At 67.5% G+C, this 55,793-nt stretch carries 57 protein-coding genes (1 of these 57 running past the window's edge); 25 read left to right on the forward strand and 32 right to left on the reverse strand.

What is annotated here, in order from left to right:
* Positions 1-206 precede the first annotated feature (206 nt).
* Entirely contained in the window at positions 207-950 is a 744-nt protein-coding gene (locus tag ACFPMG_RS06045; RefSeq protein ID WP_376994323.1) for a response regulator transcription factor, read from the reverse strand.
* A 777-nt stretch (positions 951-1,727) separates the two neighbouring features.
* On the opposite strand from ACFPMG_RS06045, the gene ACFPMG_RS06050 reads away from it, so the two are divergent.
* The 5 genes from ACFPMG_RS06050 to der all read left to right on the forward strand — a co-directional run bounded on the left by ACFPMG_RS06050 (position 1,728) and on the right by der (position 6,875).
* On the forward strand, positions 1,728-2,375 hold the full coding sequence (locus tag ACFPMG_RS06050; RefSeq protein WP_114856818.1) for a response regulator transcription factor: 648 nt from the start codon (positions 1,728-1,730) through the stop codon (positions 2,373-2,375).
* A 196-nt stretch (positions 2,376-2,571) separates the two neighbouring features.
* A complete protein-coding gene (locus ACFPMG_RS06055; RefSeq protein ID WP_376994324.1) occupies positions 2,572-3,126 on the forward strand; it encodes a thioredoxin family protein in 555 nt (184 codons plus the stop codon).
* Positions 3,127-3,408: 282 nt separating this feature from the next.
* On the forward strand, positions 3,409-4,053 hold the full coding sequence (locus tag ACFPMG_RS06060; RefSeq protein ID WP_376994325.1) for a hypothetical protein: 645 nt from the start codon (positions 3,409-3,411) through the stop codon (positions 4,051-4,053).
* Positions 4,053-5,435 carry an outer membrane protein assembly factor BamB family protein gene (locus ACFPMG_RS06065; protein WP_376994326.1) on the forward strand — a complete coding sequence of 461 codons (1,383 nt, stop codon included), beginning with the start codon at positions 4,053-4,055 and terminating at the stop codon, positions 5,433-5,435. Before ACFPMG_RS06060 ends, ACFPMG_RS06065 begins: the two co-directional genes overlap by 1 nt.
* A 36-nt stretch (positions 5,436-5,471) precedes the next feature.
* Complete coding sequence (der, locus tag ACFPMG_RS06070; RefSeq protein ID WP_376994327.1) at positions 5,472-6,875, forward strand: ribosome biogenesis GTPase Der; 1,404 nt, start codon at positions 5,472-5,474, stop codon at positions 6,873-6,875.
* Positions 6,876-7,158: 283 nt separating this feature from the next.
* On the opposite strand, the gene ACFPMG_RS06075 is transcribed toward der, so the two are convergent.
* The 5 genes from ACFPMG_RS06075 to radA form a co-directional block, all read right to left on the reverse strand.
* Positions 7,159-7,824 (reverse strand): LysE family translocator, encoded by a 666-nt coding sequence (locus ACFPMG_RS06075; protein WP_417281699.1) that lies wholly within the window; start codon positions 7,822-7,824, stop codon positions 7,159-7,161.
* Between the two features lie 270 nt (positions 7,825-8,094).
* Positions 8,095-8,805 carry an SDR family NAD(P)-dependent oxidoreductase gene (locus tag ACFPMG_RS06080; protein ID WP_114856814.1) on the reverse strand — a complete coding sequence of 237 codons (711 nt, stop codon included), beginning with the start codon at positions 8,803-8,805 and terminating at the stop codon, positions 8,095-8,097.
* 91 nt (positions 8,806-8,896) lie between these two features.
* A complete protein-coding gene (purF, locus tag ACFPMG_RS06085) occupies positions 8,897-10,345 on the reverse strand; it encodes an amidophosphoribosyltransferase (protein WP_376994328.1) in 1,449 nt (482 codons plus the stop codon).
* Between the two features lie 100 nt (positions 10,346-10,445).
* Entirely contained in the window at positions 10,446-11,132 is a 687-nt protein-coding gene (locus ACFPMG_RS06090) for a CvpA family protein (protein ID WP_188259292.1), read from the reverse strand.
* A gap of 56 nt (positions 11,133-11,188) precedes the next feature.
* Complete coding sequence (gene radA / locus ACFPMG_RS06095; protein WP_376994330.1) at positions 11,189-12,589, reverse strand: DNA repair protein RadA; 1,401 nt, start codon at positions 12,587-12,589, stop codon at positions 11,189-11,191.
* 158 nt (positions 12,590-12,747) lie between these two features.
* Here radA and map point away from each other — a divergent pair, with 158 nt between their 5' ends.
* A complete protein-coding gene (gene map / locus ACFPMG_RS06100) occupies positions 12,748-13,575 on the forward strand; it encodes a type I methionyl aminopeptidase (protein WP_376994331.1) in 828 nt (275 codons plus the stop codon).
* The gene (locus tag ACFPMG_RS06105) at positions 13,572-14,162 is read left to right on the forward strand and encodes an NUDIX hydrolase (RefSeq protein ID WP_376994332.1); all 591 of its coding nucleotides are present in this window, start codon (positions 13,572-13,574) and stop codon (positions 14,160-14,162) included. Before map ends, ACFPMG_RS06105 begins: the two co-directional genes overlap by 4 nt.
* A gap of 3 nt (positions 14,163-14,165) precedes the next feature.
* Here the strand turns inward: ACFPMG_RS06105 and ACFPMG_RS06110 are convergent, their stop codons facing one another.
* From ACFPMG_RS06110 to rpsF, 10 genes are all read right to left on the reverse strand, one after another.
* Positions 14,166-14,384, reverse strand: a complete 219-nt coding sequence (locus ACFPMG_RS06110; RefSeq protein WP_035673594.1) for a hypothetical protein — start codon at positions 14,382-14,384, stop codon at positions 14,166-14,168.
* Between the two features lie 103 nt (positions 14,385-14,487).
* Positions 14,488-15,279 (reverse strand): ABC transporter ATP-binding protein, encoded by a 792-nt coding sequence (locus ACFPMG_RS06115; protein WP_376994333.1) that lies wholly within the window; start codon positions 15,277-15,279, stop codon positions 14,488-14,490.
* A gap of 8 nt (positions 15,280-15,287) precedes the next feature.
* Complete coding sequence (locus ACFPMG_RS06120) at positions 15,288-16,064, reverse strand: MlaE family ABC transporter permease (protein ID WP_014240372.1); 777 nt, start codon at positions 16,062-16,064, stop codon at positions 15,288-15,290.
* Positions 16,064-17,200 carry an alanine racemase gene (gene alr / locus ACFPMG_RS06125; RefSeq protein ID WP_376994334.1) on the reverse strand — a complete coding sequence of 379 codons (1,137 nt, stop codon included), beginning with the start codon at positions 17,198-17,200 and terminating at the stop codon, positions 16,064-16,066. The genes ACFPMG_RS06120 and alr overlap by 1 nt, the downstream gene beginning before the upstream one ends.
* Positions 17,178-18,710: a replicative DNA helicase gene (locus ACFPMG_RS06130; protein ID WP_014240374.1), complete on the reverse strand. Its 1,533-nt coding sequence runs from the start codon at positions 18,708-18,710 to the stop codon at positions 17,178-17,180. Before ACFPMG_RS06130 ends, alr begins: the two co-directional genes overlap by 23 nt.
* Positions 18,711-18,892: 182 nt before the next feature.
* Complete coding sequence (locus ACFPMG_RS06135; protein WP_376994335.1) at positions 18,893-20,146, reverse strand: class I SAM-dependent methyltransferase; 1,254 nt, start codon at positions 20,144-20,146, stop codon at positions 18,893-18,895.
* Positions 20,147-20,395: 249 nt separating this feature from the next.
* Entirely contained in the window at positions 20,396-20,962 is a 567-nt protein-coding gene (gene rplI / locus ACFPMG_RS06140) for a 50S ribosomal protein L9 (RefSeq protein WP_014240377.1), read from the reverse strand.
* Positions 20,962-21,918 (reverse strand): DUF2232 domain-containing protein, encoded by a 957-nt coding sequence (locus ACFPMG_RS06145; protein ID WP_376994336.1) that lies wholly within the window; start codon positions 21,916-21,918, stop codon positions 20,962-20,964. Before ACFPMG_RS06145 ends, rplI begins: the two co-directional genes overlap by 1 nt.
* Positions 21,919-21,951: 33 nt before the next feature.
* Positions 21,952-22,224, reverse strand: a complete 273-nt coding sequence (gene rpsR, locus ACFPMG_RS06150) for a 30S ribosomal protein S18 (RefSeq protein ID WP_014240379.1) — start codon at positions 22,222-22,224, stop codon at positions 21,952-21,954.
* Positions 22,225-22,662 carry a 30S ribosomal protein S6 gene (rpsF, locus tag ACFPMG_RS06155; RefSeq protein WP_035673612.1) on the reverse strand — a complete coding sequence of 146 codons (438 nt, stop codon included), beginning with the start codon at positions 22,660-22,662 and terminating at the stop codon, positions 22,225-22,227.
* Between the two features lie 393 nt (positions 22,663-23,055).
* Here rpsF and fabD point away from each other — a divergent pair, with 393 nt between their 5' ends.
* The 5 genes from fabD (at position 23,056) to mltG (ending at position 27,544) form a co-directional block, all read left to right on the forward strand.
* Entirely contained in the window at positions 23,056-24,012 is a 957-nt protein-coding gene (gene fabD / locus ACFPMG_RS06160) for an ACP S-malonyltransferase (protein ID WP_376994337.1), read from the forward strand.
* Between the two features lie 8 nt (positions 24,013-24,020).
* A complete protein-coding gene (fabG, locus tag ACFPMG_RS06165) occupies positions 24,021-24,758 on the forward strand; it encodes a 3-oxoacyl-[acyl-carrier-protein] reductase (RefSeq protein ID WP_014240382.1) in 738 nt (245 codons plus the stop codon).
* A gap of 169 nt (positions 24,759-24,927) precedes the next feature.
* Entirely contained in the window at positions 24,928-25,167 is a 240-nt protein-coding gene (locus ACFPMG_RS06170) for an acyl carrier protein (RefSeq protein ID WP_014240383.1), read from the forward strand.
* A gap of 86 nt (positions 25,168-25,253) precedes the next feature.
* Entirely contained in the window at positions 25,254-26,516 is a 1,263-nt protein-coding gene (fabF, locus tag ACFPMG_RS06175; protein WP_376994338.1) for a beta-ketoacyl-ACP synthase II, read from the forward strand.
* 26 nt (positions 26,517-26,542) lie between these two features.
* Positions 26,543-27,544, forward strand: coding sequence for an endolytic transglycosylase MltG (gene mltG / locus ACFPMG_RS06180; RefSeq protein WP_376994339.1), 1,002 nt, complete (start codon positions 26,543-26,545; stop codon positions 27,542-27,544).
* A 33-nt stretch (positions 27,545-27,577) separates the two neighbouring features.
* Here mltG and ACFPMG_RS06185 read toward each other — a convergent pair whose 3' ends face one another.
* Positions 27,578-27,805 (reverse strand): hypothetical protein, encoded by a 228-nt coding sequence (locus ACFPMG_RS06185; protein ID WP_103039011.1) that lies wholly within the window; start codon positions 27,803-27,805, stop codon positions 27,578-27,580.
* A gap of 263 nt (positions 27,806-28,068) precedes the next feature.
* Positions 28,069-30,045, reverse strand: coding sequence for a lytic transglycosylase domain-containing protein (locus ACFPMG_RS06190; protein ID WP_376994340.1), 1,977 nt, complete (start codon positions 30,043-30,045; stop codon positions 28,069-28,071).
* A gap of 78 nt (positions 30,046-30,123) precedes the next feature.
* Here ACFPMG_RS06190 and dapA point away from each other — a divergent pair, with 78 nt between their 5' ends.
* Genes dapA through ACFPMG_RS06205 form a run of 3 tightly spaced genes read left to right on the forward strand, consistent with a single transcriptional unit; the run spans position 30,124 to position 32,554 of the window.
* A complete protein-coding gene (gene dapA, locus ACFPMG_RS06195) occupies positions 30,124-30,999 on the forward strand; it encodes a 4-hydroxy-tetrahydrodipicolinate synthase (protein WP_376994341.1) in 876 nt (291 codons plus the stop codon).
* Positions 31,000-31,035: 36 nt separating this feature from the next.
* Positions 31,036-31,512 (forward strand): SsrA-binding protein SmpB, encoded by a 477-nt coding sequence (gene smpB, locus ACFPMG_RS06200; RefSeq protein WP_038527736.1) that lies wholly within the window; start codon positions 31,036-31,038, stop codon positions 31,510-31,512.
* A gap of 13 nt (positions 31,513-31,525) precedes the next feature.
* Positions 31,526-32,554, forward strand: coding sequence for a methyltransferase (locus tag ACFPMG_RS06205; RefSeq protein ID WP_376994342.1), 1,029 nt, complete (start codon positions 31,526-31,528; stop codon positions 32,552-32,554).
* Here the strand turns inward: ACFPMG_RS06205 and ACFPMG_RS06210 are convergent, their stop codons facing one another.
* The 5 genes from ACFPMG_RS06210 to ACFPMG_RS06230 form a co-directional block, all read right to left on the reverse strand.
* The gene (locus tag ACFPMG_RS06210; protein WP_376994343.1) at positions 32,555-33,421 is read right to left on the reverse strand and encodes a helix-turn-helix transcriptional regulator; all 867 of its coding nucleotides are present in this window, start codon (positions 33,419-33,421) and stop codon (positions 32,555-32,557) included.
* Between the two features lie 65 nt (positions 33,422-33,486).
* A complete protein-coding gene (locus ACFPMG_RS06215; protein WP_417281700.1) occupies positions 33,487-34,068 on the reverse strand; it encodes a YbhB/YbcL family Raf kinase inhibitor-like protein in 582 nt (193 codons plus the stop codon).
* A 62-nt stretch (positions 34,069-34,130) separates the two neighbouring features.
* Positions 34,131-35,144, reverse strand: coding sequence for a porphobilinogen synthase (hemB, locus tag ACFPMG_RS06220; protein ID WP_014240393.1), 1,014 nt, complete (start codon positions 35,142-35,144; stop codon positions 34,131-34,133).
* 63 nt (positions 35,145-35,207) lie between these two features.
* On the reverse strand, positions 35,208-36,056 hold the full coding sequence (locus tag ACFPMG_RS06225) for a metallophosphoesterase family protein (protein ID WP_094302146.1): 849 nt from the start codon (positions 36,054-36,056) through the stop codon (positions 35,208-35,210).
* 25 nt (positions 36,057-36,081) lie between these two features.
* Entirely contained in the window at positions 36,082-37,050 is a 969-nt protein-coding gene (locus tag ACFPMG_RS06230) for a diacylglycerol/lipid kinase family protein (RefSeq protein WP_376994344.1), read from the reverse strand.
* 167 nt (positions 37,051-37,217) lie between these two features.
* Between ACFPMG_RS06230 and ACFPMG_RS06235 the strand changes: the two genes are divergently transcribed.
* The 8 genes from ACFPMG_RS06235 (at position 37,218) to ACFPMG_RS06270 (ending at position 44,924) form a co-directional block, all read left to right on the forward strand.
* Entirely contained in the window at positions 37,218-38,294 is a 1,077-nt protein-coding gene (locus ACFPMG_RS06235) for an enoyl-CoA hydratase/isomerase family protein (protein WP_376994345.1), read from the forward strand.
* A 409-nt stretch (positions 38,295-38,703) separates the two neighbouring features.
* On the forward strand, positions 38,704-39,177 hold the full coding sequence (locus ACFPMG_RS06240) for a MarR family winged helix-turn-helix transcriptional regulator (RefSeq protein ID WP_014240398.1): 474 nt from the start codon (positions 38,704-38,706) through the stop codon (positions 39,175-39,177).
* A gap of 332 nt (positions 39,178-39,509) precedes the next feature.
* Positions 39,510-40,265: an ABC transporter ATP-binding protein gene (locus ACFPMG_RS06245; protein WP_376994346.1), complete on the forward strand. Its 756-nt coding sequence runs from the start codon at positions 39,510-39,512 to the stop codon at positions 40,263-40,265.
* Positions 40,258-40,980 carry an ABC transporter ATP-binding protein gene (locus tag ACFPMG_RS06250; protein ID WP_376994347.1) on the forward strand — a complete coding sequence of 241 codons (723 nt, stop codon included), beginning with the start codon at positions 40,258-40,260 and terminating at the stop codon, positions 40,978-40,980. The genes ACFPMG_RS06245 and ACFPMG_RS06250 overlap by 8 nt, the downstream gene beginning before the upstream one ends.
* Positions 40,981-41,023: 43 nt before the next feature.
* On the forward strand, positions 41,024-42,238 hold the full coding sequence (locus tag ACFPMG_RS06255) for an ABC transporter substrate-binding protein (RefSeq protein WP_376994348.1): 1,215 nt from the start codon (positions 41,024-41,026) through the stop codon (positions 42,236-42,238).
* Between the two features lie 94 nt (positions 42,239-42,332).
* On the forward strand, positions 42,333-43,220 hold the full coding sequence (locus ACFPMG_RS06260) for a branched-chain amino acid ABC transporter permease (protein WP_376994350.1): 888 nt from the start codon (positions 42,333-42,335) through the stop codon (positions 43,218-43,220).
* Between the two features lie 3 nt (positions 43,221-43,223).
* Positions 43,224-44,207: a branched-chain amino acid ABC transporter permease gene (locus tag ACFPMG_RS06265; protein WP_376994351.1), complete on the forward strand. Its 984-nt coding sequence runs from the start codon at positions 43,224-43,226 to the stop codon at positions 44,205-44,207.
* A gap of 39 nt (positions 44,208-44,246) precedes the next feature.
* Positions 44,247-44,924 (forward strand): L-2-amino-thiazoline-4-carboxylic acid hydrolase, encoded by a 678-nt coding sequence (locus ACFPMG_RS06270; RefSeq protein ID WP_376994352.1) that lies wholly within the window; start codon positions 44,247-44,249, stop codon positions 44,922-44,924.
* 51 nt (positions 44,925-44,975) lie between these two features.
* Here the strand turns inward: ACFPMG_RS06270 and ald are convergent, their stop codons facing one another.
* Complete coding sequence (ald, locus tag ACFPMG_RS06275) at positions 44,976-46,094, reverse strand: alanine dehydrogenase (protein WP_376994353.1); 1,119 nt, start codon at positions 46,092-46,094, stop codon at positions 44,976-44,978.
* Between the two features lie 365 nt (positions 46,095-46,459).
* Between ald and ACFPMG_RS06280 the strand changes: the two genes are divergently transcribed.
* Positions 46,460-47,026, forward strand: coding sequence for a phasin family protein (locus ACFPMG_RS06280; RefSeq protein WP_376994354.1), 567 nt, complete (start codon positions 46,460-46,462; stop codon positions 47,024-47,026).
* A gap of 79 nt (positions 47,027-47,105) precedes the next feature.
* Here the strand turns inward: ACFPMG_RS06280 and ACFPMG_RS06285 are convergent, their stop codons facing one another.
* A complete protein-coding gene (locus ACFPMG_RS06285) occupies positions 47,106-48,641 on the reverse strand; it encodes a bifunctional metallophosphatase/5'-nucleotidase (protein ID WP_376994355.1) in 1,536 nt (511 codons plus the stop codon).
* A gap of 155 nt (positions 48,642-48,796) precedes the next feature.
* On the opposite strand from ACFPMG_RS06285, the gene ACFPMG_RS06290 reads away from it, so the two are divergent.
* Positions 48,797-49,510 carry a type 1 glutamine amidotransferase gene (locus ACFPMG_RS06290; RefSeq protein ID WP_376994356.1) on the forward strand — a complete coding sequence of 238 codons (714 nt, stop codon included), beginning with the start codon at positions 48,797-48,799 and terminating at the stop codon, positions 49,508-49,510.
* A gap of 3 nt (positions 49,511-49,513) precedes the next feature.
* Here the strand turns inward: ACFPMG_RS06290 and ACFPMG_RS06295 are convergent, their stop codons facing one another.
* From ACFPMG_RS06295 to ACFPMG_RS06325, 7 genes are all read right to left on the reverse strand, one after another.
* Positions 49,514-51,124, reverse strand: a complete 1,611-nt coding sequence (locus ACFPMG_RS06295; RefSeq protein WP_376994357.1) for an NTP transferase domain-containing protein — start codon at positions 51,122-51,124, stop codon at positions 49,514-49,516.
* Between the two features lie 15 nt (positions 51,125-51,139).
* Positions 51,140-51,856, reverse strand: a complete 717-nt coding sequence (locus tag ACFPMG_RS06300) for an XdhC family protein (protein ID WP_376994358.1) — start codon at positions 51,854-51,856, stop codon at positions 51,140-51,142.
* Positions 51,853-52,167: an XdhC family protein gene (locus ACFPMG_RS06305; protein ID WP_114859690.1), complete on the reverse strand. Its 315-nt coding sequence runs from the start codon at positions 52,165-52,167 to the stop codon at positions 51,853-51,855. Before ACFPMG_RS06305 ends, ACFPMG_RS06300 begins: the two co-directional genes overlap by 4 nt.
* Positions 52,164-53,363: a vWA domain-containing protein gene (locus ACFPMG_RS06310; protein WP_376994359.1), complete on the reverse strand. Its 1,200-nt coding sequence runs from the start codon at positions 53,361-53,363 to the stop codon at positions 52,164-52,166. The genes ACFPMG_RS06305 and ACFPMG_RS06310 overlap by 4 nt, the downstream gene beginning before the upstream one ends.
* 6 nt (positions 53,364-53,369) lie before the next feature.
* Positions 53,370-54,293: an AAA family ATPase gene (locus ACFPMG_RS06315; protein WP_376994360.1), complete on the reverse strand. Its 924-nt coding sequence runs from the start codon at positions 54,291-54,293 to the stop codon at positions 53,370-53,372.
* A gap of 168 nt (positions 54,294-54,461) precedes the next feature.
* Positions 54,462-55,256 (reverse strand): FAD binding domain-containing protein, encoded by a 795-nt coding sequence (locus ACFPMG_RS06320; protein WP_376994361.1) that lies wholly within the window; start codon positions 55,254-55,256, stop codon positions 54,462-54,464.
* Between the two features lie 15 nt (positions 55,257-55,271).
* A protein-coding gene (locus tag ACFPMG_RS06325; protein ID WP_376994362.1) for a xanthine dehydrogenase family protein molybdopterin-binding subunit crosses the window boundary here: on the reverse strand, positions 55,272-55,793 show its end. 1,869 nt of this gene lie beyond the right edge of the window; only the last 522 of its 2,391 coding nucleotides appear in the window; its start codon lies beyond the right edge, outside the window; the stop codon is at positions 55,272-55,274.

Consider the following 55,793-nt stretch of genomic DNA (forward strand, 5'->3'; position numbering starts at 1 on the left):
CGCCGGACCGGCCCGCCATACCCGTTCGGGGTGGCGGGCCGGTCCGGCGTTTGCGCGTGTGGTTGCTTCCGCGGCAGGCCCGGGGCGGGGTGGTTCGCCTGAACTTGTCGGGATCCGACGGGAAACCATCACACGGACAGAAAATATCCCGGCACGGTGGCCGGGATTCTTTCGGTTGATCAGGGCGAAGCGCGTCCGACGGGACGTCAGGACGTGCCGGTCCGTTGAGCCGGGGCCGCGTGCATGTGCGGCGGCACCATGCCCTCCCGGGCGGACTGCAACGCGCCCTGCTGTCGCGCGGCGAAGACGCCGGCTTCCGTTCTGTTGCGGAAGTGCAGTTTGGACAGAACACTGCGCACCATCGACTTGATGACCGCCTCGGACAGATCAAGCTGATTGGCGATCGTCCGGTTGTTCAATCCCTGGCCGAGCAGGCGCAGGGTTTCGAACTCCGGTTCCGACAGCCGCGGCAGCAGCGTCAGCCGGATCTCGTCGACGCCCAGCCGGGACAGGAACTGCTTGGGCATCAGACAATGCCCCTCCAGCCCCAGGTCCAGCAGTTCGTTGATGCGATCCACGTTGATGTCCTCGAACACCCACGCATCGGCGAAGGCCAGGATGTGTGCGGCGTCCAGCAATTCCCGCGACGACAGCACCACGACGATCCGCGACCGGCGTGACAGCCGCAGATACACCATCGGTTCGTTCTCGCGCAGAGCGGTGAACTGCTGAAGGCCGATCAGGATCGCATCGGGCGTCAGCGTGCTCTGCGTCAGTTCCGATATGTCGTGGAAGACGGTCACACGATGGCGACCGGCCCGGTCGAGCGCCTGCACCACGGTGTCGGTCAGGGAATTGTTGTCGAGAATCAGGCAGACGTGCATGGGGGTCACCGCGTTGCGGGTCGAGTGCGATGCTTTCTCTTGGGCGTACTCATGGTTCATGTGCATGGGTCAGCTCTGTTTGGAGGAGGCATCCACGGCAGGCCCTTATCGGGCATTGTCGCCGCCTGTGTTTTAGGCTTGTCGCGTGCTCTCTATGGGTCAGCGCTCTGTGTCTTCGCTTAGATGGCTTCATTTAAATACTGCATCGAATTTCAGGCATATATCCATCAAACCTGGAAAAAAACTTGACACTGTGATAAACAGTTTATAAATTGGACGTGTAACGCGTAAATCAAACGATAGATGATCACTCAAGATCGTCAAGCGCATCTGAATGGCGACCGGGGTGCTCCAAGCGATAACTCTTTTGTGACTGACTGCGCTGAAAGGCCAGTACAGGTATGTGTCGCAAAGTGGGGCATTCGCTGAGGAGAGTCGCTGGTCATCCGGTCAGAACGGCGCACCGATCGGATAGGTTTTCACGCATTTCGATCATTGGTGCTAATCCTTTGCGCGCATGAGATGTTCTGTGGCCGGCCGTCGCCACGACGCTCATTTTAAACAACCAAACATGGAAAAAATCCCGCTGCCGCTTTCTTTCGTGCAGAAGCATAGATGAAAAGTCATAGTTCCTGTTATGTTCAGTCGGCCTTTGCTGTATAGGTGATTGTTCCGCGCCGCAAATGACCTATGGCCCTTGTCCGGATATTGCCCCTCTTCCGAATGTGGTAGCAGTTCTTCAAGCCACGGGGCGAAAGGGTAGTTGGATCGCCAACGGGGTGGCCCGGTTAGTCCGGGGAGGGCTGATCCGAAGCAACGGGAAAAACGAAGGCGGACGGGGCCATGAAAATTCTGATCGGTGACGACCATCTCCTTTTTCGTGAAGGCCTGCGCCGTCTTCTGGAGCAGCTTCACGGGGACGCGATCTTCGTCGAGGCGGGCACCTTCGACGAGGTTCTTCAGCAATGCCGCGTCGGCGGCGGGTTCGACGTGGTGCTGATGGATCTGCATATGCCGAACTGGCCGGGCTTCGACGGGCTGCGCGAGGTGCAGAGCCTGCAGCCGGGCGTGCCGGTGGTGGTGATCTCCGCCTCCGAGGCGCTCAACGACATCCGCGGCGCGCTCGACCACGGGGCCACCGGCTACATTCCGAAGTCGAGCAGCGTCAAGGTGATGATGGGCGCGCTGAATCTCGTCTTCTCCGGCGGCATCTATGTGCCCCCGGGTGCGCTCACCGCCGCGACCGCGGCGTCCGACGCCGCGCCGCGGCGCGGCCGCCTCGACGGCGCGGACCGCAGCGCCTATGGCCTGACCCAGCGCCAGCGCGAAGTCCTGGATTGCCTGCGGGCGGGAAAATCGAACAAGCAGATCGCCTACGAACTCGGCCTGTCCGAGGGCACGGTGAAGATCCACGTCACGGCGATCTTCAAGTCGCTGGGCGTGAAGAATCGCACGCAGGCTGTCATCGCCGCCGCGGCCATGGCTTCGTAAGAGAGGCGGTCCGAAGGTTACGGGGCAGGGCAGGACACAAGAAAACGGGTTGGAGACCGACAGGGCCGTGAGCAGGCACGAACAAGGTGCCGCCGCGGCCTTTTCGATTCCGGCTTTCGCCTCACCTCATATACTCACGCCTGAACCCGCGCCGCGTCGGCGGCGTGCCTATGGGCCCAGAAGGAGGAAGACAGCGATGGCGGCGGAAACCCCGGTGTGCGACTTCGGCCGGAAGGCGGAGGATTTCAGCCTGAAGGGAACCGATGGAAAGACCTACAGCCTGGCCGACGTCCAGGGACCGAGCGGCACGCTGGTCATGTTCATCTGCAACCATTGCCCCTATGTGAAGGCGGTGATCGGGCGAATCGTCGAGGAGGTCGACGCGTTGCGGGCCCACGGCATCGGCGCCGTCGCCATCATGTCCAACGACACGGACGCCTATCCCGACGACAGCTTCGACAACATGAAGCGCTTCGCGGCGGAGCACGGCTTCACCTTCCCCTACCTGCTCGACGAGACGCAGGAGGTGGCGCGGGCCTACGGTGCCGTCTGCACGCCCGACTTCTTCGGCTTCAACGCCGACCTTTGCCTGCAGTACCGCGGGCGGCTGGACGCCTCCAAACGCGAGCCGATCCCCGACGCCCCGCGCGAGCTGTTCCATGCGATGGTCCGCATCGCCCAGACGGGGCAGGGGCCGACCGACCAGATCCCCAGCATGGGCTGCTCCATCAAATGGCGGAATCCTGCCTGATTCCGCCCGAAGCGTGGCCTCAAGCGAACCGCAGTTCGCATGAGACTCGTATCGCCTCATTCGCCGGCGGGCTGCGGTCGCATGTGCGACCGGGACCGCCGTCGCGGTCCAAAGCGGATTGCAATCCGCTTTAATGCCCGGAAGGGCGCCGTTGCGCCTTGACCGCGTGCGGCGCCCAATGCTATCCGGCCCTTTGAACCATCAGAACCGCCCGCCGCAGCCGCGCGCGGGCGCAATCTCCGCTGTAACGGTTTTCGTGCCGTAGGATGCCGCTGTAGAGCCATGAGCGATATTTTCCGCGAAGTCGACGAGGATCTGCGCCGCGACCGCATGGAGCGCATGTTCAAGCGCTACGGCGGCATCATGCTGGCGGCCGCGCTGGCGGTCGTCGCCGCGACGGGCGGCACGGTCGCCTGGCGCAACTGGCAGCAATCGCAGAAGGAGAGCGGGACGACGGCTCTCGCCGCCGCCCTGTCCCAGGCCGCCCAGGGGCCGGACAAGGGCGTCGAGGCCCTTGCCGCTTTCGCCGCCAAGTCCGATCCCGGCATGGCCGCGCTGGCCCAGCTGAACGCCGCCGCCCTGCTGGCCCGCGAGGGCAAGACGGCCGAGGCCGTGACCGTCTACGACACGCTGTCCAACAACGCAGGCGCCGGCGCGGTCTACCGCGAGCTGGCCGCCCTGCTGTCGGTGATGCACCAGCTCGAGTCCGGCGATCCGGCGCAGCTCCAGGCACGGCTCCAGCCGCTGACGGCGGATGCCAATCCCTGGCGCTTCTCCGCCCGCGAGATGAGCGCCGTGCTCGCCGCCCGCGCCGGGGACAAGGAGCGCGCGCGCACCCTGTTCCAGCAATTGGCCGACGACTCGCAGGCTCCGGCCGGCGTCCGGTCGCGCGCCGCCGATCTCGCCACCCTCTACGGCAAGAGCTGATGACCCGCATTCCCAAGGCCGCCCCGACCGCGCACCCCACCGCGAAGCGCCGCTCCCTGCGCACCGCCCTGCTTTCCGCCCCGCTGCTGGCCGTGCTGCTCAGCGGCTGCGACACCGTCAGCGGGTGGTTCGGCAAGACCCCCGATCCGCCCCTGCCGGGTGAGCGGGTGTCCATCCTGACCCGCGAACGCAAGGTCGAGGTCGACCAGCGGCTGGTCGGCACGCCGGTCGCCCTGCCGACCGCCGTTGCCAACCCGGCCTGGGCGCAGCCCGGCGGCACGTCGGACCACGCCGGCGGCAACCTTGCTTTGTCGGCCACCCCCGCCGAGGCGTGGCGTGGCGACGTCGGCACGGGGGCCAGCAGCTCCCGCTCGCTTCTGGCGACGCCGGTCGTCGCCGATGGGCGCATCTTTGCCATGGACGCCGACTCGCACGTCGCCGCCCTCGACGAGCGCACCGGGCGTCAGCTCTGGCGGATCGACACCAAGCCTGAGAAGGAGCGCGGCGGCGCCAGTGGCGGCGGCGTCGCCTACGCCGATGGGCGCGTCTTCGCGGCCACCGGCTTTGGCGAGGTGGTGGCGCTCGATCCCGCCAACGGTTCGATCGTCTGGCGCAAGCGTGTTCCGGGTCCGGTGCGTGGCGCCCCGACCGTGGAAGGCGGGCGCGTCCTGGTCCTGACGCTGGACAACCAGCTCACCGCCCTTTCGGCCTCCGACGGCGCCGTCCAGTGGTCGCATCAGGGCATCCTGGAGACGGCGGGCCTGCTGGGCGCCGTCAGCCCGGCGGCCTCGCCGACCCTGATCGTCGCCCCGTATTCTTCCGGCGAGCTGTACGGCCTGCGCCCGGAGAACGGGCGCGTGGCGTGGCAGGAGAGCTTGGCGGCCATCCGCCGCAGCGGCGCCCTGAGCAGCCTCGCCGACATCCGTGGCCTGCCGGTCATCGACCGCGGCGTCGTCTACGCGATCGGCCATTCCGGCCGCATGGTCGCCATCGACGAGCGCATCGGCATCCGCCTGTGGGAGGCGGAGATCGGCGGCACCCAGACCCCCTGGCTCGCCGGCGACCACATCTTCGTGATCACCAACGATTCGGAGTTGGTCGCCCTGACCCGTCAGGCCGGTCATGCCCGTTGGGTCACGCAGCTCGCGCCGTTCACCGATCCGGAGGACAAGAAGGGGCCGATCACCTGGTCGGGTCCGGTCCTGGCCGGTGGCAAGCTCTACGTCACCGGGTCGAACGGGCAGATGCTCGCCCTGTCGCCCGCCGACGGGCAGGTGCTGACCCGCTATTCGTTGCCGGCCTCCACCTATTTGCCTCCGGTCGTGGCGAACAACACCCTATATGTCCTGGGCGAGAACGGTACGCTGGTGGCGTACCGCTGATCGCCGCCCCTGGTTCTTTATAAGGCCCCCGGCCCGATGTCCTTCACCGTTGCTCTCGTCGGTCGGCCGAATGTCGGCAAATCGACTCTCTTCAACCGTTTGGCCGGCAAGAAGCTGGCGCTGGTCGACGACACGCCCGGCGTGACGCGCGACTGGCGCTCGGCCCCCGCCCGCGTGGGCGGGCTGTCCTTCACCGTGGTCGACACCGCGGGCCTGGAGGACGTCACCGACGACAGTCTGGAGGCGCGCATGCGCCGCCAGACCGAACGCGCCCTGGAGCGCGCCGACGTGGCGCTGTTCATCGTGGACGCCCGCAGCGGCATCACGCCGCTGGACCGCCATTTCGCGGCCCTGCTGCGCAAGAGCAAGACCCCCGTCATCCTCGTCGCCAACAAGGCGGAAGGCAAGGTGGGGATGACCGGCCTCTACGAGGCCTTCGAACTTGGCCTGGGTGACCCCCTCGCGCTGTCGGCGGAGCATGGCGAGGGCATGGCCGATCTGGTCGAAGCCCTGCTGCCCTACGCCCCGCCGGAGCCGGAGGCGGTCGACAAGGCCGCGGCCCCCGCCAAGGGCGAGGGGGAGGAGGAACTGCCCGTCGGCGACCAGCCGGAAACCGACGAGGAGCGTGCCCGCCCGATCCAGATTGCCATCGTCGGTCGTCCGAACGTCGGCAAGTCGACCCTGCTCAACGCCCTGATCGGTGAAGAGCGCGTGCTGACCGGCCCCGAGGCCGGCATGACGCGCGACGCCATCAGCGTCGATTGGGAGTGGCGCGGTCGCAAGTTCCGGCTGGTCGACACCGCGGGCATGCGCCGGCGCGCCCGCGTCGATGCCAAGGTGGAGAAGCTGGCCGTCGCCGACGCCCTGCGCGTCGTCCGCATGGCCCAGGTCGTCCTTCTCGTGGTCGATGCCAACCAGATTCTGGACAAGCAGGACCTGACCATCGCCCGCACGGTGGTGGAGGAAGGCCGCGCCCTGGTCATCGCGCTGAACAAGTGGGACGCCGTGGACGACCGCGCCATGGCCCTGCGCCAAGTCGAGGACAAGCTCCAGGCCGCCTTGGCCCAGATCAAGGGCGTGGAGGTCGTGACCATCTCCGCCCTGCAGGGCAAGAAGCTGGACACGCTGCTGGATTCGATCCTGTCGACCTACGGGCAGTGGAACCGCCGCATTCCGACCGCCCAGCTCAACCGCTGGATCGAAGGTGTGCTGGATCACCATCCGCCGCCCCTGGTCGAGGGCCGCCGCGTGAAGATCCGCTACGCGACGCAGGTGAAGACGCGCCCGCCGACCGTGGCGCTGTTCGTGAACAAGCCGCTGGATCTGCCGGAAAGCTACCAGCGCTATCTGATCGCGCATCTGCGCGAGACGTTCGACCTGCCGGGCGTGCCGGTGCGGCTGCTCCTGCGCAAGCAGAAGAACCCCTACGCGGACGATTGAGAGGCTCGGCATTGGGGCCCTCCCGGTCTCCCTTTCCGCTTCTGTAACGAATATTCTCGTCATTTACGCGAGGGCGAGAGTTCAGCCCCCTTCAGATGAGCATTCGACCGGACTGATGCGGTTGGAAAATGATCGCATTCATCATTTTCCAACCGTGAAATCCCGGCAGATCAATGCGTTAGCATTGATCGAGAGACTCTTGCCGGCGGCGCCTTCTGGTGCCGACGGCGTGCATTCCGGCCAAGGCGGGAATGACGAGCGAGGAAAGCGGCGGCAGACGCCATCAAGACGCCGTTCGTCGCCACGCTGCGGTCATTACCCCCGCCCCGATAAGCATCGCTCCCCCTGTCCGATTGAAAATCCGTCGGATCGAGGGGCGTTGCACCGCTTGTCCCGCCGCCGAGGCCAGAAGTGCGTACAACGTGGCGTTCAGGGTCGCCAACACCAGGAAGGTGGCTTCCATGATCAGTATTTGTGGCAAAAGCGGCTGAGTGGAATCAACAAACTGCGGTAGAAAGGCAACGAAGAACACGATGCTTTTGGGATTCAGTGCCGTCACGGCATAGGTGTGAAGGGCCATGCGGAAGGGGGGCACGGCGGGAGCCGGCTCGGTTGATGTGGCCTCGACAACCGGGGATCGCCACAACTTGAGGCCGAGATATACGAGGTAGGCCGCCCCAATCCATTTCAATGTGGTGAAGAGCAGGGACGAGGCGGCCAGCACCACGCCCAAACCAAGCATGGATGCGGTCATGGCGGTGAAGTCGCCGAGCGCAACGCCGACGACGGTGGCGAGCCCTGAACGCCGGCCCTGACCGAGCGCATAGGATACCACAAGCAGGATCGTGGGGCCTGGGATGATCAACAACACCGCGGATGCTGCGGTAAAGGCAAGCCAAGCTTCTATCGGCATCATCACCTCCCTCTGGATAGCCGTCGACTGATCCATAAATCTGGCCGGCTTACAACGTCCGATTTCGCGGGAACGGCCTTGTAGACCGGACCAGCGGTGGGAAGGGTGAGGAACGCCTTCGACTTATCGAGGCAGGGGAAAGCCCTTGGTTTTCGCGCCAAGCGGCATCGTGTTCGTGCTGAAGCGGGGCATCCTTTGGATGATGCTGCCGCAGGAGTCGGGCTGCGGCTCGGACACCCAGTCCGGCTTCCTCACGCGCGTCGGCGCGCTGCTCTCCTTCCGCTTTCTGTTAAGACGTCTCCAAGCTTACCCTTGCGCCGACACCACTTCGCCGTGGCGTGTGCAGGACGTTTCCGCCAACGCCAGGAAAGCCTCGGTCACGTCGTCCGGCTGGGCCAGCTTGGTCTGGTCTTCGCCGGGGAAGGCCTGCATGCGCAGCTTGGTCGCCACGATGCCGGGATCGATCAGATTGACGCGCAGGTTCGACGAGGCGATTTCCATCGCGTAGGTCTTCACCATCATCTCCAGCGCCGCCTTGCTGGCCCCGTACGGGCTCCAGTAGGGGTAGGGCGCGTTCGCGGCGCCCGACGTCACGAAGATGGCGCGCCCCGCGTCGGACGCGCGCAGCAGACGGTCGAAGGAGCGGATCAGACGGAAGTTGGCCGTGACGTTGACGTCCATCACGCGCTGCCACAGCTTCGGATCGTAATGGGCGACCGGGCCCAGCGCCTCCAGGACGCCGGCGTTGCTGACCAGGATGTCGAGCTTTCCGAAGCGCTCGAAGATCGAGTAGCCGAGTTGGTCGATCTTGTCGAACTGCCGCAGGTCCAGCGGGACCAGCGTGGCATTGCGGCCCGTGGCCTGGAAGATCGCGTCGTCGGTCTCCTCCAGACCGCCGACGGTGCGGGCGGCGAGGATGACGTGGGCGCCTTCGGCGGCGAAGCGCTTGGCGACGGCGGCACCGATGCCGCGCGAGGCGCCGGTGATGAGGGCCGTGCGGCCGGAAAGACGGGACATGGCGGCGACTCGACGATGTTCGGTAGCGGGATTGGCAAACGGGCCGGTCCGCAGGGGTTGCGGCCGGCCCGTCGCGGCGGTGGTCAGGCGGTCAGGCGCGGATGCGGACGTTCGCCTCGACCGGCGGGTGGTCCAGCGCGTCGGTCAACGCGATGGGGTAATCGCCGGTGAAACAGGCGTCGCAGAAGGTCAGCTTCTGCGGGTCGCGGCGCTCCTCGCCCATGGCCCGGTAGAGGCCGTCCAGGGAGATGAAGGCGAGGCTGTCGGCCTGGATGAAGTCGCGCATCTCCTCCACCGACATGCGGTGGGCAAGCAGCTTGCTCTGCTCCGGGGTGTCGATGCCGTAGAAGCAGGGGTGCGAGGTCGGCGGGCTGGAGATGCGCATGTGCACCTCCTTCGCCCCGGCGGCGCGCACCATCTCGACGATCTTCTTCGAGGTCGTGCCGCGCACGATGCTGTCGTCCACCAGCACCACCCGCTTGCCCTCGATCATGGCGCGGTTGGCGTTGTGCTTCAGCTTCACGCCGAGGTGACGGATCTGGTCGGTCGGCTCGATGAAGGTGCGGCCGACATAATGGTTGCGGATGATGCCCAGCTCGAACGGGACGCCGCTCTGCGTGGCGTAGCCGAGGGCCGCCGGCACGCCGCTGTCGGGAACCGGCACCACCACGTCGGCCTCGATCCCCGATTCGCGGGCCAGCTCGGCGCCGATCCGCTGGCGCGCGTTGTAGACGGAGGACCCCTCCATCACGCTGTCGGGCCGCGCGAAGTAGATGTATTCGAAGATGCAGAAGCGGCGGCCCTGCGGCTGGAAGGGGCGGAGGCTCTGCACGCCCTGCTCGTTCAGCACGACCATCTCGCCCGGCTCGACGTCGCGAACGTAATCGGCGCCGACGATGTCGAGCGCGCAGGTCTCGCTGGTCACGATGTAGGTGTCGCCCAGCTTGCCCAGGACCAGCGGGCGGACGCCCAGCGGGTCACGCACGCCGATCACCTCGTTCGGGGTCAGCGCCACCAGGGAGAAGGCGCCCTCGACCTGCCGCACCGCCTCGATCAACCGGTCCACCGGCGAGCCGCCGCGGGCGATGGCCATCAGATGGACGATGGTCTCGGTGTCGGTGGTGGACTGGAACAGGCAGCCGCGGCGGACGAGCTGGCGGCGCAGCGTGTGCGCGTTGGTCAGGTTGCCGTTGTGGGCCAGCGCGAAGCCGCCGAACTCGAAGTCGGCGTAGAGCGGCTGGACGTTGCGGATCGTCGTGTCGCCCGTGGTCGCGTAGCGGACGTGGCCGATGGCCTGCGGGCCCTTCAGCTTGCCGATGATGGCTTCCGACGAGAAGTGATCGCCGACGAGGCCCAGCGTGTGTTCCAGATGGAAGCGGTCGCCGTCGTGGCTGACGATGCCGCAGGCTTCCTGGCCGCGATGCTGCAGCGCATGCAGGCCGAGCGCGGTGATGGCCCCCGCCTGCGGATGGCTGTGGATGCCGAACACGCCGCACTCCTCGCGCAGCTTGTCGTCGTCGAACGGATGCGTCGTCAGCATCGGAAGATCCTCGTCATACACAGCATCACCAAAGGGCATTGCCCCGGCGGCCTCTTTGCCAGCGGGGCGTTACTCACAGGCACTCTGCACCATGCGGCGTTCAGCGTGCGTTCTGGATCAGTCGCTCAAGGTCGCCGCGGTCCCGGTCCTTATAGCCGGTATCGGATTGCGACGCACCACCGGTCTTCGGCGCGCCGGGCACCGGCGTGGACAGCCGGTCCAGCGCTTCCTTGGCCTCGACCGCCTGTCGCGCACGCTCCCGCGCCATGTCCATCTGGCCCAGCCCGTCCTTGCGCAGCGACTCCGGCATCACCTCGTAGATCATGGCGGCGCCGGACACCAGCATCGGCCGGGTCTTGGCGCTCTGCAGCCACGCCGGATGTTCCGCCGGGTTCGGCACCAGCCAAGCGAAGAAGAGATAGGCGACGGAGGCGAGGATTGCACCCTTCAGCAGTCCGAAGACAAAACCCAGCGAGCGGTCGAGCGCCGAAAGGCCGGAATTCTGCACCCCGCGCGACACGACGCGGCCCAGGATTGTCAAAACCACAAGACTGACGACGAACAGCGCCACCGCCGACGCGGCGTAGGCGGCCATCTCGACGTGGATGTAGGTCTGTGCGATGGGCAGAACGTGGGGTAGGGCGTTCAACGTGATCAGCGCGGCGCCGACCCAGGCGGCGACCGACAGCACCTCGGCCACCATGCCGCGGGTGAAGGCCAGCAGGGCCGACAGCAGAAGCACCACGATGACGGCCAGATCCGCCGGGTTGATCGGGAAGGTGTCCATAACGCCGCTACGCCTCGTGCGCTTTCGCTTCAGATGCTCGTGTCAAATCAGACGCTTCAATCCCGGCCGCGCGGCGGACGGGGTCCCGATCCGGCCTGGAACAGCGGCAGCAATTCGCTGAGCTGCTGCAACTCGACCGATTTCAGGCCGGTGTCGCCGCGCCCCGGCTTCTTGCCGTTCCGTCTAGCCGGAAAGATCGCCGTTGAAAACCCCAGCTTCGCGGCTTCCTTCAGCCGGGCGTCGCTCTGGCCCACGGCGCGCACCTCGCCCGACAGGCCGACCTCGCCGAAGACCACGGCGTCGGCGGGCACCGGCTCCCCGGTCAGCGAGGAGACGAGCGCCGCGGCGACCGCAAGGTCGGCCGCCGGCTCGGTGATGCGCAGCCCGCCGGCCACGTTCAGATAGACGTCGTTGGCGCCGATCTGCACGCCGCAGCGCGCTTCCAGCACCGCCAGGACCATGGCGAGACGCGCCGAGTCCCAGCCGACCACCGCGCGCCGCGGCGTGCCGAGCGGCGAGGGGGCGACCAGCGCCTGGACCTCGACCAGCACGGGGCGGGTGCCCTCCATGCCGGCGAAGACCGCGGCGCCCGACACGTCGCCGCGCCGTTCCGCCAGGAACAGGGCGGAGGGGTTGGCGACCTCGCCCAGCCCGCCGTCGGTCATCTCGAACACGCCGATCTCGTCCGTCGCGCCGAAGCGGTTCTTCACCGCGCGCAGGATGCGGAACTGGTGGCCGCGCTCGCCTTCGAAATAGAGCACCGTGTCCACCATGTGCTCCAGCACGCGGGGACCGGCGATGGTGCCTTCCTTGGTGACGTGGCCGACCAGCAGCAGGACGCAGCCGCGCCGCTTGGCGACGCGGATCAGCTCCTGCGCGGAGGCCCGCACCTGGGCGACGGTGCCGGGGGCGCTGTCCAGATTGTCCACATACATGGTCTGGATCGAGTCGATGACGACCACCTCCGGCCCGTCCGTCCCGTCGAGCGAGGCGACGATGTCGCGCACGCTGGTCGCCGAGGCCAGCTGGACCGGGGCCGCGGCGCAGCCCAGCCGGACGGCGCGCAGCCGCACCTGATCCACCGCCTCCTCGCCGGAGACGTAGGCGCAGCGGTGTTCCTGCGACAGCCGGGCCATGGCCTGGAGAAGCAGGGTCGACTTGCCGATGCCGGGGTCGCCGCCGATCAGAATCGCCGATCCGGGGACGAGGCCGCCGCCGCAGACGCGGTCGAACTCCTCGATCCGGGTCATGCGCCGCGGCGGCGCCTCGCTGGACCCGGCCAGTCCCACGAAGTCCAGCCGGCGCCCGCGCGCCACGCCCAATCCCTTGGGGGCGGCGTCCGGAGCGGCTTCCTCGACGAGGGTGTTCCATTCGCCGCAGGCGTCGCAGCGACCCGCCCATTTCGGGAAGGACGCGCCGCAAGCCTGGCAGACGTAGCGGGTGGTTGGCTTTGCCAAAGGTCTAGCGATTGGTTGGAGCGGCAGCGCCCCACATATAGCAAGCTGACGTTCTAAATCCTATGGCAGAGGTGATAAAAAGCTGGGGCTTTTCTCGGCCGTTCCGGTGTTAGGTTCTGTCCCGGAATCACGATGAACAACGGATGTGAGGTGACGCGGTGGCGGACAAGGACGCGCGGAAGATCCCGCTGCACGGCCCGGAGGAGTTTGAGGCGATTCGCAAGGCCGGGCGGCTGGCCGCGGCGACGCTTGACCACATCACGCCCCAGGTGGTGCCGGGGGTCAGCACGGGCCATCTGAACCGGCTGATCGAAACCTTCATGCGGGACAATGGCGCCATCCCCGCGACCCTCGGCTATCACGGCTATCCGGCGGCGAGCTGCATCTCGCCGAACCATGTGGTGAATCACGGCATTCCGTCCGACGACAAGACGCTGGTCGACGGCGACATCGTGAACGTCGACGTGACGGTGATCCTGGACGGGTGGTACGGCGACACCAGCCGCATGTTCTTCGTCGGCGACAAGATCGGGGTGAAGGCGCGCAAGCTGGTGGACATCACCTACAAGGCGATGATGGCCGGCATTGCGCAGGCCAAGCCGGGCAACCATCTGGGCGACATCGGCCACGCCATCCAGACCCTGGCCGAGTCCCACCGCTACGGCGTGGTGCGCGACTTCGGCGGGCATGGCATCGGGCGGGTGTTCCACGACGCGCCGCATGTCGACCATTTCGGCAAGCGCGGCACCGGGGTTCTGCTGGTCCCGGGCATGGTCTTCACCATCGAGCCGATGCTCAACGCCGGCAAGCCGGACGTGAAGATCCTGTCGGACGGCTGGACCACCGTCACCCGCGACCGCTCCCTGTCCGCCCAGTTCGAGCATCAGGTCGGCATCACCGAAACGGGCTGCGAGATCTTCACCCTGTCGCCGGCGGGCTTCACCCAGCCGCCCTACGGGACCGCTGCCGGGGCCGTCGCGGCATGAGCGGGAACTTGAAGCCCTGGACGGTCCTGGAGCGCCGGACCCTGCTCGATGCCGGGCCTTTCCTGAAGGTGCACGCCGAGACCGTCGAGACGCCGGAAGGACGGCGGGTTGAGAATTTCTATCAGGTCGAGCAGATGGACTTCGTCCAGATGTTCGTCGAGGACGCGGATGGGCGCGCCCTGATGCTGCGCACCTACAAGCATGGCCCGCGCCGCGTCAGCCTGACCTTTCCCGCCGGTGCCCTGAACACCGGCGAGGAGCCGCTGGCCGCGGCGAAGCGGGAATTGCTGGAGGAAACCGGCTACGCCGCGGAGAACTGGACCGCGCTCGGCTCCTACGTGGTGCAGGGCAACCAGCGCGGCTGCGTCTGCCATATGTTCCACGCCCGCAACGCCCGGAAAGTGGCCGAGGCGGATTCCGGTGATCTGGAGGAGATGCGGTTGGAGCTGCTGACCCGTGCCGAGCTGATCGCTGCGGCAGCAGAGGGCGATTACGCCCTGCTGCCGGTCATCGCCATGCTGGGCGCCGTTCTGCTGCCGGAACTGCGCGACAACCTCGCGCGGTCGGCGGCGCGTCCGGCGCCCTGACGGTCACTTCCCGTCGGTCGGACCGGCGAAGAAGTGGGCGAGCGCGTCCGCGGCTTCGAGCGACAGCTGGTTGTCGTTCTTGAGGAGCTGCTCGTGGGCGTTCTTGATGGTCTGCACCGTCTCTTCGTTGGTCAGCAGTCCCTTGGCCTGGAGCGTCTCCAGAATCTTGGCGCTCAGCATGAAGCTCGCGAAGGCCAGTCCGTTCGTGGTGATGTCCGCCATGCTCGTCTCTCCGATGGGACGCCGGCCTGTCGTGGCCGGCGTTCTTTCTGGCCGACCCTACCGGGCGGCAGGTTAATTTTGCACGAACCGGCGCTGCGGCGCTTTACAGCGCCCGCACCTGCATCTTGATCGGTCCTTCGCCCCGGCCATGGACGAATTGGTCCACATAGGGGTTGCCGGAATGGTCAATGTCGTTGGCGTGGCCGGTCCAGATGATCCGGCCCTGGTAGATCATCGCCACGCGGTCGGCGATCTTGCGGGCCGAGGCCATGTCGTGGGTGATGGTCACGGCGGTGGCGCCCAGATCCTTCACGCACTTCACAATCAGCTCGTTGATCACGTCGGCCATGATCGGGTCGAGGCCGGTCGTCGGCTCGTCGAAGAAGATGATCTCCGGCTCGTCGGCGATGGCGCGGGCGAGGCCGACGCGCTTCTGCATGCCGCCCGACAGTTCCGACGGGAACAGTTCCCCGACCTCCGGGCCGAGGCCGACCGCGCCCATCTTGGCGATGGCGATGTCCTTGGCCTTGGCGCGCGGCATGTGCTCGCCCTGGATCAGGCCGAAGGCGACGTTCTCCCAAACCTTCAGGCTGTCGAACAGGGCGGCGCCCTGGAACAGCATGCCGAACTTGTGCAGCAGCTTCTCCCGCTCGCGCGGGCGCAGCCTCGTCGTCTCCTCGCCGTCGACGCGGATGGAGCCGCTGTCCGGCGACAGCAGGCCGAGGATGCACTTCAACATGACCGACTTGCCGGTGCCCGACCCGCCGATGACGACCAGCGATTCGCCGCGCCCGACCTCCAGGTCGATGCCGTTGAGCACGACCTTCTGACCGAACGCCTTGTGCACGTTCTTCAGCGAAATCTTCGGCGGATGAGCGGGGGGAACCTGGGACATGGAGTCGCTCACTTCGTCGAGAAGAAGATGCCGGTGATGAGGTAGTTCCACACCAGGATCAGGATGGAGGCCGAGACCACGGCGTTGGTCGTCGCAGCACCCACGCCCTGGGCGCCGCCGCGCGAGTGGTAGCCGTGGTAGCAGCCCATCAGCGACACCATGAAGCCGAACACCGCCGCCTTGACGAGGCCGGAGATCACGTCGACCGGCTCCAGGAACTCCCAGGTCCGGCCGATGTAGGAGGCCGGGTTGAAGTCCAGACGGTAGACGCCAACCAGGAAGCCGCCGAACACGCCGATGATGTCGGCGACCAGCACCAGCAGCGGCAGCATGGCCAGACCGGCGATCAGGCGCGGCGCCACCAGATACTTGAAGGGGTTGGTCGACAGGGTGGACAGCGCGTCGATCTGCTCGGTCACGCGCATGGTGCCGATTTCGGCGGCCATGGCGGCGCCGATGCGCCCGGCAACCATCAGGCCGCCCAGCACCGGCCCCAGTTCGCGCGTCACCGAGAGGGCGACCACCGTGGCGATGGCGCCCTCCGCCTGGAAGCGGGAAAAGCCGGAATAGCTCTGCAGCGCCAGCACCATGCCGGTGAACAGCGCGGTCAGCCCGACCACCGGCAGCGAGTAGTAGCCGATGTCGATCATCTGGCGCAGGATCTGCCGCGGGTAGAACGGCGGACGCACGCAGTGCGACAGGGCGGCGCCGGTGAACATGGCGAGCTTACCGGTGGCTTCCAGAAAGATCAGGAAGGCCCGTCCGGTGGCGGCAAGGAAACCCATCAAGCGACCTCAGGCGGCGGCGGGTCGCGGTAGACCCTGTGGTAACGCGTGCCCAGCGAGGTCAGGATCTCGTAGCCGATGGTTCCGCCCTCGCTCGCCACGGTGTCCACCGGGCGGTTCGGGCCGATCAGCTCCACCAGCCCGCCGGGCGTCACCGCCTCGTCGGGAAGGTGGCTGACATCCACCGTCACCAGATCCATCGAAACACGCCCAACCACCGGAGCGGCCACGCCGTTGACGAAGACATGGCCGCGCGCGCTGAGCGAGCGCAGATATCCGTCGGCATAACCCACTGCGATGGTTGCGATTTTTCCTCTCGCCGCAACGCGGTGCGTGGCACCGTAGCCAACGGTCATAGGGCTGTCAACGTTGCGCACCTGAAGCAGCCGGGCGTCGAGCCGGATCGTGCCCCGCATCGGGTTCGCCGCGGCGGGCGTCGGATTGACGCCGTAGAGCGCGCAGCCGGGCCGCACGAGGTCGAAATGGAAGGCCGTTCCGTGGAAGATCCCGGAGGAATTGGCGAAACTCGCCTCGGCCGCGGGAAGCCGCCCGATCGCCGAGCGGAAGCGGCCGAGCTGCTGGCTGTTCATCACCGTGTCTTCGTCGGCGCAGGCGAGGTGGGTCATCCACACCCGGACATCCACCCCCTCCAGCCGGGAGAGGTCGCCGGCCAGCGTGTCCAGCTCGTCCGGACCAAGCCCGAGTCGGTTCATGCCGGTGTCGATGTGGACGACGGCGGGGAGGGCCTTTCCCTGCGCCCTGGCGTGGGCCTGCCACGCGGCGATGTCGCCCAGATGGTTCAGCACCGGCAGGATGCGGTGGGCTGTGAAGTCCGGCGCGGTGCCGGCGGGCAGGCCGCCCAGCGACAGAACGCGGGCTTCCGCCGGCGCCACGGCGCGCACGGCCAGCGCCTCCTCGAACTGGGCGACCACGAAGGTCCGGCAGCCGGCGGCGGCCAGCGCCGGAACGACGCGCTGCACCCCCAGGCCATAGGCGTTCGCCTTGACCACGGCGGCGCATTCGGCGGGCGCCACCCGGTCGCGGAGCTGCGTCCAGTTGGCGACGACGGCGCCGAGGTCGATGGTCAGAACGGCGCCGGCGCGGGCCAGCGGATCACTCAGTGGGGCCGAAGTCATGGGTCGTGTCGAGGTCGCCGAATTTCGTGAACTGTCCGTCGAAGAACATGCGGACGCTGCCGATCGGACCGTGGCGCTGCTTGGCGATGATCGCCTCCGCGGTGTTGTGCACCTCGGCGTAGCGCCTCTGCCAGTTGGCGTAGCGGTCGTTGTACTTGTCCTCCGACTCCTCGGGCCGGCGGGCCGGCTCGCCGCGCTCAAGATAGTACTGTTCGCGGTAAACGAACATCACCACGTCGGCGTCCTGCTCGATGGAGCCCGATTCGCGCAGGTCGGCGAGCTGCGGCCGTTTGTCCTCGCGCATTTCCACCGCGCGGCTGAGCTGGGACAGCGCCAGCACCGGCACCTCCAGCTCCTTGGCGATGGCCTTCAGGCCGCGGGTGATCTCCGAGATTTCCTGCACGCGGTTCTCGTTGCCCTTGGTCGAGCTGCCGCGCAGCAGCTGGAGATAGTCCACCACCACCATGCCCAGCCCGTGCGTGCGCTTCAGCCGGCGGCAGCGGGTGCGCACGGCGGCGATGGTCAGGGCCGGGGTGTCGTCCACGAAGAAGGGGACGCGGCTGAGTTCCTGGCTGGCCGCCACGAACTTGGGGAAGTCGCTGTCCTTGATCTCGCCGCGGCGGATCTTGTCGCCCGACACCTCGGCCTCGCCGGCCAGGATACGGGTGGCGAGCTGCTCCGCCGACATTTCCAGCGAGAAGAAGCCGACCGGCGCGCCCTCGCCGCCGTTGGTGCGCATGTGCGCCTTGGCGGCGTTGAAGGCGATGTTGGTGGCCAGCGCCGTCTTGCCCATGGAGGGGCGTCCGGCGAGGATGATGAGGTCCGACGGGTGCAGGCCGCCCAGCTTGCGGTCCATGTCGCGCAGGCCGGTGGTCACGCCGGTGACGTGGCTGGACCGGCGGAAGGCCGTCTCCGCCGTGGCGATGGCCGCCTTCAGCGACTCGGAAAAGGCGATGAAGCCGCCGCGCACGTCGCCGGTCGAGGCGAGGTCGAAGAGCTGCTTCTCCGCCGTCTCGATCTGGTCCATGGCGTCGATGTCGAGGTCGTGCTGGTACGCCTCGTTCACCATGTCCGTGCCGACCTCGATCAACTGCCGGCGCAGGAACAGGTCGTGGATCGTCTTGCCGTAATCGCCCGCGTTGACCACCGTCACGACGTTCGCGGCGAGCTGCGCCAGATAGCCGGCCCCGCCATCCGGCGCCAGCTCGACGTCGTTGTCGAAATAGGCCTTCAGCGTCACCGGATTGGCGATCTGGCCGCGCTCCACCATCTTGGCGATGGCCGAGAAGATGCGCTGGTGCGCCGGATCGTAGAAATGCTCGGCGCGCAGGAACTCGCCGACCTTCTCATACGCCTTGTTGTTCACCAGGATGGCGCCGAGCAGCGCCTGTTCGGCCTCCTCGTTGTGCGGCGGCGTGCGGTATTCCGCCGTCGGCTTCACGGCAGCGGCACGGGACAGCCCGCCGTCGAGGGGGCGCGGCTCGAAAAGCTGGGTGGTCTTGTCATCCATGGCGGCACTTTAGCAAAGGGCGGGACGCAAAGCTGTGCGATCGGGGTAAATCTACCCACATTCCTGTGAGTAACTTTTGCCCACAGCCGGTGAAAGCTGGGGGTAAGGAGGAATTTAAACGTCGTATCAAGAGCTTAGTCCAGAGCAAAACCTGTGGGTCGATGTGGCGCGGACACCTCGGGTCACGCATTGCTGGCGCCGACGTTCCGACCCGTCCGCAAGGGCGGCGGCATGGCCTCGGCCAAGGCCATTTCGGTGCGCTGCATGTAGTCGCGGACGAGCGGGACGGCGCCCAGCGAACGGGCGAGCTGCATCTGGAAAACCATGTGTCCCTGGTAGCGGAAGCTGATCTCAGCCCCCGCCAGGTAGAACTCCCACATCCGGCAGAAGCGCTCGTCATACATCGCGCGGGCGTCCTCCCGCCGGGCCGCGAACCGCGCCCGCCAGTGGCGCAGCGTCTCGGCGTAGTGAAGGCGCAGGATTTCGACGTCGGTGTTCCACAGCCCGGCCTTTTCCACCGCCGGGACCACCTCCGACAGGGCGGGCGAGTAGCCGCCTGGAAAGATGTATTTGCGGAACCATGGGTTGGTGGAGCCCGGCCCATCCGACCGGCCAATCGAATGCAACAGTGCCACCCCATCCTCGGCCAGCAGGTCGCGCAGCTTGGCGAAGAAGGCCGGATAATGGGGCACACCGACATGCTCGAACATGCCGACCGAGACGATGCGGTCGAAGCGTCCCTCCATCTGCCGGTAGTCGCGCAGCTCGAAGCGGACCTGCCCGGCCAGCCCGGCATGGGCCGCCCGCTCCCGCGCCACGGCGAGCTGTTCGCGGGACAGCGTGATTCCGGTGACCTGCGCGCCGGTCATGCGGGCGAGATAGAGCGCCATGCCGCCCCAGCCGCAGCCGATGTCCAACACCCGCATGCCCGGCTGGAGCAGCAGCTTCGACGCGATGTGCCGCTTCTTGGCCTCCTGCGCCTCGTCCAGCCCGGTGTCGGATGTGGGGAAGTAGGCGCAGGAATATTGCAGGTCGCGGTCGAGGAACAGCTCGAAGAAGGACCGCGACAGGTCGTAATGATGGGCCACGTTGCGCCGCGACCGCCGCAGGGGATTGCTCTGCTGGATGAGCCGCAGCGCGGGCGAGACGGTTTCCCGCAAATTGCCCAGGACGCCCTGGACATTATCCGTTCCGGCGCTCAGCAGTGCCAGGAAATCATAGACGGAGCCGCCCTCGATGGTCAGGCGGCCGTCCATGTAGGCTTCGCCGAAGCGCAACCGCGGATTCACCACGAGGTCGCGGTGCAGCGCCTTGTCGTGCAGACGCAGCGTGAGGGACGGCGTGCCGACCCCCACCCGGTGCTTTTGCCCATCGGCACCGACGATGTCCAGAGCACCGGTGGTCAGGGCCGGGCTGAGCAGGCGGGCAAACAGCATCGCGCATCTCCGCATCCGTCGAACACGACTCGGTCCGGTTCCTTCGCTGCGCGCGAATCACCAGGAACGAGAGTCGGAGTTCGGAGCGGGGAGAGGCAACCCGCCGGACGGGGCAGGGGACGGGGCGTCCGGCGCATCCGGATGGGGGAGGGGCCGGGTGATTCGGAGCGCCGAAAGCGGAAAAGCCGCCTCGCCCCTTTCGGGACGGGCGGCTTCCGGACGAGCGGACTGGTCTCGTTGAGCGGGCGGTCAGCCCTCCTCGGAAACCTCGGCCTCGGCGGCCTCGGGGGCCTCTTCGATCTCGTCCTCGTCGTCGCGCAGGTCGGCCGCGGTGACCATGCCGCCGCGGGAGAGCTGCAGCTCAGCCTCTTCCTGCGAACGGGCGACGTTCACCGTGACGGAGATGCTCACCTCGGGGTGCAGGACGACGCGCAGCTTGAACAGGCCCAGCGTCTTGATCGGGGTCTCGATCGACACCTGCTTGCGGTCGACCTTGTAGCCGGCGGCGTCAAGGGCGTCCGCGACGTCGCGCGGCGTCACCGAGCCGTACAGCACGCCGGTCTCGCCGGCCTGACGGATCACGACGACCGTCACGTCGTTCATCTTGGCGGCAACCTGCTCGGCGTCCTTGCGGCGCTCCAGGTTGACGGCCTCCAGGTGGGCCTTCTGCTTCTCGAAGAACGCCATGTTCGCCTTGGTGGCGCGCATGGCCTTCTTCTGCGGCAGCAGATAGTTGCGGGCGAAGCCGGGACGCACCTTCACGACCTGGCCCATCTGGCCGAGCTTCTCGACCCGCTCCAGCAGAATAACTTCCATCACTCGTCCTCCTGATCGGGGCCGGCGGGCCGGAGACGGCGACGCAGCCCAATCCATTGCTCGATCATGCCAAGACCGACCATCAGCACGATCGGCCAACCGAAAAGAAACAGGAACATGTAGAACCCGATGAGGATCGGCAGCTTGGCCGATCGGCGTCGGGCGAACACATGCACCACCGAAAGCCCGGCAAAGGCGAATGGCAGGGACAGGATCAGCGCGGCGTTGACCGCGAGGAACCCGACCGGGTCCGACGCCAGAGAGGCGGCCACCATGGTCAGCAGGAACGCGGTGACGAGCCACCGTGGCAGCTCCACGTCGTCCAGCCGCATGGCGGGGCGCCGGTTGCGACCGAACCGCATCAGGACGCCCTGCGCCAAGGCTCCGTTGACGATCGTCATGACGAGCCATGAGATCACCGCGAAGCCCGGCAACACCTCGGCCATCCAGATGTCCTGCGGGTCCGGAGCCTGCTGGCCCTGCGCGGAGAACATCTGGTCCGCCATGCGGCTCAGCGTTTCCCGCACCGCGCCCTCCAGCCCGCCGGGCTGATCGAGCGTCAGAACCGCGGCACCCAGAAGGCCCGCCAGTCCCATTCCGGTCAGCGCCATCAGGAGCCGGCCCGGAGGATACCATTCAACACTCCCGTCGGGAGCCGCCCGCGCCAGCAGCGCCTGCCGCACCACCAGGATGACCGGGACAGCCGCGGTCACCAGATAGGCGAGAGACACCAGGACGCTGGACGACACCGCCAGGACCGCCACCGTTCCCACCGCACCGGCGAGAAGGGAGGCGGTGGAGCCGAGCCACAGTCCCGCGAGGAACAGCGGCAGCGGCGCCAGATAGCCCAGGATCAGCGCCCCGAACCCGCCGAACAGGACGGCGAGGTAGAAGAAAGCGCTGACCACGCCGACACCGATGGCAGCCGCCAGAGGGGCGGCCAGGGGCGAGGCCATGGGATTGCCTTTGCCTGTTGTCCGCTTCGGTCCTTACTTCACCACGTAGGGAAGCAGGGCCAGGAAGCGGGCGCGCTTGATGGCGCGGGCGAGTTCGCGCTGCTTCTTCGCGGAAACCGCGGTGATGCGGCTCGGCACGATCTTGCCACGCTCGGAGATGAAGCGGGACAGGAGCTTGACGTCCTTGTAGTCGATCGCCGGGGCGTTCGCGCCCGAGAACGGGCAGGTCTTGCGGCGGCGGAAGAACGGACGGCGGGGACCGCCACCGGTGCGGGCCGGAGCGCCCGAGGTCTGCTTGTCGGACATTTAGGCGTTCTCCCCTTCGGCAACGGTGGGCTCCTGGCGGCGCGGCGGGCGCGGGCCACGATCGTCGAAGCGGCGCGGGCCACGGTCACCGCGGTCGCCGCGGTCACCACGCTCGCCGCGGCTCTGCATCATCACCGACGGGTTGGCGTCCAGCGCATCGACGCGGACGGTCATGAAGCGCAGCACGTCCTCGTTGATGCCCATGTTGCGCTCCATCTCGAGGACGGCGGCGGCGGGGGCGTCAAGGTTGAACAGGGTGTAGTGACCCTTGCGGTTCTTCTTGATCTTGTAGGTGAGCGTCTTCAGACCCCAGTATTCGGTCTTGGCGACCTGGCCGCCGTTGTCGCGAATGATCTGGGCGAACTGCTCGCCGAGCTGCTCGGCCTGGGCGGCCGAGATGTCCTGGCGCGCGATTAGCACGCACTCGTAAAGAGCCATCGTACTCCCCATGGCTGTTCATGGTCCGGCGCTGCGCCCCATCCCCTATGGACAGGATCAGCCGCCCGGGCCTAGCCGACGGCACGCGGGCCACCGGCAAGGAGTTATGAAGCGGCGCAGTATGCACAAAAGCCCTATCCCGACAAGCGGAAACACGAGCCGGCGGGCGATTCCGCCGTCATCGCCTTCGAAAGGCCATGGAAAGGCCCTTTTCTCCCTTCGTCTTTGCATCGCAGCAATGAAAAAATGCCGGAAAAGCAACATAAAGGCGCCAATTCCAGCCCTTCAACGTTGAGCATCGCTTGACTTGCCCGAAAGGCCGGGTATGACTGTCGCCGAATTCAACGGCGGCGCCGCGGGTGGCGCGCCTTTTTACTAGGGTTCCCAGACAGCATGACCAGGGCGTTCGTCTTTCCGGGCCAGGGCAGCCAAGCCGTCGGCATGGGCCGTGAGCTGGCCGAGGCGTTCGAGGTCGCTCGGCTCACCTTTGAAGAGGTGGACGACGCGCTGAACCAGCGCCTGTCCCGCCTGATGTTCGAAGGCCCCGAGGCCGACCTGACGCTGACCGAGAACGCCCAGCCGGCCCTGATGGCCGTCAGCGTCGCCGTTCTGCGGGTGCTGAAGGACCAGGGCGGGCTCGACCTGACCAGGCACGCGGCCTTCGTCGCCGGCCATTCGCTCGGCGAATATTCGGCCCTGTGCGCCGCCGGCGCCTTCACGCTGGCCGACACCGCGCGCCTGCTGAAGCTGCGCGGCCAAGCCATGCAGAAGGCCGTGCCGGTCGGGCAGGGCGCCATGGCCGCCCTGCTGGGCGCGGAGCTGGAGCAGGCCCAGGCCATCGCCGACGCCGCCGCCAAGACTCCCACGGGCCAGACCGAGGTCTGCACCGTCGCCAACGACAACTCGTCGGGGCAGGTGGTGATCTCCGGCCACGCCGAGGCCATCGACCGTGCCATCGTGATCGCGGCGGAGCGCGGGCTGAAGCGCACCGTGCGCCTGCCGGTCAGCGCGCCCTTCCATTGCCCGCTGATGCAGCCCGCCGCCGACGCCATGGCCGAGGCCCTGGCCAACGTGACGATCGGCGCGCCGGCGGTTCCGGTGGTCGCCAACGTGACCGCGTCGGCCGTGTCGGACCCCAATGAGATCCGCCGCCTTCTGGTCGAGCAGGTGACCGGCATGGTTCGCTGGCGCGAGAGCGTGCTCTATATGAAGGAGCAGGGCGTCGACACGCTGGTCGAACTCGGCTCCGGCAAGGTGCTGTCGGGTCTCGCCAAGCGCATCGACAAGGAATTGGCCGGCACCTCCGTCCAGGGCCCGGCCGACGTCGAATCGTTCCTGAAGACCCTGTGAGGCATTCCATGTTCGACCTGACCGGAAAGAAGGCGCTGGTCACCGGCGCCTCGGGTGGCATCGGGGCGCAGATCGCCCGCGCGCTGCACGCGCAGGGCGCCACCGTCGCCCTGTCCGGCACCCGCGTCGCCCCGCTGGAGGCGCTCGCCGCCGAACTGGGCGAGCGCGCCCTGGTGGTGCCCGGCAACCTCGCCGACGCCGCCGGAACCGAGCAGCTCGCCAAGGACGCGGAGGCCGCCCTCGGCCAGATCGACATCCTGGTGAACAACGCCGGACTGACCCGCGACCAGCTGGCCATGCGCATGAAGGACGACGACTGGCAGTCGGTGCTGGACGTCAACCTGACCGCCGCCTTCCGCCTGTCGCGCGCGGTGCTGCGCGGCATGATGAAGCGCCGCTGGGGCCGCATCATCGGCATCACCTCGATCGTCGGCGTCACCGGCAACCCCGGCCAAGCCAACTACGCCGCCTCCAAGGCCGGCATGATCGGCATGTCGAAGTCGCTGGCCGCGGAGGTCGCGTCGCGCGGCATCACCGTGAACTGCGTCGCGCCGGGTTTCATCACCACGGCGATGACCGACGCTTTGAATTCCGAGCAGAAGGACAAGCTGCTCACCGCCATTCCTTCCGGCCGCATGGGCGAGCCGGGGGAAATCGCCGCCGGAGTCGTGTACCTGGCGAGCGATGAGGCCGCCTATGTCACCGGCCAGACGCTGCACATCAACGGCGGCATGGCCATGATCTGAGGCGGATTCGCTGCCTGAACCACAGGTTCGGACCGGCTCCCGCGGGCGCTGGTCAAGGCTGTAAAAATGTGTTATCGGACGGGGCTTTTTGTGGCAGGAAGGCACGCAGCCGCGTGTTGAGCCGGCCGAATTCGCCCGAGCGGTCTCAAGGATTGGAAGGTCTTAAAAAATGAGCGATGTCGCCGAGCGCGTTAAGAAGATCGTTGTGGACCACCTCGGGGTCGAGGAGTCGAAGGTGACGGAGAACGCCTCCTTCATCGACGATCTCGGCGCCGACAGCCTCGACACGGTCGAGCTGGTTATGGCTTTCGAGGAGGAGTTCGGCTGCGAGATTCCGGACGACGCCGCCGAGAAGATTCTGACGGTGAAGGACGCCATCGACTTCATCAAGGCGAACGCCGCCGCCTGATCAGGCGCTGGCGTGAGAGGCCAGGCAGCTTCCCGAAGTGGCCTGGCCGTCGCTGAGTTTTCCGAGGAAAGGTCAAGGAATACCCCATGAGACGTGTCGTCGTTACCGGCCTTGGTCTGGTCACGCCGCTCGGTGTCGGCCATAAGCTCAACTGGGAGCGTCTGACCGCCGGCCAATCGGGCATCCGCGCCATCACGGGTTTTGACGCCTCTGATCTGGCCTCGAAAGTTGCCGGGCAGGTTCCGCGCGGGAACGGCGACGGGTTGTTCAACCCCGATGCCTTCGTTCCGCCGAAGGACCAGCGGAAGATGGATGATTTCATCATCTTCGCCATCGCCGCCGCCCACGAAGCGATCAAGGATTCCGGCTGGGTTCCCCAGACCGAGGAAGAGCGCGAACTCACCGGCGTCATGGTGGGCTCGGGCATCGGCGGTCTGCCGGGCATCGCCGAGGGTGCGGTCACCCTGGCCGAAAAGGGTCCGCGCCGCATCTCCCCCTTCTTCATTCCGGCCTGCCTCATCAATCTGGCCTCCGGTCACATCTCCATCCAGCACGGCTTCAAGGGCCCGAACCACGCGGTGGTCACGGCCTGCTCGACCGGCGCGCACGCCATCGGCGATGCCTCGCGCCTGATCATGCTGGGTGACGCGGACGTGATGGTCGCCGGCGGCACGGAGGCGGCGGTCAGCCGCCTGGGCGTCGGCGGTTTCGCCGCCATGCGCGCCCTGTCGACGAATTTCAACGACACGCCGGAAAAGGCGTCGCGCCCTTACGACAAGGACCGCGACGGCTTCGTGATCGGCGAGGGCGCCGGCGTCGTCGTCCTTGAAGAGCTGGAGCACGCCAAGAAGCGCGGCGCCCACATCTACGCCGAAGTGATCGGCTACGGCATGTCCGGCGACGCCTACCACATCTCCGCCCCGGCGGAGGATGGCAACGGTGGGTTCCGCGCCATGCGCAACGCGCTGAAGCGGGCCGGACTGGAGCCGTCGGACATCGATTATGTCAACGCGCACGGCACCTCGACGCCGCTGGGCGACGAGATCGAGCTGGGCGCGGTGAAGCGTCTGTTCGGTGGGGCGATGGACAAGCTCGCCATGTCCTCCACCAAGTCGGCCATCGGCCACCTGCTGGGTGCCGCCGGCGCGGTCGAGGCGATCTACTCGATCAAGGCGATCAACCACAGCCTGGTTCCGCCGACGCTGAACCTTGAGAACCCGTCGGAGAGCTGCCTCGGCGTCAACCTCGTTCCGAAGGTTGCGCAGGAGCGCCGCGTGCGGGCCGCGCTGTCGAACTCCTTCGGCTTCGGCGGCACCAACGCCTCGCTGATCTTCAAGGAATTCGCCTGAGCGGCGAAGCATCGCGGAGACCGCCGATGGGTTGGGGCCTCCGAATCGCGGCGGGGGCGTTGACCGTCCTCACCGCGGGCAGCGGTTTGGTGTTCTGGGGGGCCCTCCGCGTGATGGCCCCCGGACCGCTTGAGCATGCCGAGACGGTGGTCATCCCGCGCGGCAGCGGGCTGGAAGCGATCGCGCTGACCTTGGAGGATGCGGGGGTCGTCGATTCTCCGATCCTCTTCCTGTTCGCCGCGAAGCTCCAGGGTCCGCTGAAGGCGGGCGAGTATGCGTTCCCGGCGGGAATCAGCGTCGACGGCGTGCTGGAGATGCTGCACCAGGGCAAGACCGTGGTCCGCCGCTTCACGGTGCCGGAGGGGCTCACATCCGCCCAGGTGGCGGCCCTGCTCGACGCCGAGCCGGCGCTGAACGGCGAGTTGAAGGCGCTTCCGAAGGACGGAACGCTCCTGCCTGAAACCTATCACTATTCCTACGGCGATTCGCGCTCGGCCCTGGTCGAGCGGATGCAGCACGCCATGACCCAGGCTTTGAACGAGGCCTGGAAAAACCGCGGTCCGGACCTGCCTTACGAAACTCCGCAGCAGGCGCTGACCATGGCGTCCATCGTGGAGAAGGAAACCGGCGTCGCGGCTGAGCGCGCCAAGGTCGCAGGCGTCTTCGTCAACCGCCTGGAGACGGGCATGAAGCTCCAGTCGGACCCGACGGTGATCTACGCGCTGACCGACGGCAGCGGGGAGTTGGGGCGGGCCTTGACCCGCAACGACTGGAAATTCGAGTCGCCCTACAACACATACGTCGCGGCAGGGCTTCCGCCGGGGCCGATCGCCAACCCGGGACGGGCGTCCATCCAGGCGGCTTTGCACCCGGAAAAGCACGACTTCCTGTATTTCGTCGCCGATGGCACCGGCGGGCATGTCTTCGCGAAGACTTTGCCGGATCACAACCGGAACGTCGCCAAGTGGCGCGAGGTGCAGCGTCGGCAGTCGGGTGGTGCGGGCAACGGGGACACGCCGCAGGATTAGCGGTCCCCTGTTCCCGAACGGAAAGCCCGTTGGTCAGGCGGCGTTCGACGCCACCACGTCCAGGGCGACGACACCGCCCAGAGCGCCGTAGCTCTTGCGGGCGGCCCGCATCTTCTCCAGCGATTCCATGAGGCTTTCCTCGGCGAAACCAGGGGCGAGCTGCGCCACTTCCTGTTCCGTCAAGGCGATGAAGGCGTCTAAAAGGCGCGCGTGGATGCGGCACGCCTGGCGGACTTCATCGGCGACCATCGGTGCTGGCATGGTAGGCTCCCAATCACGGAATAAAGAGAAACACGGTCCGTCCGTGCGTGGGAATTCTGTCGGGTTGTGGTTAATAGAGCATTAAATGCAATTCATCTTCCGGGCAGGAAGAAGAGTTACCACTTCAGACGAAAACGTCAAAAATTGGACGATTTCGATTTTGGTATGTGACAGAGATAAGCCGGCATTTGTGACTTTCGAATATTCGTCTTTGATCGATCCGACGGTCCCTTGCCCGATGTGGGCGAGGGACCGTCGGGAAGTCATCGCCGAATGTCCTTGTCCAGATTCAGCTCGGCCTTGGCGCCCTGGATGCGTGCCCGGTAGACCAGCATGGCCTCCATGACTCGTTGGACGTAGTTGCGGGTCTCGTAGATCGGAATCAGTTCCAGCCAGTCCACGGCGTCGATGGCTTCGCCGCGCGGGTCGCCGTAGGTGTCGATCCATTGACGCACGCGGGTCGGGCCGGCGTTGTAGGCGGCGATGGCCATGATGTAGGAGCCGTTGAAGCGGTCGATCATGTCCGCCAGATAGGTCGAGCCGAGCCGCACATTGTAGTCCGGGTCGCTGATCAGCTTGGCGGTGTCGTGCTTGACCCCCAGCTTGCCGGCGACCAGCTGCGCCGTTCCGGGCATGAGCTGCATCAGGCCGCGCGCCCCGGCCGACGACACCACGCGGGTGTTGAAGGTGCTCTCCTGCCGGATGATGGCGTGCACCAGGGCGATTTCCGGAGCGGACGGCCGGCTCTCGATCATCGGGTAGCCGGCTTCGACCAGGAACACGTCGTTCTGCGCGGCGTCCTTCGCGGCGGCGACGGCGAGGTCGCGGCGCCCGACCTCGCGGGCCAGCTTGGCCGCCAGCACGTAATCCGCCGGCTCCTTGGCGTCGAGGCTGATGCGGCGCAGGAAGGCGGTCACCCGCTCGTCGGTGTTGCCCTCGATCTCGGCCAGCAGCTTGGTCACGCGCACCACCTCCCGCCGCTCGAAGGCGGTGGCGTCGGCATTGGACACGCGCGGTTCGGCGGGCAGGGTGATGCGTCCGTTCCCGGCGTGGCGGGCGGCGAGCTGGCCGTAGAAGGTCGTCCCATACTGGGCGGCCTTGGCGTACCAGTCCTTGGCCTGCGCCGTCTGGCCCAGCGCCTCCGCCGCGCGCCCGCACCAATAGGCGCCGCGCGCCTTGCTGATCGGCGCGCCGACCGAGCGGTAGAGCTTGTGGAAGTGGTTGAAGGCGCTCGACGGATCGTCGAGGAAGCGCAGCGCCAGGAAGCCGGCGAGGAACTCCGCCTCCGCAGCACCGCTGCCCTCGGTCTGCCCATGCGCCGTGACCAGCCGGTAGGCGAGGTTGTGGTCGCCGTTCACCATGGCGCGGCGAGCCAGGATGTGGCGCTCGGTCCACCAGGCCTGCGGACGGCCCATGTCCTTGGGCGCCTGGGCGATGATCTCCAGCGCCCCCGCGTCGTCGCCCTTGCGGCGGCGGTAGCGGGCGCGGTCGAACAGCAGGCCGGGGTCGTTGCGCAGGGAGGCGGGGACACGGGCGAGGGCCGCGTCGGCGTTCTTGGCGTCGCCGTCCAGCGCGATCCGCGCCTCGATCAGCAGGTCGTAGGCTTCGTCGAAGAAGGGCAGCATGCGGCGCACCGCGGCTTCCTGCCGCTCCCACAGCAGGCGGTCGATGCGCGCCTTGTGCTCCTGCGGACGCAGGTGGGAGCGGTAGCGGGCAAGGAACTGCTCCTCGTCCGCGGAGGTGAAGTTCGCCTCCACCCAGCGGTCGCGCACCATCCGCACCGCCCGCTCGGCGTTGCCGGTCGCCAGCAGGGTGTCGGCGTGGCGCATGAAGCCTTCGTTGGACAGGGGCGGGTACTGCTTGAACCAAGCGAGCACCCGGTCCTCGTCCAGGTCGATGGGCATCGCTTTTTCCGCCTGACGGCGAAGCTGCGCCTGGTTGGGCCAGTCGCCGTTCTCGCGGATGAAGGCGGCGATCTCGTCGAAGCTGCCGCCGCCGGGAGTCGCCAGGGCCATCCAGCGGATCACCTTGGCCGGCAGCTTGTTGGACGCCTGGGCGGCGAGGCGCAGCGCCTCGTCGTGCCGGTCGTTGTCGGCGGCCTTGAAGGCCTGCCGATAGACGGCGAGGTCCTGCGCCGTCAGGCTGGCCGCCCCGGCGGGCTGGGCCAGCACGATCAGCCCCAGCAGGGCGGCGGCAATGGCGGAATGGGTGGCGGAACGGGTGGCATGTCGGATGATCATCCGGGCGCTCTTGCTCGGGGGAACGGGTGCGGCTAAGGTGCGCGACACTTTTCTTGAAGTCCGTCGGAGGTGGCAGGCATGTTGTACGGTTCCATCGTCGCTCTTTTGACCCCGTTTAAAAACGGGAAAGTGGACGAGGCCGCCTTCCAGTCCTTCGTCGAGTGGCAGGTTGCGCAGGGCACCCACGGTCTCGTTCCGTGCGGCACCACGGGCGAGTCGCCCACCCTCTCCCACGAGGAGCACAACCGGGTCGTCGAGCTGTGCATCGAGGCCGCGGGCGGGAAGGTTCCGGTCGTCGCCGGCACCGGATCGAACTCCACCGAGGAGGCGATCTCGCTGACCCAGCACGCCAAGAAGGCCGGCGCCACCGCGGCGCTGGTCGTCACGCCCTATTACAACAAGCCGACGCAAGAAGGTCTGTACCAGCATTTCAAAGCGATCCATGACGCGGCGGATTTGCCGATCGTTATCTACAACATTCCCGGCCGCAGTGTCGTGGATATGTCGGTGGCAACGATGGCCCGCCTCGCCAAGCTGCCGAACATCATCGGCGTGAAGGACGCCACGGCGGATCTGGCCCGCCCGGTCCGCCTGCTGCAGGAGGTCGGTCCCGACTTCATCCAGCTCTCGGGCGAGGACGCGACGGCGCTGGCCTTCAACGCGCAGGGCGGCGTCGGCTGCATCTCGGTGACGGCGAACATCGCGCCGGCCCAGTGCGCCGCGATGCAGGACGCCTGGCGGAAGGGCGATCTCGCCACCGCCTACACGTACCGCGACCTGCTGACCCCGCTGCACGATTCCATGTTCGTGGAGACGAGCCCGGCCCCGGTGAAATACGCCGCCAGCCTGCTCGGCAAGTCCTCGGACGAGGTTCGCCTGCCGCTGGTCGCCGCGTCGGAGAGCACGCGGACCACGGTCCGCGACGCGATGAAGAAGGCCGGGCTGCTGTCCTAAGGGACGGCAGCACCCCGCCCCAGGGAAGGAGGATCCGTGGCCGCCCGCGAGCCCGAACCAAGGCGCATCGCGGCACAGAACCGCCGCGCACGCTTCGACTATTTCATCGAAGACACCATGGAGGCCGGTCTGATCCTGACCGGCACCGAGGTGAAGTCGTTGCGCGGCGGCCGTGCCAGCATCAACGAGGCGTACGCCGGCCTCAAGAACGGGGAGCTGTACCTGTTCAACGCCTACATCCCGGAATACGGGCAGGCGGGACGCTGGCTTCAGCACGAGACCAAGCGGCCGCGCAAGCTGCTGGTGCACCGCCGCGAGCTGAGCAAGCTCATGGGCGCCATCAAGCAGAAGGGGATCACGCTGATCCCCATGTCCGTCTATTTCAACGACCGCGGCATCGCCAAGGTCGAAGTGGGCTTGGCCGCCGGCAAGAAGAAGCACGACAAGCGCGAGTCCGAGAAGGAACGGACGTGGCAGCGCGACAAGGCGCGCCTGATGCGCGACCGGGGATAAAAGGAAGAAACCTGTGAGCCGACTGTCCAACCGCGCGACCGACCGCGATTCCACCGTGGCCGGCGTCGCCGCGGAGGCCCTGGCCGAGCGCCGCCCGCAGGGCCGCATCCTGGTGGCCGGCGACACCGACGGCGCCATGGAAGAGGCCCTGGCCGAGGGCGGGGCGGAGGTCGTCTCCTGGCACCGGCTGGCGCTGGACGGCAAGCCGGCCACGCCCTGGCCGGCGGATGGTGCCTTCGACGGTGCGGTCCTGCGCCTGCCGCGCGGCTGGGCCGCCTTCGAGATGGCGCTGCACGCCCTGGCCGCCCGCCTGCCGGCGGGGGCGCCGCTGTGGATCGCCGGCAGCAACGACGAGGGCATCACCTCCGCGCCGAAGCGGTTCGACGGGCTGGCGGAAGGCGTGGAGACGCTGACCATCAAGCGCCGCGCGCGCCTGCTGGAAACCCGCCGGACCAACGATTCGGCCAGGGGCAATCTGGAGGATTGGCGGGAGACCGTCGCTCTGCCGCTGCCGGGGCGTGACGGGGCGCTCGATCTGGTGTCCTACCCCGGCCTGTTCGCCCATGGCCGTCTCGACACCGGCACGGAATGCCTCCTCCAGGTCCTGCCGGAGATCGCGGCGGGCACCGCCGTTCTGGATTTCGGCTGCGGCGCCGGGGTGATCGCTCGGGCGGTGCGGGAAAGCACGCCGGACGCCCGGCTGACCCTGCTGGACATCGACGCGGTGGCCCTGCACGCCGCCCGCCAGAATGTGCCGGACGCCGAATGCGTGCTGAGCGATGGGCTGGCCGGGCTCGGCGCGCGGGAACGTTTCGGGCTGATCGTCTCGAACCCGCCGCTTCACCGCGGCAAGGACGAGGATTTCGGGATGCTGGAGGCGCTGGTCGCCGGCACCAAACAGTATCTGAAGCTGCGCGGCTCGCTGGTCGCGGTGACCCAGAGGACGGCGGGGGTGGGCAAGCTGTTCAAGACGGCCTTCGGCCACGCCGACCTGCTGCTGGAAACGCCGCAGTTCCAGGTGTGGAAGGGCACGCCGAAGTAATCAGCGACCATCGCCACGCAGGTCCGACGGGTTCGCGCCCGTGACGGCCCGAACCCGTCGGGCGAAGTGGGAGCGGGAGGTGTAGCCAACCGCCTCCGCGGCTTCCTGCACGGACAGGCCGTCGCTTTCCAGCAACCGACGGGCGTGAGCGACACGCTCCTCCGTCAGGATGCGCCGTACGGAGGCGTCTTCATCGGCAAGGCGTCGGCGCAAGGTCCCCGTGCTGAGCCCCATCTCGACAGCGACGCTCCTGGCTGTCCAAGGCTGGTCGGGATAGGCGCGGACCAATTGGCGGACCGCGTCGGCCGTGCCACCGGGCATTCCGTGCCCGAGCCACCACACACAGTCGTCCAGAAGGGCCAGCAGGACTTCCATGCAGCGGTGCTCGACGAGGCGTGGGCTGAGCGTGGCACCCACGGCCAAGCCGGCGGCGGCATGCTCCACCGCGCTGGCCAAGGCGGGCGTCAGGGCCACGCGGAAGTCGCGCGGATGCTGCCGGGTTCCGACCCGTGCGGTGGGATGGGCGTCGAGAAGCCGCCGGACCATGTCCCCCGGAAATTCCAGGATCAGGGCGCGGTAATGCCCGGTCGCCTCGCTCGGGGCGTTCACCACCGTGCCGATCCAGCCGGGCGGCAGCAGCATCGCCGAACCCTTCGAAAAATGGTGGGTGCCGCGGGTGTCGATGACCTCCTTGGCTCCGTCGATCACCACGATCAAGGCCGTGCGTTCTATGCGGACGTCCGTGATGCGTTCGCGGTTGCGGGCCACGAACGCCCACAATTCGGGACGGTGCGGGCGATCGCCGGAGCCCGGTCGGAGGTCGCGGGCGGCGTAGCGGGACAATGCGGGAAGGAGGTCCGGTGTCATGGCGGCGTCCAGTCTAGGAGGCGCCGGGACGCGCGGGCAAGGTCCGCTGCGCCCCATCGGCACGCTCATCGACCGTATCGCGCGGTCAGCGTGGCCTTTTCCAGGCGGTTCGCGTTCAGTAGAAAGCCGACCATGGCGCCCGACGCGTTCGCGTCGAGCGGAAGGCTGTCCGTTTTCAATGCGTGGACGGTGAAGACGTAGCGGTGTGGTGTGTCGCCGACCGGCGGACAGGCACCGCCGTAGCCCGGCGTGCCGAAGTCGGTGCGGCTTTGCAACGCTCCGGCCGGAAGCAATCCCGTGTCCGGATTTCCAGCCCCGGCCGAAAGCCGCAGGGTGGCGGCGGGAAGGTTAAAGACGATCCAATGCCACCAGCCGCTGCCTGTCGGCGCATCGGGGTCGTAGGCGGTGACCGCGAAGCTGCGCGTGCCGGCCGGTGCGTCCTTCCAGGCCAACGCTGGCGAGAGATTTTCCCCTGTGCAGCCGAAGCCGGCGAAGACATGCCGCTCGCCCAGAGGCGCCCCGTCCTTGATGTCGGGGCTGGTCAGCTCAAAAGCGGTGGCCGGGGCGGCGCCCATGGCAAGGATGGAGGCGAGCAGGAGAGCGGAACGATTGTGCATGGGGAAACTCCATCGGTCGGCGATGGCCACATGCTACAAAAAGCGTCCGCACACCCGTGCGCCCGAACGGCTCAAAGACGAGCCCGAACGGCTCAGCCCTCCTGCAGCCGCCGCGCCGCATCGACGGCGCCGTAGGTCAGGATGGCGTCGCAGCCGGCGCGCTTGAAGCCGGTCAGGGTCTCCAGCAGCGCCTTGTCGTAATCAAGCCAGCCGTTCTGCGCGGCGGCGCGCAGCATCGCGTATTCGCCGGAGACGTGATAGGCGAAGGTCGGAACCGCGAAGGTGTCCTTTACCCGGCGGATGACGTCCAGATAGGGCAGGCCGGGCTTCACCATCACCATGTCCGCACCCTCCTGAAGGTCGAGGGCGACCTCGTGCAGGGCCTCGTCGGTGTTGGCGGGGTTCATCTGGTAGGTCTTCTTGTCGCCCTTCAGGAAGCCGCCGGAATTCACCGCGTCGCGGAACGGGCCGTAGAAGGCCGAGGCGTATTTGGCGGCGTAGGAGCACAGCCGCACCAGCTCATGCCCATGGCTGTCCAGCCGGTCGCGGATCAGGCCGATGCGCCCGTCCATCATGTCCGACGGGGCAACGATGTCCACGCCGGCGTCGGCCTGCGACAGCGCCTGCCGGGCCAGCACCTCGACCGTCTCGTCGTTCTGGATGTAGCCGTCGCGCATCAGCCCGTCGTGGCCGTGGGTGGTGTAGGGGTCCAGCGCCACATCGCCCAGGATGCCGACGTGCGGCACCGCGGCCTTCAGCGCGCGGATGGCGCGGTTCATCAGGTTGTCGGGGCGGTAGGCCTCCGCCGCGTCCTCCGACTTGCCCTCGGCGCCGACCACCGGGAACAGGGCGACGCAGGGGATGCCGAGGTCGCCGGCCGCGGCCACCGCCTCGGTCAGCAGGTCGATGGTCAGCCGCTCCACGCCGGGCATGGAGGCCACGGGCACCCGCTGGTTCTGCCCCTCGATGACGAAGACCGGCCAGATCAGGTCGTCCACGGTCAGGCGGTTCTCGGCGACGAGGCGGCGGGTCCAGGCGTCGGCGCGGTTGCGGCGCAGCCGGGTGCGCGGGAAGGACGCCGGGGACCGGAAATGCGAAGCGGACATGCGGGGGACCTGATGTGCTCTTAAAACTTGCGGCGCGATCCTACGCCGCATGGCCGCCGCGACTCAAGCCGCACCGCTCACAGGTCTGAATCCCGAGTCCTGCATCTCCATGACCCAGCGGTGCCCGTCCTTGCGCCATTGCGAGACGAGCCCGCCGGTGAAGGCCGCTCCTTCCCAGGACCGCACCTCGAAGGTGACGCGCGGCGGCTCGATGGCGATGAGGTTGTAGGCGTTGGCCTCGTTGCGCAGCCGCGTGGAGGTCGCGGTGGAGGCCTGGGCGACCAGGATGGAGCGGGCAACCTGGGTGTGGTGGGTCATGATGTCGCCGGAATAGGCACGGTGCAGGTGCCCGGCCAGCAGCAGGTCCACCCCGCAGCTTTCCAGCGCCGGCAGGGCCAGCTTGTGCCGCCCGACCAGCTTCGTCTTCGGCGCGTCGGGCGGCGGCAGGAAGGGGTGGTGGGTGAACAGCACCTTGAAGACGGTGTCCGGCACCTCGCAGAAGACCTCGCGCACGCGCTTGATCTGGGCCTTGTTCATGCGCCCTTCGGAAAAATCCGTGATGACGGAGCGCGCCGTGTTGATCCCCAGAACGGCGATTTCCGAATCGATGTGGAAAGGGCTGAGGTCGGTGGTGATGTAGCGCTTGTAGTTGCCGAACGGGTCGAGGAAGCGGCGCACCACATTGTAGACCGGGATGTCGTGATTGCCCGGCACGACCAGGTAGGGGAAGGGCAGCTTTTCCAGGAAGGCCCGCGCCTCCAGGAAATGGCGGGCCTTGGCGCGCTGGACCAGATCGCCGGAGATGACGATCAGGTCGGGCTGCGCCGCCGTCAGGTCGGCCAGCAGGCCGTCGACCACCAGCGGGTCGATCCGCCCGAAATGCAGGTCCGAGATATGGGCGAGCTTCTTCACGACACCTCCCCGGCAGTCATTCCCGTCACGCGCCGTCCCCTTCGGGGACCGCCTTGGGCAGCAGGATCTTCAGCGCCTTGTGACGGATGCGGTAGTTCAGCGGCGGCTCCATCTGCAGGATTTCACCATCGTTGACCATCTTCAGCCGCCGCCGCCGGCTGTGCACCGTCAGTTGCGTGGCCGTCAGCGTCTCCAACTCCTCATCCTGCTGCCAGGTTCCGAGCACGGTGCGCCCCATCAGCCGCAGCAGGCCCCAAGGGTCGCGCTGCCGCGCCACATAGACGCCGAGCTTGCCGGAATCGAGCCGGTCGCGGCGCAGGAGCATGCTGCCCGCCGTGCCGTCGAAGGGGTTGTTGGAGACCACCAGAATCGGGGTGCGTACGCGGCGTGGCCCGTCGCCCCAGTCGATCCGCACGTCCAGCAGGGGCAGGCGGCGGATGGTGCGGACCATGGCGAGCGCCATCGCCGGCCATTTCAGCAAGCGGTGCCGCTTGCGCTTCTCCTCGCGCTCCTGCACCACCTGCGGGTAGAAGCCGAGGACCGAGCTGTTCAGGTAGACCTCGCCGTTCACCTCCGCCACGTCGATGCTGCTCACCTCGCCGGCGGCCAGGGCCTCGTAAGCCTCGTCGAGGTCCAGCGGCGTCTTCAGGTCGCGCGCCAGCAGATTCATGGTGCCGAGCGGCAGGATGCCCAGGATCTTGCCGGTGGGCAGGATCATGTTGACCGCGGTGTGGATGGTCCCGTCGCCGCCGCCGACGATGACCAGTTCCGCGTCGGAGTCGATGGCCTTGCGGATTTCCGACGCGCAATCGGCCGGCTCCACCGCGGTCAGCGACACCTCCGCCCCGTGCCGCTCGAAGGCGCTGCGGATCGCCGCCACCGTGCCGTCGATCGGCTGTCCGGCCAGCGTCCCCGCGGACCGGTTGAGGATGATGGCCGTCTTGCGGCCCGGCCCCTCCTGACGTGACGCTTGCGCTGCTGAGGCTGCCATCATGGAACTGTCCCGCTCATGACTGTGGGTGCGGCAACGGCTGAGGCCGGGGCGGTGTTCCGCGACGCTGCGCTGCGAAACCGCGGTTTGACACGCCGCCCGCCACCCGTATCATCGCCCGAAACCGATCAATTCGCCCCACAAACGAACAAATGGAAACGACCGGAACCATGAGCGACCCCGCCGAGACTCAGTTCGCCGAGATCCAGTTCGAACGCCGCGGCTCCATCGGGCTGGTGACGCTGAACCGCCCGAAGGCGCTGAACGCCCTGACGCTGGGCATGATTCGCCTGTTCGATCCGCAGCTGCGTGCGTGGATCGCCGATCCCGAGGTCAAGGCCATCGTCGTGCAGGGCGCGGGGGAAAAGGCCTTCTGCGCCGGCGGCGACGTGGTGAACCTGTACGAGACGGGCAAGGCCGCCAAGGCGGGGCAGGACGACGGCGCGTCCATCCGCGCCTTCTTCAGCGAGGAGTATGTCCTCAACCGCCTGATCCACACCTGCCCGAAGCCCTATGTCGCGCTGATCGACGGCATCAGCATGGGCGGCGGCGTCGGCCTGTCGGTGCACGGCTCCCACCGGATCGTGACCGAGCGGACGATGTTCGCCATGCCGGAGACGGGAATCGGGCTCTATCCGGACGTCGGCGGCACCTATTTCCTGCCGCGCCTGCCCGGACAGGTCGGCATCTGGCTGGGCCTGACCGGCGACCGTCTGAAGGCGGCCGACATGATCGAGGTCGGCGCCGCCGACGCCTTCGTGCCCAGCGCCAGGCTGGAGTCCCTGATCGCCGAGCTGGCCGATGGCGTGCCGGCCGACGAGGCGGTTGCCCGCCATCGCGAGGAAGCCGGCGAACCGCCGGTCGCCGCCAACCGCGCGGCCATCGACCGCTGCTACGCCCACAATGCGGTGGAGGCCATCGTCGCCGCCCTGGAGGCCGAGGGCACGGAGTGGGCCGCCGGCCAGCTCGCCACGCTGAAGCGAGTGTCGCCGACCAGCCTGAAGGTCACGCTGGAGGCGCTGCGCCGCGGCGCCAAGCTGGACTTCGACGGCTGCATGATCCAGGAGCTTCGCCTCAGCCTCGCCTTCCTCGCCCGCCATGATGTCTACGAGGGCATCCGCGCGGCGCTGGTCGACAAGGACCGGAATCCCCGCTGGTCGCCGGCCACTCTCGCCGACGTGACGGCTGAAGAGGTCGCCGGTTACTTCGCCGAACCCGTTGGCGGGGATTTGCACTTTACCGAATGAAGAGGCCCGCTCCCCTTTATTGCACTCTGAACGTGCACGGATGCAGGCACATTCCGCGCGTTTCTGCGTTAGTATCGGGGAAATCCTTGCGGGACTTGTCTCAAACCTGACCGTTGTTGGTGCCTGACGGTTGTTGTCGGGGGTCGGATGGGACGGGTCGGCTTGCCGCCCGGTTCGCCGGGCGGGAACGCCGCCGGGGTGCCTGGATTCCTGGCATCTCCTGGCACGCGACGGGGCTTGGCGCGGCAGGACGGGGATATTCCGCAGGGCCAGGCTGTTCTACAACCCGGCCTGTGCTTTTGGGGCATTATTGAGGTGATTGCCGGACAATGATCGGTTAATCTCCCCTTAAGGACCCCGGAAAGGCCACAGGTCGGCCCATGTCCGGTACGAGCCAAAGGAGACCGCGGTGCGCAAACCCTATTATGAAAGCATCCTCTTGATCGAACGGCTTCACCGCCACTTTCTCGAGGTGCTGAAGACCGAGCTTGACCGGCTCGGTATCCAGGACATCAACAACGTCCAGAGCCTGATCCTCTACAACATCGGCGAAGACGAGATGACCGTCGGTGAGCTGACGGCGCGCGGCTACTATCTCGGCTCCAACGTGTCCTACAACGTGAAGAAGATGGTCGAGAACGGCTATCTCGGGCAGGAGCGCTCGCCGCACGACCGCCGGTCGGTGCGCGTCCGCCTGTCGGAGAAGGGCCTCGATCTCCGCGAGAAGATCAGCCGCATGTTCGAGCGCCACCTGACGGCGCTGGAAAAGGCCGGCTTCAGCGACGAGGAGCTGGTCAAGGCGAACGAGACCCTGCGCAAGCTCGAACGCTTCTGGTCCGCATCGCTCGACTACAGCGGCTTTCCGCTGACCTCGGCGGCCTGATCCGCGGCCGCCTGAGTCGTATCGGTACCGCGGTTTCCGGCTCCTGCGTCGAAAGAGAAAGGCACGCCTCCCGGCTTTTGAACCGGGGGCGTGCCGCGAGTCGGTGTGCGGCCCTGCGTGGCCGCTTTTTTCATGCCCGCGTTCCGGCCTTCCACAGGCCCTTTTTGCCTGCGGCTCTGCCGTCCGGCCGTGCTTTGTCACGCCTTCGATGCTTCCGGATGGACGGGATTAAGTTCTTTCCGTAAGCTGTACGTGTGACAGATTGCTGATAACCTGAACCAAACAACAGGCGGTCTCGCGGAAGGCTGCTGAAAACAGGGAATGGGGAGGATATGGCAAGTGACGTCATTCTGGAAACGCGCGGACTGACCAAGGAATTCCGGGGCTTCGTCGCCGTCCGCGATGTCAGCCTGCGGGTGAAACGGGGGTCCATCCATGCGCTGATCGGTCCCAACGGGGCCGGAAAAACGACCGTTTTCAATCTGCTCACCAAGTTCCTTCAGCCCAGCAACGGAAACATCCTGTTCAACGGGCGCGACATCACCGCGGTGAAGCCGGCGGACGTGGCGCGCCTGGGCATCATCCGCTCCTTTCAGATTTCCGCGGTGTTCCCGCATCTGACGGTGCTGGAGAATGTGCGCGTCGGCCTGCAACGGCCGCTCGGCAACTCCTTCCAGTTCTGGAAATCGGAATCGGTGCTCGACCGGCTGAACGGGCGGGCGATGGAACTGCTGGAGGATGTCGGGCTGGCCGGCTACGCCCACCGGCCGGCGGCGGAGCTTCCCTATGGCCGCAAGCGGGCGCTGGAGATCGCCACGACGCTGGCCCTGGAACCGGAAATGCTGCTGCTGGACGAGCCGATGGCCGGCATGGGGCACGAGGACATCGACCGCATCGCGGCGCTGATCAAACGGGTCTCGGCCAACCGCACGATCCTGATGGTGGAGCACAACCTGTCCGTGGTCTCCAACCTGTCGGACTGGATCACCGTCCTGGCCCGCGGCGAGGTGCTGGCCGAGGGGCCCTACGCCGAGGTGTCACGCCACCCGAAGGTCCGGGAAGCCTACATGGGGAGCGGTCATGCCTGACGGCGCAACGGTGAAGACCGCGATGCTGGAGGTTTCCGATCTCCAGGCCTTCTACGGCGAAAGCCACGTCCTGCACGGGGTGACCCTGGAGGTCCGCCAGGGCGAGGTGGTGACGCTGCTGGGCCGCAACGGCGCCGGCAAGACGACCACCATGCGTTCCATCATGGGCATCGTCGGCAAGCGCACCGGCTCCATCCGATTCCAGGGTCAGGAGCTGATCGGCATGGCGCCGCACAAGATCCCCCGCCTCGGCATCGGCTATGTCCCGGAGGAGCGCGGGATTTTCGCCTCGCTCAACGTCGACGAGAACCTGACCCTGCCGCCCGTCGTGAAGAACGGCGGCATGACGGTCCAGCAGATCCACGAGCTGTTCCCCAACCTTCAGGGCCGGGGTTCGACCCAGGGCACGCGCCTGTCGGGCGGCGAGCAGCAGATGCTGGCCATCGCGCGCATCCTGCGCACCGGCGCCACCATGATCCTTCTCGACGAGCCGACGGAGGGTCTGGCTCCGGTGATCATCGAGCAGATCGGGGTAGCCGTCCGCAAATTGAAGCAGCGCGGCTTCACCGTCCTGCTGGTGGAGCAGAACTTCCGCTTCGCCGCCACCATCGCCGACCGCCATTACATGATGGAGGAAGGTCACGTGGTGGACATGATCCCGAATAACCAGCTCGCCGCCAACATGGAGAAGCTGCACACGTACCTGGGTGTCTGAATCAACAAGCAGAAACGTTCGAATTCGAACCGGGAGGAATGGAATGATTGCACGTCTGCTTGCCGGAGCGGCGCTCGCCGCGCTGGCCGTCGGTTCTGCGCAGGCCCAGCAGGGCAAGGTTTCGGGCGACGTCGTAAAGATCGGCGTCCTCAACGACCGCTCCGGCCTCTACGCCGACCTCGGCGGCGAGGGCTCGGCGGTCGCCGTCCGCATGGCGGTCGAGGAGGTGGGCGGCAAGATCCTGGGCAAGCCCATCGAGGTCGTCGCGGCCGACCACCAGAACAAACCGGACATCGGCTCAAACCTGTCCCGCGAATGGATCGACCGCGACGGGGTGGACGTCATCGTCGACGTGCCGAACTCCGGCGTCGCTCTGGCGGTGCAGGAGGTGACGCGCGAGAAGAAGAAGATTTTCCTGATGCAGGGGCCGGCGACCTCGCGCCTGACCGGCGACGCCTGCTCGCCCACCGGCTTCCACTGGGCCTACGACACCCGCGCGCTGGCCGTCGGCACCGGTCAGGCCATCGTGAAGGAGGGCGGCAAAAGCTGGTTCTTCCTGACCGCCGACTACGCCTTCGGCCACCAGCTTGAAACCGACACGGCGGCGCAGGTGAAGAAGGCCGGCGGCACGGTCGTGGGCGCGGTGCGCGCGCCGCTGAACACGGCGGACTTCTCCTCCTTCCTGCTGCAGGCGCAGTCGTCGGGCGCGCAGGTCATCGGCCTCGCCAACGCCGGCGGCGACACCATCACCTCGATCAAGCAGGCGTCGGAGTTCGGCCTGACGCAGAGCGGGCAGCAGAAGCTGGCCGGGCTGCTGATCTTCCTCTCGGACGTGCACGCTCTGGGGCTCCAGGTCGCCCAGGACCTCGTCCTGACCACCGGCTTCTACTGGGACATGGACGACGAGAAGCGCGCCTGGTCGGAGAAGTACAAGGCGAAGACCGGCAAGATGCCGACCATGGTGCAGGCCGGCAGCTACTCCTCGGTGAAGCACTACCTGAAGGCCATTGAGGCGGCGGGGACCGACGACGGGCCGACCGTCTCCGCCAAGATGAAGGAGATGCCGGTCAACGACATGTTCGCCAAGAACGGCAAGATCCTGCCGAACGGGCGCATGGTCCACGACATGTATCTGGCCCGCGTGAAGAAGCCCAGCGAGTCCAAGGGGCCGTGGGATTATTACGAGATCATCCGCACCATCCCCGGTGACGAAGCCTTCGCCACCATGGCGGAAAGCGGCTGCAAGCTGCCGGGCTGATCCCCGCCCGCCCCGGCGTTCCGTCCGTCGCCGCGTGCGGGGACGGGCGCCGGGGCGGTCACCCGCCGCGCAGAACGGCCGGAGGCGAACCACCATGTCCACCATCTTCGGCATCCCGCCGCAGGCTCTGTTCGGGCAGCTTCTGCTGGGGCTGATCAACGGGTCCTTCTACGCGCTGCTCAGCCTCGGGCTGGCGGTCATCTTCGGCATGCTCAACGTCATCAACTTCGCCCACGGCGCGCTCTACATGCTGGGGGCCTTCGTGGCGTGGCTGCTGCTGACCACGGCGGGGATCGGCTATTGGTGGGCGCTGCTGCTGGCGCCGCTGGTCGTCGGCGCCTTCGGCGTCCTTCTGGAGAAGACGCTGCTCAGCCGCCTCTACAAGCTCGACCATCTCTACGGGCTGCTGCTGACCTTTGGTCTCGCGCTGATCGTGGAGGGGGTGTTCCGCCATTTCTACGGCGTGTCGGGCCAGCCCTATCCCATTCCCGACCTGCTGCGCGGCGGGCAGAATCTCGGCTTCATGTTCCTGCCCAACTACCGCGGCTGGGTCGTCGTCGCCTCGCTGGTCGTCTGTCTCGCTACTTGGTACGCCATCGAGCGGACGAAGCTCGGCGCCTACCTGCGCGCCGCCACCGAGAATCCGGTTCTGGTCCAGGCCTTCGGCATCAATGTGCCGCTGATGATCACGGCCACCTATGGGTTCGGCGTGGCGCTGGCCGGGCTGGCCGGCGTGCTGGCCGCCCCGATCTATCAGGTGTCGCCGCTGATGGGCTCCAACCTGATCATCGTCGTCTTCGCCGTGGTGGTGATCGGCGGCATGGGGTCGATTCTGGGGGCGGTGCTGACCGGATACGGCCTGGGGCTGTTGGAAGGTTTGACGAAGGTGTTCTATCCGGAGGCGTCCAACATCGTCGTCTTCGTCATCATGGCCGTGGTGCTGCTGATCAAGCCCGCCGGCCTGTTCGGGCGGGAGAGGTGACCCATGGCGACCGAGATCCACGCCGTCCGCCGCGACACCGCGGCTCCCGCCACCGGCAGACCGGCCATGCCGGGCCTGCTGGCGCTCGCCGTGCTGCTGCTGGTCCTGATCGCGGCGCCGTATGTGCTGTATCCCGTCTTCGTGATGAAGGTGCTGTGCTTCGCGCTGTTCGCCTGCGCCTTCAACCTGCTGATCGGCTTTGCCGGCCTGCTCAGCTTCGGGCATGCCGCCTTCTTCGGCGGGGCCGCCTACATCACCGCCCACACGGTGAAGGTCTGGGGCTTGCCGCCGGAACTCGGCATCCTGCTGGGAATGGCCTTTTCCGCGACGCTCGGGCTGGCCTTCGGGGCGCTGGCGATCCGGCGGCAGGGCATCTACTTCGCCATGATCACGCTGGCGCTGTCGCAGATGGTCTTCTTCATGGCGCTCCAGTTCAAGTTCACGGGCGGCGAGGACGGCATCCAGGCGGTGCCGCGCGGGCATCTGTTCGGCGTGATCGACCTCAGCCAGCCGATGGCGATGTACTACACGGTGCTGGCGGTCTTCCTGTTCGGCTTTCTGGTGATCTGGCGCACCGTCCATTCGCCCTTCGGGCAGGTCCTCAAGGCGATCCGCGAGAACGAGCCGCGTGCCATCTCGCTCGGCTACCGCACCGACCATTACAAGCTGATGGCCTTCGTCCTGTCCGCCACGCTAGCCGGTCTGGCGGGGGGGACCAAGGCCATCGTCTTCCAGCTCGCCACCCTGACCGACGTGCAGTGGCAGATGTCCGGTGCGGTGGTGCTGATGACCCTGCTCGGCGGCATCGGAACGCTGTTCGGTCCGGTGGTCGGGGCGGCGCTGGTGGTGACGCTGGAGAATTATCTGGCGGCGAGCAACCTGCCGGTGCCGGTGGTGATCGGCGTGATCTTCGTCGCCTGCGTGCTGCTGTTCCGCCGCGGCATCGTCGGAGAGATCGCTGCCCGGTTCGGCGGAAAACGCCCGTGAGCCAGGAGAGGATTGCAATTATTCATTTTGGAGCACTGAATGGTTGAGACCATCCATCCCTTTTACGAGGATCATCGCAGCGCGATGGAGGCCGCCATGTGCCATCGCCTTGATCTTGCCGAAGCGATGTTGGGCGAGCACGTTCCCCCATCCAGCGTTGATGGAATCAAGCGGGAGGTGATGGACGAGTTCGCCATCGTGCTCACGCAAATGCCCTACGTCGGCGGTGCGGACAGTCGCATGAGCGACTTCTTCATGCGGCTCCTGGGCTTCATGGCCATCAGCCGGGTGCTCCGGCGGCACGGCGTGCCGTTGTCCGTGATCGGCGACATCGAGCGGGACACCTACAAGGCCCAATTGCTCACCGTGCCCGAAGCGGAGCGTCTCGCCTCGGGGCGTCAATTCATGTCACCAGAGAATCAGGCGTTTCTGCGTGAGCAGGCGGCGAAAAGCCATCAGGAGCAGTTTCCCGAGGATTTCGTCTACGACTTCGTCGAGCCGGGTCCAGGGGACGATTTCGAGTTCGGCATCAACTACAAAGCCTGCGGCTTCTGCAAATTCGCGGCCCGCCATGGCGACAAGGACATTCTGCCGAACATCTGCGGTCTCGATTTCGACGCCTACGCGACACGCGGCATCCATCTGGAACGAACGCAAACCCTGGCCGGTGGCGCCAGCCACTGCGACTTCCGCTTCTCGCGGCTCCGGTCGGCCTGAGCGCCGGTTTCCGGAGGGGGCGGTCGCCGTCGCCCCCTCCGGGAACGGAATTCAAAGCCGCAGCGCCTCCTCCGCCGGCTGGTAACCCAGCTCCTGCGCGTCGGCGACCGCTTTGCAGGTGACGGCGCCGGCGTGGATGTTCAGCCCGGCCCGCAGATGCGGGTCGCGCGCCAGCGCCGCGCGGTACCCGCGGTCGGCGAGCGCCAGCGTGAAGGGCAGGGTGGCGTTGTTCAGCGCGAAGGTCGAGGTGCGCGCGACCGCCCCCGGCATGTTGGCGACGCAATAATGGACCACCCCGTCCACCAGATAGGTCGGCTCGGCGTGGGTGGTGGGGTGCGAGGTCTCGAAGCAGCCGCCCTGGTCGATGGCGACGTCCACCACCACGGCGCCCCGCCGCATCCGCTCCACCATCGCCTTGGTCACCAGCTTCGGCGCCTCCGCTCCCGGCACCAGAACCGCGCCGATGACGAGGTCGGCATCAAGCACATGCTCCTCGATCGTGTCGACCGTCGAATAGAGCGTCTGCAGCTTGGCGCCGAACTGCAGGTCCAATTCCTTCAGACGGGGCAAGGATTTGTCGATGACGACCACCTTCGCCTCCAGCCCCATGGCCATGCGGGCGGCGTTGGTGCCGACCACGCCGCCGCCCAGCACCACCACCTTGGCCGCCGGAACGCCGGGCACGCCGCCGAGCAGGACGCCCCGGCCACCCTGGGCCTTCTCCAGGCAATGGGCGCCGGCCTGCACCGACATGCGGCCCGCCACCTCGCTCATCGGCGCCAGGAGCGGCAGCCCGCCGCGGGAATCGGTCACCGTCTCATAGGCGATGGCGACGGCGCCCGAGTCCAGCAACAGCCTAGTCTGCTTCGGATCGGGGGCGAGGTGCAGATAGGTGAACAGGATCTGCCCCCGGCGCAGCATCGCGCATTCCTGCGGCTGGGGCTCCTTCACCTTCACGACCATCTCCGCACGGGCGAAGACGGTTGCGGCGTCCGGCACGATCTTCGCCCCGGCGGCTTCATAGTGCTCGTCGTCCAGCCCGATGGCGGCGCCGGCTCCCGCCTGCACCAGCACGCCGTGACCGTGATGCGTCAGTTCACGGACCGAGGCCGGGGTCAGCCCGACGCGGTATTCATGGTTTTTGATTTCCGTCGGCACGCCGATGAGCATGGGCATCCTCCGCGGGTGGGCCGGTGCCGGACCAGGACGGGCAGCGCGCCGGCTCAGGGTTGCTTACCTCAGAATTTGGGGTGTGCTCAGGCCATCCGCATCTCTCTTGCGGCACTGCTTGGTGATTTTCTTTTGATCAATTAAAACACTTCATGAAATTTGATGCAAAACTCTCTGTAATAAATCCTGATGGAGACTTCCCTGTTCCCGCAAAAAAGTAGGTAAGGTTAGTTTTTAGAGTTGTGGAACTATTCTTTGCCACCATGGTATATGGATTCTTGTGTCGCACTGCACAAAAATCGCGGCACTCAAGAAAAGTGGGGGGAGCGTCCAATTCGGACGGAACGAAACCAGGAGCGAGGCAGATGGCTTCAGAGAAGGACGCGCAGACCATGGCGCGCGACACCGCCGCCAAAGGCCGGAATGTTGCCGAGGACACCACCCGCCGCATGGCGGAAACCGCCGCGGAGACGACTCAACGCGGCGCTGACACGGCCAGCGACATGATGGGAAAGGCGACCCAAGTGGCTGGCCAGGTCGCCGGCCAGACCACCGATCAACTCAACCGCATGATGGGCCTGTCCGCGGAGGCTCAGGGCGAGGTCGCCCAGCAGGCCCGCGAGAACATGGACGTCATGACCCAGTGCGGGTCCGTGCTGATGGACGGCATGCAGTCGATCATGCGCGAATGGATGGGCTTCGCCCAGGAGGCCATGGCCCGCAACGCGGAAGGCATCAACGCGATGATGCGCAGCCGGTCGGTTCAGGACCTCTACGCCGCGCAGAGCAGCATGGTCAAAGACGAGATGGAACTTCTGCTGAACCGCAGCGTCAAGGTGTCGGAGCTGTCGGCGAAAACCGCGAACGACGCGGTGCGGCGGCTGAACGCGCGGGCCGAAGGGGCCGCGCGCCACGTGCGCCGCAGCGCCTGACGCTTCACCAACGATCCATCCTGGCCTTGCGCCCCCGGACCAGCCGGTCCAGGGGCGTTCTTTTTTGCGCGCGCTCCGGTCACTTCGCGACGATGCGGCCTTCGATCTTCGGGGCGACCGTCTTCTTCGCCTCCACGTAATCCATGACCATCGTCGCCATCAGCACGGCGCCGGAGGCGTCCACCACGGTCCGGCCGCGGGTCAGCGCGGCGTAGCCGTCGCCGCCCTTCAGCATATAGTCGTTGGTCGCCACGCGGTAGGTCCGGACGGGGTCGAGCGGCTGGCCGTTCACCGTCACGCCGGTCACGCGGGTTCCCGACGGCAGCTTCGGGTCATAGGTGAAGGTCAGGCCCGACACCTGGGGGAAACGTCCGGCCTTGTCCTCCACCTTCGACACGCCATGCTCCAGCGCGGCCAGCACGTCGGCGCCGGACAGCAGCGTCAGCACGGCGACGTTGCCGAAGGGCATCTCCGCGAAGATGTCCTTGCGGGTCAGCGAACTGCCCGCCGGGTGCAGCGTGTCGGCGCGGATGCCGCCGCCGTTGGTGATGGCGACATCGGCCTTCAGCCCGTCGCGCAGCGCGTCGGCGATCAGGTTGCCCATTGTCGTCTCCTGCGAGCGGACGACGTCCTTGCGGCTGTCCAGGTCGGTCTCCGTCCGCCCGATCACCCCGGCCAGCGTGGTGTCGAGCTGGTCGGTGTAGCGCTTGACCAAAGCCCCGACCTCGGCGTCCGGAGCCACCCCGGCGGTGGTGACGAAGCGCCAGCCGGCGGGGATTACGGTGGTCGCCGGTCCCTTGTCGGTGGGTTTGGTGCTGACCGCCAGATCAATGACGCCGAGATAATGGCCGTCCGCCCCAGCCTTCAGGATCAGGGTCGATCCCTCGTAGAAGCTGATCGGGTCGTGGTCGTGGCCGCCCAGCAGGAGGTCGATGCCCTTCACCTTGACGGCCAGATCACGGTCCTCCGTGATGGTCTGGTGGGTCAGCGCCACGATGACGTTCGCCCCCTCGTCGCGCAACGCCTTCACCGCCAGGGCTGCGGCGGCCTGCACGTTGGTGAAGGTCGCCTCTGCCCCGCCGCTGGACAACTGCGCGGTTTCCGGGGTCAGGACGCCGAGAAATCCGACCTTGACGTCGCCGACCATCTTCGTCCAGGTGGCGACCGAACCGGGAAGCGGCTTGCCGTCCGGCCCGGCGATGTTGGTGCCGACCCAAGGGAATTTCGATTCGGCGATGCGGGCCTTCAGCACCTCCGTCCCGAAGTCGAACTCGTGATTTCCGAATCCGACGACGTCCACGCCCATGGCGTTGAACAAATCGGGCATCTGCGCGCCCCGCGTCGTTCCGGAGAGCAGGGAGGGGGACAGGAAATCGCCGCCCACCGTCGTCAGCGCTCCGGCGCTGCGCTCCCGTTCCGCCTTCAGCACCGTCATCAGGGGGGCGAAGCCGCCGCGGCCCTTCACCGGGGAAATCTCGTAGATGTCGTTGAAGTGCAGGAAGGTCACCGTGCCGTTCTGCGCGGCGGCGGCGGTCGGGAACAGCAGGGTCGCGGGGAACAGCAGGGTGCCGGCAAGGGCGGCGGCCCCCGCCAGCTTGCGAATCCGGGTCAGCATCGATCTCGTCTCCCTGGGGAAGTTGAAAGGCTTCCTTCGCGTCCTCGCACTGTACGCCGTCCCGCGGCGCGGCGCATAGCCGCCTTGCACCGCTTGATTTCACCGCCTCCGCCGCTCATGAACGGGGCATCCGCTTTCACCGACGTGGCCCCTCCATGCGCATCCTGGTCGTTCAGAACAACCGAAACGCTCCCGCCGGACTCATCGGGGACGCGCTGGCCGAGTTCGGCGCGACGCTGGTCACCGTCGCCGCGGACGAAGGGGAGGCGCTGCCCACCACGCCGGAGGGCTATCACGGGCTTCTGGTTCTGGGCGGACCGCAGGACGCCTGGAACGACGGTCAGGGGCCGCACTTTCCGCAGGTCATGGAACTGATCCGCGCCTTTGCGGCGGAAGAGCGCCCGGTGATGGGCATCTGCCTGGGGGCGCAGTTGGCCGCCCGCGCCTTCGGCGCCCGCGTCTACCGCCATTCGGTGGCGGAGATCGGCGTGGGCGCGGTGCGGCTGTTCAACGCCGCTTCGGACGATCCGCTGCTCGGCGGGCTGGCACCGGAGCTGCACATGGTGCAGTGGCACTACGACACCTTCGAATTTCCCGAGGGTGCCGTGCCGCTGGCCTGGAGCGAAGCCTGCATGCGTCAGGCCTTCCGGCTCGGCCGCAACCTCTACGCCTTCCAGTTTCACCCGGAGGCCGACGCCGCCATCGTCCGCGGCTGGGCGGAGAAGTTCGGCGTCGACTCGCGGGAGCGCAACCGGGCCGTCCTCGACGGGCTGGACGAAGCGCTGGAGCGGCACCTGCCCGCCGCCGGGACGGTCGCCCGGACGATCTCCCGCCGCTGGCTGGATCTGGTGATCGAACGGGCCGCCTGAACGTTAGCCGCGAAGCTCCGCCAGCAGTTCCGGCGTGTCCACGTCGTAGAGGATGCCGCCGTCCTCCACCGGCACCTCGACCACCTGATCGGCGTGGGTGGCCAGCAGGGTCTTGGCCCCGGCGTCGCCGCTCAGCTTCGCCATCTCCGCGAAGAAGCCGCGGTCCCACAGGACGGGGTTGCCGCGCTTGCCCTGGACGGTCGGAACGCAGACGGTCCGGCCCTCCAGCGGGTTGTAGGCGGCGATCAGCCGGTCGATGGCCTGCGGCGTGACCCGCGGCATGTCGCCGAGGCACACCACCACCCCGTCGACGTCTGCCGGCAGGGCGGCCAGACCGGCGCGCAGCGAGGCGCTGAGCCCGTCGGCGAAGGACGGGTTGTGGACGATGGTCAGCGGCCGCCCGGCCAGCGGCGCGGACACCGCCTCCGCCATGTGGCCGGTCACCACCACCACCGGCCTGGCCTGCGAGGCCAGCACCGCTTCGACCGTGCGGACGACCAGCGGCTCACCCCCGACATCGGCGAGCAGCTTGTTGTTTCCGCCCATCCGGCTCGACCGCCCGGCGGCCAAGACCAGCGCGGCAATGCGCGGCGCGCGCGGCGGCTCCGCCGCGACGGTGCCGGCCCGGGGCAGGGGCCGACTGGGGATCTCGGCCAGCAGGCCGCCGACGCCCATCCGCATCACGTCGGCCCGCGTCACCGGAATGCCCGCGGCGATGCGCTGGAGCACCCAGTCGAAGCCGTTCAGCTTGGGCGACCGCGCGCAGCCGGGCAGGCCGAGCACCGGCGTCTCCCCGATATGCGCGATCAGCAGCAGATTGCCGGGGTCGACCGGCATGCCGAAATGCTCGATCACGCCGCCCGCCCGCTCGATGCCCGCGGGCAGCACGTCGCGCCGGTCGGTGATGGCCGAGGCCCCGGCGATCAGCAGCAGGTCGACTCGCCCCGCCGCCGCGATGGCGTCGGCCAGAGCCGCCTCGCCGTGATAGCAGCGCGAATCGCGGACCAGCCGCCCGCCCATCGCCTCCAGCCGTTGCCGCGTCACGGCCACGGTCTTGTCGAGGACGCTGTCCTTCACGCCGGGCAGGCGGGTCTGGATCAGCGCTGCGGTCAGCGGACGGAAGGGGGCGACGCGCAGCGCCGGAATCCCGGCGGACGCCTCGACCTCCGCCCCCTCCACAGCGCCGCGGGGAGCTGCGAAGGGGATGATCTTGACCGTGGCGACCATCTGGCCGAGCTCGACCGGCGCGAAAGCGGGCAGGGTGGCGACCGTTACGCTTTCGTCGATGAGGTTCAGCGCATTGATCCGTTCGACATCCGGAACGAACAGGCCGCGCGATTCCGCGAACAGGTTGACGCGGCCGGTGAAGGCGGCGCCGACGGTGATTTCCTGCCCCTTCAGGGCGGCGGCGATGCGGGCAGCGGCGGCGTCCTCGCCCACATCGTCAGGACCGGGCTTGGCGACGGTCACCGTGGTGAGGCCGGCGTCGCGCAGCGCCGTCACGTCCTCGGCGCTGAGGACGCGGCCCTTCTTGAAGCTGACGGAGCCGCGGCGGACCGAATGCGCCAGAATGGCGCCCTCCAGCTCCCGCAAGGGCAGCGGGCCGAAAAACATGGTGATGAACTCCTGTCAGGCCGCGCCGGCCTTGCGCCGCACGGCGGTGATCTGGGCCATGACCGACAGGGCGATTTCCGCCGGGGTCACGGCGCCGATGTCCAGCCCGACCGGGGCGTGGATGCGCGCCAGCTCCGCGTCGGTCACGCCCTGCTCCTTCAGCCGCTCCAGCCGTTTGGCGTGGGTACGCTTGCTGCCGAGCGACCCGACGTAGAAGGCCGGGGAGCGCAGCGCCACCAGCAGCGCCGGGTCGTCCAGCTTGGGGTCGTGGGTCAGGGTCACCACGGCGGTGCGGTTGTCGATCGTCAGGGCGGACAGCGCCTCATCCGGCCAGGAATCATGCAGGGAAACGCCGGGAAAGCGCGATTCCGTGGCGAAGGACCCGCGCGGGTCGATCACCGTGACGGCGTAGCCGGTCAGCGCGGCGAGGGGGGCCAACGCCTGGGCGATGTGCACGGCGCCGACCACCAGCAGCCGCAGCGGCGGGTTGTGGGTCTGGACGAACAGCTGGACGCCGTCCTCATCCTCCTCCGGATCGCTGACGAGGCCGGAACGATCCTGGCGCAACCGCTCCCGCACCTCCTCCAGAAGGTCGTCCTCCAGCCCGAAACCGCCGTGGATGGCGTCCTCGTAGACCAGCGTCTGCAGACCGGTGCCGAGATCGGTGACCAGGGCCACGGGACGCCCGGCCTTGCGGGCGGCGAGCAGCCGTTCGGTGATGTCGCGCTTCATTCCACGGCCTCGACATAGACCTGCACCCGGCCGCCGCAGGCCAGCCCGACCTCCCAGGCCATTTCGTTGCTGACCCCGAAGGAGATCATCCGGGGCTCGCCATCCTCCATGGTCTTGCGCGCCTCGTGCACCACGGCCCCCTCGATGCAGCCACCGGAGACCGAGCCGATCATCGAACCGGCGTCGTCCACCGCCATCTGGCTGCCCACCGGTCGGGGGGAGGACCCCCAGGTGGCGACCACCGTCGCCAGGGCCACCTTGCGGCCCTCCGCGCGCCAGCCCGCGGCCTGCTCCAGAATATCGTCCCTCATGCGGCCTCCTTCAGCCACTTGCGCAGGCTTTCGGCCCGTCGCGGCCCGTCGCGGTTCAACGCGTCGGCGAGCCCGGCCAGACTGTTCAGGTTGTGGACCGGGCGAAAGTCGTCCACATGCGGCAACAAGGCCCGGATACCGCTGGATTTTGGTGCGAACCCCTCCCACCGCAAGAGCGGGTTCAGCCAGACCAGTCGGCGGCAGCTCTTGTGCAGCCGTTCGGCCTCCACCGCAAGCCCCTCGCCGGCATCCCGGTCCAGCCCGTCGGTGATGAGCAGAACCACCGCCCCTTGGCCGAGGACCCGGCGCGCCCAGGTCCGGTTGAAGGCGTGCAGCGCCGTGCCAATGCGCGTTCCTCCCGACCAGTCCGCCACCGCCGCCGACACGGCGTCCAGCGCTACATCGACGTCCTTGTGCCGCAGATGGCGGGTGATGTTGGTCAGGCGGGTGCCGAAGACGAAGCTGTGCACCCGGTCGCGGTCGTTGCTGAGCGCGTGCATGAAGTGCAGCAGCATCCGCGAATAGCGTGTCATGGAGCCGGAGATGTCGCACAGCACGACCAGCGGCGGCGGCCGCGTGCGGCGGCTGCGCCTCGCCAGATCGGCGAGATCGCCGCCGGAGCGCAGCATCCGCCGCAGCGTCGCCCGCGGATCCACGCGCGGCCCCCGCGGGTCGGGACGGTGGCGGCGGGTCGTCACCTCGGCGACCGGCAGGGCGATGCGGGCGAGCATGCGCTTGGCCTCGGCCATTTCTGCCACCGACATTTTCTCGAAATCCTTCTCCTGCAACCGTTCCTGGGCCGAAACGGTGAAGGAAGCGTCCACCTCGATCTCCGACCTTTCCGGTCCCTCGGCCTCCGGCGCGGTGCCGCGCAACGCGTCGGCGACGCGGCGGGACAGCGGGTCCTGGGCGTCCGGGGACTCCGTGCGGATGGTCGGCAGCATCAGCCCCATCATCCGCTTCAGGATGTCCGGGTTGCGCCAGAAGACGTGGAAGGCTTGGTCGAAAACCTCGCGCTGGTCGCGCCGGTTCACGAAGACGGCGTGCAGCGCCCAGTAGAAGTCCGCCCGGTTGCCGATCCCCACCGCCTCGACGGCTTCAACGGCCTGGAGCAGCTTGCCCGGCCCGACCGGCAACCCCGCCGCCCGCAGCGCGCGGGCGAAATGCATCAGGTTGATGGCGAGGCCGCCTTGCATGGCCGCTCACCGCGCCGTGCTGGCGGCGAGTTCCGTCTTGACCTGGGCCAGGATGCGCGCGGCCTCGCTGCCCTGGATGCGGGCGATGTCGTCCTGGTACTTCAGCAGCGTGCCCAGCGTGTCGTTGATGACCGAAGGCTCCAGCTCCAGCTGGTTCAGTTCCACCAGCGCCTGCGCCCAATCCAGCGTCTCGGCCACGCCCGGCGCCTTGTAGAGGTCCATCCCGCGCAGGCTCTGCACGACGCCGACGATCTGAGCGGCCAGCCGCGCGTCGGCCTCCGGCGCCTTCACCGCCAGGATGGCGCGCTCACGCTCGGCGTTGGGGTAATCGACCCAGTGGTAGAAGCAGCGCCGCTTCAGCGCGTCGTGAATCTCGCGGGTGCGGTTGGAGGTCAGGATGACGATCGGCGGCTCCGGCGCCGTGACCGTGCCGAACTCCGGAATCGAGACCTGGAAGTCGGAGAGGATTTCGAGCAGGTAAGCTTCGAACGGCTCGTCGGTGCGGTCCAGCTCATCGATCAGCAGGACGGGCGCCCCGGCCGGATCGGGCTCCAGCGCTTGGAGCAGCGGGCGCTTGATGAGGAAGCGTTCGGTAAAGAGGTCGGCGGCGAGCGCGTCCCGGTCGCGGTCGCCCGACGCCTCGGCCAGCCGGATCTCCATCATCTGCCGGGCGTAGTTCCACTCGTAGACCGCCGCAGCGACGTCCAACCCCTCGTAGCATTGCAGCCGCAGCAGCCGCCGGCTCAGCGTGGCGGACAGCACCTTGGCGATCTCGGTCTTGCCGACCCCGGCCTCGCCCTCCAGGAACAGCGGGCGGCGCAGCTTCAGCGCGAGGTACAGCGCGGTCGCCAGCGAGCGGTCGGCGACGTAGTTCCCCCGCCGCAGCAGGTCCAGCGTGTCATCGACGGAAGCGGGGAGGGTGTTGGGCATGACAATCCGTCATCCATCGGGAAATCTCCCTCTCCCGCCCCGGGAGAGGGAAGGGGCCCACGCAGTGGGAAGGGTGAGGGTGCCGACAAGCGTACGGCACCGATCTTCGACGGTACCCTCACCCGGCGCTTCGCGCCACCCTCTCCCGGGGCGGGAGAGGGAAGACGATCACCCACACGCCTCCACCGCGCGCCGCGCCATCACCCGCACCAGATGGGCGCGGTAGTCAGCGCTGGCGTGGATGTCGGCGTTCAGCCCGTCCGCCGACACCGACGCGCCGTTCAGGGCGTCGGCGCGGAAGTCCTGGGCCAGCGCCGCCTCCATGTCGTCGGCCCGGAAGACCGACGGGCCGGCGCCAGTCACTGCGACACGCACCTCGCTGCCGAACACGGCCACGAAGACGCCGACGATGGCGTAGCGGCTGGCCGGGTTGCGGAACTTGGCGTAGGCGGCCTTGTCCGGCTTTTGAAAACGCACGGCGGTGACGATCTCGCCGGGCTCCAGCGCCGTCTCGAACATGCCGGTGAAGAAGTCGTCGCCGGCGATCTCCCGACGGTCGGTCCGCACCGTGGCCTTCAGCGCCACGACCGCGGCGGGGTAGTCGGCGGAGGGATCGGCGTTGCAGATCGACCCGCCGAGCGTGCCCATGTTGCGCACCTGCCGGTCGCCGATGCCCTCGGCGAGGTTGGCCAGCGCCGGGATGACCCGTTGCACCGTCTCGGAATGGGCGACCTCCGCGTGGCGGGTGAAGGCGCCGACGGTCAGGCCGCCGGCCTCCTCCCGGATGCCCTGAAGCTCCGGGATTTGGCCGAGGTCGATCAGGTCACTCGGCCGGGCGAGGCGCTGCTTGAGCGTCGGCAGGAGCGTCTGCCCGCCGCCCAGCAGCTTCGGGTCTTCGAATTGGCCGAGCAGGGCGACGGCGTCGGCGACGCTCTTGGGGCGGTGATAGGTGAAGGCGTACATGTTGTCTCCTCCCTCTTATTCGGCCGCCTGGGCGGGGGTGTGGCGCCGGATCGCCTGCCAGACCCGCTCCGGGGTCGCCGGCATGTCGAGATGCGTGACGCCGTACTCGGACAGGGCGTGCACCACCGCGTTCATCACGGCGGCCGACGCGCCGATGGTCCCGGCCTCGCCGCAACCCTTCACGCCCAGCGGATTGTGCGTGCAGGGCTGGTCCTCGTGGTAGCGCACCGTGAAGGACGGCACGTCGTCCGCCCGCGGCATGCAGTAGTCCATGTAGGAGCCGGTGATGAGCTGGCCCGAGTCCTCGTCGTAGACGCAGTTCTCGTAGAGCGCCTGCCCGATGCCCTGGACCAGCCCGCCATGCACCTGCCCCTCGACGATCAGCGGGTTGATCACGCGCCCGAAATCGTCCACCGCGGCGAAGCTGATCACCTGGACCACGCCGGTGTCGGGGTCGATCTCCACCTCGCAGACGTGGCAGCCGTTGGGGTAGGTGAAGTTCTTCGGGTCGTAGAAGGCCTGCTCGTCCAGCCCCGG

The organism is Azospirillum himalayense (assembly GCF_042657465.1).
GTDB lineage: Bacteria > Pseudomonadota > Alphaproteobacteria > Azospirillales > Azospirillaceae > Azospirillum > Azospirillum himalayense.

Coding starts and splice junctions, on each gene's coding strand:
- fabD (WP_376994337.1), top strand. CDS start 23,056: ATGACCAGGGCGTTCGTCTTTCCGGGCCAGGGCAGCCAAGCCGTCGGC.
- ACFPMG_RS06290 (WP_376994356.1), top strand. CDS start 48,797: ATGCGCATCCTGGTCGTTCAGAACAACCGAAACGCTCCCGCCGGACTC.
- ACFPMG_RS06050 (WP_114856818.1), top strand. CDS start 1,728: ATGAAAATTCTGATCGGTGACGACCATCTCCTTTTTCGTGAAGGCCTG.
- ACFPMG_RS06090 (WP_188259292.1), bottom strand. CDS start 11,132: ATGGACACCTTCCCGATCAACCCGGCGGATCTGGCCGTCATCGTGGTG.
- ACFPMG_RS06120 (WP_014240372.1), bottom strand. CDS start 16,064: ATGGGTTTCCTTGCCGCCACCGGACGGGCCTTCCTGATCTTTCTGGAA.
- mltG (WP_376994339.1), top strand. CDS start 26,543: ATGGGTTGGGGCCTCCGAATCGCGGCGGGGGCGTTGACCGTCCTCACC.
- fabF (WP_376994338.1), top strand. CDS start 25,254: ATGAGACGTGTCGTCGTTACCGGCCTTGGTCTGGTCACGCCGCTCGGT.
- ACFPMG_RS06185 (WP_103039011.1), bottom strand. CDS start 27,805: ATGCCAGCACCGATGGTCGCCGATGAAGTCCGCCAGGCGTGCCGCATC.
- ACFPMG_RS06285 (WP_376994355.1), bottom strand. CDS start 48,641: ATGCTGACCCGGATTCGCAAGCTGGCGGGGGCCGCCGCCCTTGCCGGC.
- purF (WP_376994328.1), bottom strand. CDS start 10,345: ATGCTGACGACGCATCCGTTCGACGACGACAAGCTGCGCGAGGAGTGC.
- rpsR (WP_014240379.1), bottom strand. CDS start 22,224: ATGTCCGACAAGCAGACCTCGGGCGCTCCGGCCCGCACCGGTGGCGGT.
- ACFPMG_RS06265 (WP_376994351.1), top strand. CDS start 43,224: ATGGCGACCGAGATCCACGCCGTCCGCCGCGACACCGCGGCTCCCGCC.
- dapA (WP_376994341.1), top strand. CDS start 30,124: ATGTTGTACGGTTCCATCGTCGCTCTTTTGACCCCGTTTAAAAACGGG.
- ACFPMG_RS06250 (WP_376994347.1), top strand. CDS start 40,258: ATGCCTGACGGCGCAACGGTGAAGACCGCGATGCTGGAGGTTTCCGAT.
- ACFPMG_RS06305 (WP_114859690.1), bottom strand. CDS start 52,167: ATGAGGGACGATATTCTGGAGCAGGCCGCGGGCTGGCGCGCGGAGGGC.
- ACFPMG_RS06145 (WP_376994336.1), bottom strand. CDS start 21,918: ATGGCCTCGCCCCTGGCCGCCCCTCTGGCGGCTGCCATCGGTGTCGGC.
- ACFPMG_RS06130 (WP_014240374.1), bottom strand. CDS start 18,710: ATGGATGACAAGACCACCCAGCTTTTCGAGCCGCGCCCCCTCGACGGC.
- ACFPMG_RS06255 (WP_376994348.1), top strand. CDS start 41,024: ATGATTGCACGTCTGCTTGCCGGAGCGGCGCTCGCCGCGCTGGCCGTC.
- ACFPMG_RS06235 (WP_376994345.1), top strand. CDS start 37,218: ATGAGCGACCCCGCCGAGACTCAGTTCGCCGAGATCCAGTTCGAACGC.
- rplI (WP_014240377.1), bottom strand. CDS start 20,962: ATGGAAGTTATTCTGCTGGAGCGGGTCGAGAAGCTCGGCCAGATGGGC.
- ACFPMG_RS06105 (WP_376994332.1), top strand. CDS start 13,572: ATGAGCGGGAACTTGAAGCCCTGGACGGTCCTGGAGCGCCGGACCCTG.
- ald (WP_376994353.1), bottom strand. CDS start 46,094: ATGCTCATCGGCGTGCCGACGGAAATCAAAAACCATGAATACCGCGTC.
- ACFPMG_RS06210 (WP_376994343.1), bottom strand. CDS start 33,421: ATGACACCGGACCTCCTTCCCGCATTGTCCCGCTACGCCGCCCGCGAC.
- ACFPMG_RS06320 (WP_376994361.1), bottom strand. CDS start 55,256: ATGTACGCCTTCACCTATCACCGCCCCAAGAGCGTCGCCGACGCCGTC.
- fabG (WP_014240382.1), top strand. CDS start 24,021: ATGTTCGACCTGACCGGAAAGAAGGCGCTGGTCACCGGCGCCTCGGGT.
- ACFPMG_RS06170 (WP_014240383.1), top strand. CDS start 24,928: ATGAGCGATGTCGCCGAGCGCGTTAAGAAGATCGTTGTGGACCACCTC.
- ACFPMG_RS06110 (WP_035673594.1), bottom strand. CDS start 14,384: ATGGCGGACATCACCACGAACGGACTGGCCTTCGCGAGCTTCATGCTG.
- ACFPMG_RS06080 (WP_114856814.1), bottom strand. CDS start 8,805: ATGTCCCGTCTTTCCGGCCGCACGGCCCTCATCACCGGCGCCTCGCGC.
- ACFPMG_RS06045 (WP_376994323.1), bottom strand. CDS start 950: ATGCACATGAACCATGAGTACGCCCAAGAGAAAGCATCGCACTCGACC.
- ACFPMG_RS06260 (WP_376994350.1), top strand. CDS start 42,333: ATGTCCACCATCTTCGGCATCCCGCCGCAGGCTCTGTTCGGGCAGCTT.
- ACFPMG_RS06135 (WP_376994335.1), bottom strand. CDS start 20,146: ATGCTGTTTGCCCGCCTGCTCAGCCCGGCCCTGACCACCGGTGCTCTG.
- ACFPMG_RS06075 (WP_417281699.1), bottom strand. CDS start 7,824: ATGGATCAGTCGACGGCTATCCAGAGGGAGGTGATGATGCCGATAGAA.
- ACFPMG_RS06300 (WP_376994358.1), bottom strand. CDS start 51,856: ATGAAGCGCGACATCACCGAACGGCTGCTCGCCGCCCGCAAGGCCGGG.
- der (WP_376994327.1), top strand. CDS start 5,472: ATGTCCTTCACCGTTGCTCTCGTCGGTCGGCCGAATGTCGGCAAATCG.
- ACFPMG_RS06310 (WP_376994359.1), bottom strand. CDS start 53,363: ATGCAAGGCGGCCTCGCCATCAACCTGATGCATTTCGCCCGCGCGCTG.
- alr (WP_376994334.1), bottom strand. CDS start 17,200: ATGACTTCGGCCCCACTGAGTGATCCGCTGGCCCGCGCCGGCGCCGTT.
- ACFPMG_RS06280 (WP_376994354.1), top strand. CDS start 46,460: ATGGCTTCAGAGAAGGACGCGCAGACCATGGCGCGCGACACCGCCGCC.
- ACFPMG_RS06190 (WP_376994340.1), bottom strand. CDS start 30,045: ATGATCATCCGACATGCCACCCGTTCCGCCACCCATTCCGCCATTGCC.
- ACFPMG_RS06060 (WP_376994325.1), top strand. CDS start 3,409: ATGAGCGATATTTTCCGCGAAGTCGACGAGGATCTGCGCCGCGACCGC.
- hemB (WP_014240393.1), bottom strand. CDS start 35,144: ATGTCCGCTTCGCATTTCCGGTCCCCGGCGTCCTTCCCGCGCACCCGG.
- ACFPMG_RS06065 (WP_376994326.1), top strand. CDS start 4,053: ATGACCCGCATTCCCAAGGCCGCCCCGACCGCGCACCCCACCGCGAAG.
- ACFPMG_RS06270 (WP_376994352.1), top strand. CDS start 44,247: ATGGTTGAGACCATCCATCCCTTTTACGAGGATCATCGCAGCGCGATG.
- ACFPMG_RS06230 (WP_376994344.1), bottom strand. CDS start 37,050: ATGATGGCAGCCTCAGCAGCGCAAGCGTCACGTCAGGAGGGGCCGGGC.
- ACFPMG_RS06055 (WP_376994324.1), top strand. CDS start 2,572: ATGGCGGCGGAAACCCCGGTGTGCGACTTCGGCCGGAAGGCGGAGGAT.
- ACFPMG_RS06115 (WP_376994333.1), bottom strand. CDS start 15,279: ATGTCCCAGGTTCCCCCCGCTCATCCGCCGAAGATTTCGCTGAAGAAC.
- ACFPMG_RS06245 (WP_376994346.1), top strand. CDS start 39,510: ATGGCAAGTGACGTCATTCTGGAAACGCGCGGACTGACCAAGGAATTC.
- ACFPMG_RS06315 (WP_376994360.1), bottom strand. CDS start 54,293: ATGCCCAACACCCTCCCCGCTTCCGTCGATGACACGCTGGACCTGCTG.
- rpsF (WP_035673612.1), bottom strand. CDS start 22,662: ATGGCTCTTTACGAGTGCGTGCTAATCGCGCGCCAGGACATCTCGGCC.
- ACFPMG_RS06295 (WP_376994357.1), bottom strand. CDS start 51,124: ATGTTTTTCGGCCCGCTGCCCTTGCGGGAGCTGGAGGGCGCCATTCTG.